This is a genomic window from Streptomyces corallincola (assembly GCF_019104725.1).
Taxonomy (GTDB): Bacteria; Actinomycetota; Actinomycetes; order Streptomycetales; family Streptomycetaceae; genus Streptomyces; species Streptomyces corallincola.
The window spans coordinates 57,023-112,502 of sequence record NZ_JAHRXF010000014.1 but is presented as its reverse complement, the minus strand read 5'-3'; the positions used below and the strand labels follow the sequence as shown (position 1 = coordinate 112,502).

The window sequence follows — 55,480 nt, the reverse complement described above, 5'->3', positions numbered from 1 at the left end:
TTCCACTGGTCGATCACCTACGTGTCGATCCTGTTCGTGGCGGTCGCGGTGGACCCGTTCCTGCGCTGACCGGTTCCTCCGGTCGCCGGTTCTTCAAAGGAGGGGTGCGTGGCACAAGCCACGCACCCCTCCCTTAGCCCTTCGCGCTACTCATCGGTAGCATCCAGGCATGGCAGACACGCAGCAGGTTGACCCCGAGGGCGACGCGACCGCCGGGACCGGCACCAGGGCCGACGCCCGCACCGAGCGCGTGGTGGCGCGCCTGGCCCGGCAGCTCGGCGCCTTCGCCAAGGAACACGGCGGCGCCGAGGCCCAGATCGCCCACATCGGCGAACGCGGCGCCCGCATCGTCCTCGTCGGGGAGGACGGCGGCTGGGGCGACGCGGTGGCCCCCTCCACGGAAACGGCCGCGCGGGCCGTCGAGCGGGCGGGCCTCACCCTCCGCGAGACCTTCGACGGCGAGATGGCCGCCAAGGTCAGGACCGGGCCGTACGAGTGGACCCGGATGGCCGGACTCCAGATCGGGGGGCCGCGCAACCTCTGAGGACGCCCGCGCCGGGCGGCGAGTCGTCCCTCCGCCGCGACGCCCGCGGCGGCCGGTGCGACACCTGACGGCGCTTCACCCGTTAGGCCGGGCAGGCCAGCGTACGCGGGGAGTTGCGGGATGATCGAAGCGCCGTCCCTCGTGGACCAGCACTGCCACGGTGTGCTCCGTACGGAGCTGGGGCTCGGCACGTTCGAGGCGCAGCTCGCCCGGACCGAGGGGCCGCCCGCGCCGGGCACCACCCTCTTCGACACCCAGACCGGGTTCGCGGTACGCCGCTGGTGCCCGCCCCTGCTCGGTCTCGAACCCCACTGCGCGCCCGCCCGCTACCTCGCCCGGCGCCGGGAACTCGGCGCGCTGGAGGCGGGCCGCAGACTGCTGCGGGGCACCGGCATCACCACCTACCTCGTGGACACCGGGCTGCCCGGCGACCTCACCGAGCCCGCCGAACTCGCCCGCGCGGGCGGGGCCGAGGCCCGCGAGATCGTCCGCCTCGAACTCCTCGCGGAGCAGGTCGCGGACACCTCGGGCACCGTCGAGTCCTTCCTCGCCAACCTCGCTGAGTCCGTGCACGGCGCGGCGGCCGAGGCGGTCGCCTTCACCTCGGTCGCGGGCGTACGGCACGGTCTCGCGCTCACCCCCGAACCGCCCGGACCCGGCGAGGTGCGCGGGGCGGCGGGCCGCTGGCTGGCGGGTCGCCCGGTCGGCGGCGCGCTGACCGATCCCGTGCTGCTGCGGCACCTGCTGTGGATCGCGGTGGCCTCCGGGCGTCCGCTGCAACTCCACGCGGGGCTGGGGGAGCCGGGCGCCCGCAACGACCGCGGCGACCCGGTGCTGCTCACCGACTTCGTCCGGGCCACCGCGGGACTCGGCACCGATCTCGTCCTGCTGCACGGCTACCCCTACCACCGGCACGCCGCCCATCTCGCGGCCGCCTTCCCGCACGTCTACGCCGACTCCGGCGCCGCCCTCGTCCGCACCGGCGCCCGCGCGTCCACCGTCCTCGCGGAACTCCTCGAACTCGCCCCCTTCGGCAAGCTCCTCTTCTCCACCGGCGCCCACGGACTCCCCGAACTCCACGTCGTCGGCGCCCGCCTCTTCCGCGACGCCCTCGCCCGCGTCCTCGGCGCCTGGGTCACCGAGGGGGCATGGTCCCTGCCGGACGCGCGGCGGGTCGCGGGGATGCTGGGGGCGGAGAACGCACGGCGGATCTACGGACTGGGGTGAGGCGGGGGGGTGGGTCAGGCCGTCGAGCCGACCGTCACCCCGGCCGCCTGACCCGGCAGTTCCACGGAGGCGTCCGCGCGTTCGCGGAGGGAGAGGAGGACGCGGAGGACGGCGATCCAGACCAGGCAGGAGCCGAGCATGTGGAGGGCCACCAGGGCTTCGGGGAGGTGCGTGAAGTACTGGACGTAGCCGATGACGCCCTGGGCGAGCAGCACGACGAAGAGGTCGCGCGAGCGGGCCAGGGGGCCCCGGGGGGCGTCCACCGCCTTGAGGACGAACCAGAGGGCGAAGGTCAGGGTGACCACGATCCAGGCGAGCACCGCGTGCAGCTTGGCGACCGTCTCCCAGTCGATCGGGATGCGGTAGACCTCCTTGGAGTCGCCCGCGTGCGGCCCCGCGCCGGTGACGATCGTGCCGACGCCGATCAGCAGCACCGAGGCCAGCACCAGGAACCACACGAGCTGCCGTACCGCCGGACCCACCAGCGGACGCGGCTCCGCGTCGCCCTCCCGCGCCCGCTGCCACATCAGCGCGGCGACCGCGATCAGCGCGCTGGAGAGCAGGAAGTGCGCGGCGACCGTGTACGGGTTCAGCCCGACCAGCACCACGACGCCACCGAGCACCGCGTTGCCCATCACCACCCAGAACTGCGCCCAGCCCAGCCGGGTCAGGGACCTGCGCCACGGCTTCGCCGCGCGGGCCGCGACGATCGCCCAGCCGACGGCCGCGCACAGCACGTACGTCAGCATCCGGTTGCCGAACTCGATCGCGCCGTGGACGCCCATCGCCTCGGTCGTGGTGAGCGAGTCCGCCGTACAGGTCGGCCAGGTCGGGCAGCCCAGCCCCGAGCTGGTCAGCCGGACGGCACCGCCGGTGACCACGATGACCACGGACATCACGAGCGCGGCGAGCGTGGCCCGCCGGACGGTGCGCGGGTGCGGGGTCCAGCGGGCGGCGACGAAGGCGAGCGGGTTGCGCAGGGCCGCCACGGCGTCGGCGGGGGTCAGCTTTGGCACGCGCACCATCGTAGGGCGCCGTTTGTGCACGCGTTCACGAGGGTCCCGCGCAACGCGCCGGACGCCCCGCGGCGGCGCCCCTCACTCCCAGCGGAAGAACCTCCCCGCCGCCGCGAGGCCCACGACCGCCCACACCGCGAGAATCCCCAGGTCGCCCCAGGGCATCCCGGCGCCGTGCTGGAGCACGTCCCGCAGGCCGCCGGAGAGCGCGGAGATCGGCAGCAGCTCCAGCACCTGTTGGGCGGCGCCGAACTTCGCCAGGGGCACGATCACCCCGCCCCCGACCAGCAGCAGCAGGAACACCAGGTTGGCCGCCGCCAGCGTCGCCTCGGCCTTCAGCGTGCCCGCCATCAGCAGGCCCAGCCCGGAGAACGCGGCCGTGCCCAGCACCAGCAGGAGCAGGACGGCGGCCGGGTCGCCGTGCGGGGACCAGCCGAGGGCGAACGCGATCACGGTGAGCAGGATCACCTGGAGGATCTCCGTCACCAGCACGGCCGCCGTCTTCGCGGTCATCAGCGCCCAGCGGGGCAGCGGCGAGGACGCCAGCCGCTTCAGCACGCCGTACCTGCGTTCGAACCCGGTGGCGATGGCCTGCCCGGTGAACGCCGTGGACATCACCGCCAGCGCCAGCACGCCCGGCGCGAGGAAGTCCACCGGCTTCCCGGCCCCGGTGTCCACCACGTCCACCGTGCTGAACAGCACCAGCAGCAGCGCCGGGATCACCACGGTCAGCAGCAGCTGCTCACCGTTGCGCAGCAGCATCCGCGTCTCCAGCGCCGCCTGCGCCGCGATCATGCGGGGCAGCGGGGCCGCTCCGGGCCTCGGGGTGTACGTACCTGCGGCGGTCACGAGCGCAGCTCCCTGCCGGTGAGTTCCAGAAACACGTCCTCCAGGGTGTGCCGTTCCACCGAGATCCGGTCCGGCATCACCCCGTGCTGTGCGCACCAGGAGGTCACGGTGGCCAGCAGCTGCGGATCGATCTTGCCGGTGATCCGGTACCCGCCCGGTGTCGGTTCGGCCGCCGTGCAGTCCGCCGGGAGCGCCTTCAGCAGCGCGCCCACGTCCAGCCCCGGACGCCCGCCGAAGCGCAGCGTGTTCTCGGCGCCGCCCCGGCAGAGCGCCTCGGGGGAGCCCTGGGCGATGACCCGGCCGCCGTCGATGATCGCCACGTCGTCGGCGAGCTGCTCGGCCTCGTCCATGTGGTGCGTGGTCAGCACCACGGAGACGCCGTCCGCGCGCAGGTCCCGGATCAGGTCCCAGGTGGCGCGGCGGGCCTGCGGGTCCAGCCCGGCGGTCGGCTCGTCCAGGAACACCAGCTCCGGTCGGCCCACCACGGCCATCGCCAGCGCGAGCCGCTGCTGCTGCCCGCCGGACAGCCGCCGGTACGACGTACGGCCGCAGGAGCCGAGGCCGAGGCGCTCGCTCAGCGCGTCCACGTCCAGCGGGTGCGCGTGCAGCCGGGCCACGTGCCGCAGCATCTCCCCGGCGCGGGCACCGGAGTACACCCCGCCGGACTGGAGCATCACGCCGATGCGCGGGCGCAGTGCCGCCGCCTCGCGGACCGGGTCGAGGCCCAGGACGCGCACCGTGCCGCCGTCCGGCCTCCGGTACCCCTCGCAGGTCTCGACCGTGGTCGTCTTCCCGGCACCGTTCGGGCCGAGCACGGCCGTCACCCCGGCCCCGGCGACCAGATCCAGTCCGTCCACCGCGGTCTTCGTTCCGTACCGCTTCACCAGGCCCCGGACCTGGACCACGGGCTCACTTCGCATGTCACCAGAGTCTAGGGAGCCGCCGGACCGCTCCGGCGCGGGGGTCCGGGCCGCCTCTTCACGGTGATCGCTCCGGGAGCGCTTCCGGAGCCCTTCCGCCCACGGAGGGATCAGTTCCGCCCGTCGTCCGGCCGGACGCGCCGGCCACCGGTGTCTCCTCGCGCGGCCGGTGCAGTGGCAGCCAGTGCTCCGCGTAGGCCACCGCGTCCGCGACCGGGAAGAGCCGGGCCACCGCCGCGCCGACCGGGCCGCGTGCGACCGGGCGGTCCCGCTCGTAGTCGCGGCCGAGTTCGTCGAACCGGTCGGAGTCGATCGACACCTCCGTCACCGTCTCCCAGCCGCCGCCCGGCGCGGGCCGCCCGACCGGGACCCGTGGTGAGGGAACGCGGTACTCGGCCAGGTGGAAGCTGGTGCAGGAGTTCCAGTCGGCGCCCAGCAGCAGCACCTCCGCGCCCAGTTCCTCCAGCCGGGCCAGCGGGCTGCGCTCGCCCAGGCGGCAGTCCGGCGCGTGGCCCGCCGTGACCCGCCCGGCCAGGGGGCCGACGGCCGCGAACGACGTCTGGGGATGGGCGCTGCGCAGGGCGCCGGGCCAGGTGCGCACGGTCTCCGGGACCACGCCGACCCCACGGGTGGGCGTGACGCGCGGGTCGTAGGCGGGCATGGTGGCCCGCACCCGCTCCCACCACGCCTCGGGCACGGCGGGCCGGGACCACAGCGCCGGGTCGGACAGCTGCCCGGACTGGGCCGGGACGACGAGCGTGCCGTCCGGGCCGAGCGCGTCGAGCAGTCCGAGGACGACGGCCACGGCACCCCCGTTCACCCAGCCGAGCGAACGCAGCGAACTGTGCACCAGCAGCGTCCCACCGGGCCGTACGCCCAGCGCGCGCACCTGCGCGGCGAGCGTGTCGCGGGTGACGAGCGGACCGGTCGGAGAGGGTTCTGGCATGGTCCGGAGTCTTGCCCCGGACACCCCCCGCGTGCCACCCGATAAACCGGGGCGGTGATCGTTTCCGCAGGTCAGCTTAGGTTTACCTAAGTGATGCAGGGAACCCCGGATGATCCCGGCGCGGCTTGTCAGTCCCGCCGGAATTACGCAACAATGGCGTTGTGAAAAACGTCGAAGAGGCTCGGGAGACCCCCCAGGGGGCCGACCGGCAGGAGGAACTCGGGACCGGTGAGCGCTCCACGCGCAACCGCGTCGCGCGGTCGATCCTGGACCACGGCCCCTCGACCGTCGCCGAACTCGCCGCCCGCCTGGTGCTCACCCAGGCCGCCGTCCGCCGCCACCTCGACGCCCTCGTCACCGACGACGTCGTGGAGGCCCGCGAACAGCGCGTCTACGGCGCCCGCACCCGTGGCCGCCCGGCCAAGGTGTTCGCGCTGACGGACTGCGGCCGGGACGCGTTCGACCAGTCGTACGACAAGCTGGCCGCCGACGCGCTCCGCTGGATCGCCGACCGCGAGGGCGGGCCCGACGCGGTCGCCGCGTTCGCCCGCGCCCGCCTCGCCGCCCAGGCCGCCGGTTACCGCACGGCCGTCGAGGACGCCGGACCCGGCAAACGCGCCGAGGCGCTGGCCAGGGCCCTGAGTGCGGACGGGTACGCTGCTACGGCGCGCAGCGCACCGGTCGGCGAACAACTGTGCCAGCACCACTGCCCGGTCGCCCACGTGGCGGAGCAGTTCCCGCAGCTCTGCGAGGCGGAGACGGAGATCTTCGCCGAACTGCTCGGGACCCACGTCCAGCGGCTGGCCACCATCGCCCACGGCGACGGGGTGTGCACGACGTTCATCCCCAAGATTTCCCCCGACTCCGCGGACCGAGACCCCGCGGACGAGGACTTCACGAACAGCGACAACGCATCCGCCAGCACGGCCGGGAGGAACCCCGCATGACGCTCCCCACGGAGACCGCCCACCCCGAACTGGAGGGCCTGGGCAAGTACGAGTACGGCTGGGCCGACTCCGACGTCGCCGGCGCCTCCGCACGGCGCGGGCTGAACGAGGACGTCGTCCGCGACATCTCGGGCAAGAAGTCCGAGCCGGAGTGGATGACCAACCTCCGCCTCAAGGGCCTGAAGCTGTTCGAGAAGAAGCCCATGCCCAACTGGGGTTCCGACCTCTCCGGCATCGACTTCGACAACATCAAGTACTTTGTGCGGTCCACGGAGAAGCAGGCGGAGTCCTGGGAGGACCTGCCCGAGGACATCAAGAACACCTACGACAAGCTGGGCATCCCGGAGGCCGAGAAGCAGCGCCTCGTCGCCGGTGTCGCCGCACAGTACGAGTCGGAGGTCGTCTACCACCAGATCCGCGAGGACCTGGAGGAGCAGGGTGTCATCTTCCTCGACACCGACACCGCCCTGAAGGAGCACCCCGAGCTCTTCAAGGAGTACTTCGGCACCGTGATCCCGGCCGGTGACAACAAGTTCGCCGCGCTGAACACGGCCGTCTGGTCCGGCGGTTCCTTCATCTACGTCCCCAAGGGCGTCCACGTCGAGATCCCGCTCCAGGCCTACTTCCGGATCAACACCGAGAACATGGGCCAGTTCGAGCGGACCCTGATCATCGTGGACGAGGGTGCCTACGTGCACTACGTCGAGGGCTGCACCGCGCCGATCTACAAGTCGGACTCGCTGCACAGCGCCGTCGTCGAGATCATCGTCAAGAAGAACGCCCGCTGCCGGTACACGACCATCCAGAACTGGTCGAACAACGTGTACAACCTCGTCACCAAGCGCGCCGTCGCGTACGAGGGCGCCACGATGGAGTGGGTGGACGGCAACATCGGCTCCAAGGTCACCATGAAGTACCCGGCCGTCTACCTGATGGGCGAGCACGCCAAGGGCGAGACCCTGTCCATCGCCTTCGCCGGTGAGGGCCAGCACCAGGACGCCGGGGCCAAGATGGTCCACATGGCGCCCAACACGTCGTCCAACATCGTCTCCAAGTCGGTGGCGCGCGGCGGCGGCCGTACGTCCTACCGCGGTCTCATCGAGATCGGCGAGGGCGCCCCGGGCTCCAAGTCGAACGTCCTGTGCGACGCGCTGCTGGTGGACACCATCTCCCGCTCCGACACCTACCCCTACGTGGACGTCCGCGAGGACGACGTGTCGATGGGCCACGAGGCCACCGTCTCCAAGGTCTCCGAGGACCAGCTGTTCTACCTGATGAGCCGCGGCCTCTCCGAGGACGAGGCGATGGCGATGATCGTGCGCGGCTTCGTCGAGCCCATCGCCAAGGAACTCCCGATGGAGTACGCCCTGGAGCTGAACCGGCTGATCGAGCTGCAGATGGAGGGCGCGGTCGGCTGACCCGCACCCGTCGCCCGCCCCCGCCCCACTCAGAGAAAGAGCACCACGACAGTCATGGCTGAGGCCCAGAATTCCCCCGCGGGTTCCACCACCGCGGGCTCGATCGCGGTCGCCGCGGAATCGACGGTCGTCTCGCGCATGAGCGCGCCCCCGTCCTTCGACGTGGCGGACTTCCCCGTCCCCCACGGCCGCGAGGAGGAGTGGCGGTTCACCCCGCTGGAGCGGCTGCGCGGTCTGCACGACGGCACCGCCACCGCGACCGGCGGTGTGAAGGTGGACGTCCAGGCCCCGGCCGGTGTCACCGTCGAGTCCGTCGGCCGCGACGACGCCCGGCTGCGCCGCGCCGGAAAGCCGGTGGACCGGGTCGCCGCCCAGGCGTTCTCCGCCTTCGAGCGGGCCTCGGTCGTGACCGTCCCCAAGGACACCGTCCTCGCCGAGCCCATCCGGATCGCCGTGCACGGCGAGGGCGGCACCGCCTTCGGCCACCAGGTGATCGAGCTGGGCGCGTTCGCCGAGGCCGTCGTCGTCATCGACCACACCGGCGACGCGGTGCTCGCCGCCAACGTCGATTACCTGCTCGGCGACGGCGCCAAGCTCACCGTCGTCTCCGTGCAGGACTGGGACGACAAGGCCGTCCACGTCGGCCAGCACAACGCGCTGATCGGCCGCGACGCCTCCTTCAAGTCCGTCGTCGTCACCTTCGGCGGCGACGTCGTCCGCCTCCACCCGCGCGTCGCGTACGCCGGCCCCGGCGGCGAGGCCGAGCTGTTCGGCCTGTACTTCACCGACGCCGGCCAGCACCAGGAGCATCGCCTGCTGGTCACCCACAACGCCCCGCACTGCAAGTCGAACGTCGTCTACAAGGGCGCCCTCCAGGGCGACGCGGCGCACGCCGTGTGGATCGGCGACGTCCTCATCGAGGCCGCCGCCGAGGGCACCGACACCTACGAGATGAACCGCAACCTCGTCCTCACCGACGGCGCGCGCGTGGACTCGGTGCCCAACCTGGAGATCGAGACCGGCGAGATCGCCGGGGCCGGACACGCCTCCGCCACCGGCCGCTTCGACGACGAGCAGCTGTTCTACCTGATGGCGCGCGGCATCCGGGAGTCCGACGCCCGCCGTCTGGTGGTCCGCGGCTTCTTCGCCGAACTCGTCCAGCAGATCGGCCTCGCCGACATCCAGGAGCGCCTGCTCTCCCGTATCGAGGAGGAGCTGGAGGCCGCGGTCGCATGACGTCGTTCGTACGCGCCTGCGGGCTGGGTGAGCTGGCGGAGGACACCCCGAAGCGGGTGGAACTCGACGGCACCCCCGTCTCGGTCGTGAAGACCGGTGGGGAGGTGTTCGCCATCAACGACATCTGCTCGCACGCGAACGTCTCGCTCTCCGAGGGCGAGGTGGAGGACTGCCAGATCGAGTGCTGGCTGCACGGCTCCGCCTTCGACCTGCGTACCGGCAAGCCCTCCGGCCTGCCCGCCACGCGCCCCGTACCCGTTTACCCCGTAAAGATCGAAGGGGACGACGTGCTCGTCTCCCTCACCCAGGAGTCCTGAGGCACCTATGGCAACGCTTGAAATCCGAGACCTGCACGTCACCGTCGAGGCCGACAACGCCACGAAGGAGATCCTCAAGGGCGTGGATCTCACCGTGAAGCAGGGCGAGACGCACGCCATCATGGGCCCCAACGGCTCCGGCAAGTCCACCCTCGCCTACTCGCTCGCCGGTCACCCGAAGTACACCATCACCGGCGGCACCGTCACCCTCGACGGCGAGGACGTCCTGGAGATGTCCGTGGACGAGCGGGCCCGCGCCGGGCTGTTCCTCGCCATGCAGTACCCGGTCGAGGTCCCCGGCGTCTCGGTCTCCAACTTCCTGCGCACCTCCGCCACCGCCATCCGCGGCGAGGCCCCCAAGCTGCGCACCTGGGTCAAGGAGGTCAAGGAGGCCATGCAGCGCCTCAACATGGACCCCTCCTTCGCCGAGCGCAACGTCAACGAGGGCTTCTCCGGCGGCGAGAAGAAGCGCCACGAGATCCTCCAGCTCGAACTGCTCCGCCCGAAGATGGCGATCCTCGACGAGACCGACTCCGGCCTCGACGTGGACGCGCTGCGCATCGTCTCCGAGGGCGTCAACCGCGTCCGCGAGACCGGTGAGGTCGGCACCCTGCTGATCACGCACTACACGCGCATCCTGCGGTACATCAAGCCCGACCACGTCCACGTGTTCGCGGCCGGACGCATCGTCGAATCCGGTGGCCCGGAGCTGGCCGACAAGCTGGAGAACGAGGGCTACGAGTCGTACGTGAAGGGTGGCGCATCCGCGTGACACAGTTGCCGGGCCTCCTCGACACCGAGGCGATCCGCAAGGACTTCCCCATCCTGGACCGCCAGGTCCACGACGGGCGGAAGCTCGTGTACCTGGACAACGCGGCGACCTCGCAGAAGCCGCGCCAGGTGCTCGACGCCCTGAGCGAGTACTACGAGCGCCACAACGCCAACGTCCACCGTGGCGTCCACGTCCTCGCCGAGGAGGCCACGGCACTCTACGAGGGCGCGCGCGACAAGGTCGCGGAGTTCATCAACGCGCCCTCCCGCGATGAGGTGATCTTCACCAAGAACGCCTCCGAGTCGCTCAACCTCGTGGCCAACATGCTGGGCTGGGCCGACGAGCCCTACCGGGTGGACCACGAGACCGAGATCGTCATCACCGAGATGGAGCACCACTCCAACATCGTGCCGTGGCAGCTGCTCGCGCAGCGCACCGGCGCCAAGCTGAAGTGGTTCGGTCTCGACGACGACGGCCGTCTCGACCTGTCCACCATCGACGAGGTCATCACCGAGAAGACGAAGATCGTCTCCTTCGTGCTGGTCTCCAACATCCTGGGCACCGTCAACCCGGTCGAGGCGATCGTCCGCCGCGCCCAGGAGGTCGGCGCGCTGGTCTGCATCGACGCCTCCCAGGCCGCACCGCACATGCCGCTGGACGTACAGGCCCTCCAGGCCGACTTCGTGGCCTTCACCGGCCACAAGATGTGCGCCCCGACCGGCATCGGCGTGCTCTGGGGCCGCCAGGAACTCCTGGAGGACCTGCCCCCGTTCCTCGGCGGCGGCGAGATGATCGAGACGGTGTCCATGCACTCCTCGACCTACGCGCCCGCCCCGCACAAGTTCGAGGCGGGCACCCCGCCGATCGCCCAGGCCGTCGGCCTCGGCGCGGCGATCGACTACCTCAACTCGATCGGCATGGACAAGATCCTCGCCCACGAGCACGCGCTCACGGAGTACGCCGTGCGCCGCCTCGGCGAGGTGCCCGACCTGCGGATCATCGGCCCGACCACGGCCGAGGACCGGGGCGCGGCGATCTCCTTCACGCTCGGCGACATCCACCCGCACGACGTGGGCCAGGTGCTGGACGAGCAGGGCATCGCCGTCCGGGTCGGCCACCACTGCGCGCGGCCGGTCTGTCTGCGGTACGGAATTCCGGCGACCACCCGGGCGTCGTTCTATCTGTACTCCACCCCCGGCGAGATCGACGCGCTGGTCGAGGGCCTGGAGCACGTACGGAACTTCTTCGGCTGAGGGGCGTGCTGAGACGGTGAAGCTGGACTCGATGTACCAGGAAGTCATCCTGGACCACTACAAGCACCCGCACGGGCGTGGTCTGCGCGAGGGCGACGCCGAGGTGCACCACACCAACCCGACCTGCGGCGACGAGATCACCCTCCGGGTCAAGTACGACGGCTCGACCGTCGCGGACGTGTCGTACGAGGGCCAGGGCTGCTCCATCAGCCAGGCCAGCGCGTCCGTGCTGAACGAACTCCTGGTCGGCAGGGAGCTGGCCGAGGCGCAGAAGATCCAGGAGACGTTCCTGGAGCTGATGCAGTCCAAGGGCCGGATCGAGCCCGACGAGGCGATGGAGGAGGTGCTGGAGGACGCGGTCGCGTTCGCCGGTGTCTCCAAGTACCCCGCCCGAGTGAAGTGCGCCCTCCTGAGCTGGATGGCGTGGAAGGACGCGACGGCCCAGGTGCTGGGTGGCGCCGACGCCGAAAGGAAGACGGCATGACCGACACCGTGGAGATGAAGCCGGCCTCGGAGGAGGAGCTCCGCGAGGCCCTGATGGACGTCGTGGACCCCGAGCTGGGCATCGACGTGGTCAACCTCGGGCTGATCTACGGCATCCACGTCGATGACGCGAACATCGCCACCATCGACATGACCCTGACCTCGGCGGCCTGCCCGCTGACCGACGTCATCGAGGACCAGGCCAAGTCCGCCACGGACGGCCTGGTCAGCGAACTCCGCATCAACTGGGTCTGGATGCCCCCGTGGGGCCCCGACAAGATCACCGACGACGGCCGCGAGCAGCTGCGCGCGCTGGGCTTCAACGTCTGAGACACGGCGGCCCTCGCACGGCCGCCCCTGAACGGCGGCACCCCCGGGCGGGTGCCGCCGTTCGTCGTTTCTCCTCCTCTTCGCCCGTTCGTGTACGCCCGTACACCTCCCCTGCGTACGCTCGTACACATGGGATACGTCTTTCTCGCCGGTGCCATAGCCGCCGAGGTCGCCGCGACGACGGCGATGAAGTACAGCGACGGGTTCAGCAGGCTGTGGCCCTCGCTGCTGACCGCGCTGGGGTACGCCGTCGCGTTCCTGCTGCTCGCCCGCACGCTCAGGAGCGTGTCGATCGGCTCGGCGTACGCGATCTGGTCCGGGGTGGGCACGGCGGCGATCGCGCTGCTCGGGCTGGCGCTGTTCGGGGAGTCGCTGACCGTCACCAAGGTCGCGGGCATCGTGCTGATCGTCGGGGGAGTGGTGGTGCTCAACCTCGGCGGGGCGGCGCACTGATGGCCCGCCGCCACGATCCCGGCCGACGGCAGCGGATCATCGACGCGGCGATCCGGGTGGTCGGCCGCGCGGGCATCGCCGGGCTCAGCCACCGCACCGCCGCCGCCGAGGCGGACGTCCCCCTCGGCTCCACCACGTACCACTTCGCCACCCTGGACGAGCTGTTGGTGGCGGCGCTGCGGCAGACCAACGAGAACTTCGCGCGCACCCTGGACGCGTGCCTGCTGGAGCGGGCAGCGGGCGCACCGGATGGTGACCTGGCCGCCGATCTCGCCCGGGCCCTCGGGCTGTGGCTCGGTGGTGACCGCACGGGCGTGGAGCTGGAGTACGAGCTGTACCTCGCCGCGCTGCGCCGCCCCGCCCTGCGCCCGGTCGCGGCGGAGTGGACGGAGGAGACGGCCGCCCGCCTCGCCCGCCGCACCGACCCGGCGACGGCACGCGCGCTGCTCGCCCTGATGGACGGCATCTGCCTCCAGGTGCTGCTGACCGGGGGGTCGTACGACGAGGGGGAGGCGCGGGAGGCGCTAGGGCGGGTGATTCCGCGGGTGCCGTGAGGCGGTGGGGGTGAGGGGTGCGGGCGAGAGGTGCCGGGCGAGGGGTGCCGGGCCGCAGGTGGGTGGGGGCGGCGCGGGTTCGCTCCGGGCAGGCCCGCCACGTTAGGTTTTGCCCATGACCGACTCGACTGCTTCCCGCACCACCGGTGCCGTGGCCGCCGGCCTCGCCACCATCGCCTCCGACGGCACCGTCCTCGACACCTGGTTCCCGGCCCCCGAGCTGACCGCCGAGCCCGGCCCGGCCGGTACCGAGCGGCTGACCGCCGAGCAGGCCGCCGGGCTGCTGGGCGCGGGCGCCACGGCAGCCGTCGGCCCGGACGCCCGCCGGGGCGTCGAGGTGGTCGCGGTCCGTACGGTCATCGCCTCCCTGGACGACAAGCCGCTCGACGCGCACGACGTGTACCTCCGTCTCCACCTGCTCTCGCACCGCCTGGTCAAGCCGCACGGCCAGAACCTGGACGGCATCTTCGGCCACCTGGCCAACGTCGCCTGGACCTCGCTCGGTCCCGTCGCCGTGGACGACATCGAGACGGTACGGCTGAACGCCCGCGCGGAGGGCCTGCACCTCCAGGTCACCTCGATCGACAAGTTCCCCCGCCTGACGGACTACGTCGCGCCGAAGGGCGTGCGCATCGCGGACGCCGACCGGGTCCGGCTCGGCGCGCATCTGGCCGAGGGCACCACGGTCATGCACGAGGGCTTCGTCAACTTCAACGCCGGGACGCTCGGCACGTCGATGGTCGAGGGCCGCATCTCCGCCGGTGTCGTCGTCGGCGACGGCTCCGACATCGGCGGCGGCGCCTCCACGATGGGCACCCTCTCCGGTGGCGGCAACGTCGTCATCTCCATCGGCGAGCGCTGCCTGATCGGCGCCGAGGCGGGCGTCGGCATCGCCCTCGGCGACGAGTGCGTCATCGAGGCCGGCCTCTACGTCACCGCCGGTACCCGCGTCACCATGCCCGACGGCCAGGTCGTCAAGGCCCGCGACCTCAACGGCGCCTCCCACATCCTCTTCCGCCGCAACTCCACCACCGGCACAGTCGAGGCCCGACCCAACAACGCGGTCTGGTCGGGCCTGAACGAGATCCTCCACACCCACAACTGACCCGAGGCAGCCTCCCCGTAAGCCGCGCCCCCGGTCGGCACCACGCCACCGGGGGCGCGCCGCTGCCCCGGCCCGTGGCGGGACGGAAGGCGGATCTGCCCGCGCACGCACACGGGCGCTTCGACGGACGGCTGTCCTTCGTCGCGCTCGCGTCACGCGGCGAAGCGGACTGGCACGGCACCGTCATGACGGCGATCCGGGAGCATGCTTGGCCACACGGGCAAGGGACACTTCACCACGGCATCGCATTCGCCTCGTAGTCCCCTCTCGTCCCTGCCCACTCGGTGCCCTGTGTCCCATGCGGCCGATGTGGGTCACTATGGGGGCTCGGACGGTATCCACGTCGTTCATGGGAGGCACCATGAGGCTCGGCAAGGCACTGGCCAGCGGAATCGCCGAAGAGCGGACCCCTGCGGGAGAGCCGGGGGAGGCGGTCCGGCCCGTCGAAGGGGTGACCGAACGGCCCATCGGGCGCGTCGGCGCGGAAGTCGTTCCCGCCGAACCCACCCCCGCCGGACTCCTCCGCGAAGAGGTGCCCACCGCGCGATGAGGCTGCGGCTTCCGGCGGAGCGGCCCGTGGAACCCCCGGCCGGGTACAAGATCGCCCACGCGCTGCTCGCCCGTGACGGCACTCGTGCCGGATTCACCGGTGTGTCCCTCGGCGGAGCGCTGCCGTACGGCGTGCTGGACGAGGCCGCCTGCGTCTACGGGCGAGGGCACCGCGCCCCCGCCCGCCGCTGCGACTGCGGATTCCACTGCCTGCACGACCGCACCGCCGCCGAGGCCCTGCTCTGCACGGCCGAGCACCGCACCGCGCTGCTGCTCGACATCACCGTGCTCGGCGCCTACCTCCGCTTCGAACGCGGCTTCCGCTACGCCCGCCAGCGCGTCCGCACCGCCACCGTCGGACCGTGCGCCTGCGGTGCCGCGGCCGTCGCGCTCGCGGACGCGGGGTGGGGCAGACCCGGCTGGCTGGGGCTCGCCCCGGCCTGCGCGGGGTGCGCGGGCGGCCGTACCGCCGTCCCGCTCGCTGTCTTCGCGCGGCTCGCGGGGGAGGGCCTGAAGGTCGCGGCGGCCACTCCGGCCGTCGTACCGCCCGGCTCTCCGGACACCTTCGGTGTGCCCGAACTCGTCGCGGAGGCAGCCCTGTTGCAGGCCCGCCTCGACTCCTTCCAGACCCGCCTCGCCCGGCTCGGCGACCCCGGCGCCGGAGACACCGGCCGGGGCTAACCACCCCCGCGCGGGGTATCCGGAGTTCCTCAGCACCGTACTGGGAGGAGGCGGACCACCATGATCGGCAGGAGTCGTCGGATCGGGGACCGTTCGGGTGCCAAGGGGCCCGACGAGCTGCGGCGGCAGCTCGGCCGGACCAGGACTCAACTCGGCCGTACCGTGGCCCAGTTGATCGACCGCACCGATGTGCGGGGCCGGACCGCCGCCCGCGCGGCCGACCTCAGGGACAAGGCCGGTGCCATGACCGTCCAGTTGCGCGCGAGCGCCGCCCACGCGGGGCACTCCGTGCAGGACCGGGCCGCGCACACGGGCTACGCGGTCAACCACGCCGCCTCCTCGCCGCGCGGCGGGGCGCTGCGCGACATGGGCGGCCGGTTGCGCCGGCCGGCACCGCTCCTCGCGGCCCTCGGGGCGCTCGGCGCGGCCGTCGTGGCGGCGGGTGTGGCACGGTACCGGCGCCACCGCTGACCGGGGCGGACACCGGAAGAGACATCCGCGGGGCCGGCCGGACGACACGCGTCCGGCCGGCCCCGCTTCCCGTACTACGGGCGTGACCGCCTCCCGTACTACGGGCGGAACCGCAGCACCTGCGGGTCGTGGTCGGAGATCTGGTCGTGGAACTCCGAGTTGATGTGCACGCTGTCGTACTGGAAGTCGCCGTTCCGGCGGATCGACGGGCTGATCAGGATCTGGTCCAGCACCTGCTGGTTGCCCTGGTAGTCGTAGGTGTAACGCTCGTTCTTGGGCAGCGACTTGATCGCCGACCACAGCTCGCCGTTGCCCTCGAGCGTCTTCGCGGTCTCGGAGAACTCGAAGTCGTTCATGTCGCCGAGCGCGATGACCTGCGCGTTCTTCTGCTTGGACAGGATGTCCTTGACGAACGCGTTCACCAGGGTCGCCTGCGCGTGCCGCTGCGTCTCGGAGCTGCGCGCCGGGGGCTGGAACTGCGAGGTCAGGCCCTGGTCGCCGCCCTTGGAGTTCAGGTGGTTGGCGATCACGAACACCGTCTGGCCGCGGAACACGAACTCGCCCGCCAGCGGCTTGCGGCTGTTGGCCCAGGCGGTGTCGGACGGGGCGATCCGGCCCGGCGAGAAGGTCAGTTCGGCCTTGCCGCGCACCTTGTCCACGCCCACGGCGGAGGTGGAGTCGCCGCCCGCGCGGTCGGTGAAGGAGACGCGCTCGGGGTTGAAGAGGAAGACCTGGCGGATGTTGCCGCCGGGCTCGCCGCCGTCCTGGTCGTTGACGGGGTTGATCGAGCGCCAGTCGTACTTCGGGCCGCCCGCCGCCACGATGGCGTCGATCAGCTTGGTGACGGTCTGGCTCGCGTCCACCGTGCCGTCGTCCTTGGCACCGTTGTTGTCCTGGATCTCCTCCAGGGACACGATGTCGGGCGACTGCAGGTTGTGCACGATCGCGTCGGCGTGCTCCGCGAACGTGGCGTCGGTCGGGTCGAGGTTCTCGACGTTGTACGTCGCCACCGCGAGCTGGCCGCCCGCCTGCTTCTTGGTGACCTCGCGCTCCAGACCGCCGCTCTTCAGCGTGCCGAGGGAGCCCGCGACCAGGGTGTAGCCGCCGAACTGGTTGTAGTCCATCGGGCCGGTCGTGGTGCCGGACAGGGTGTCGCCGACGTTCGCCTGCGGGAAGTCCGCGGTGGCGCCCAGCGACTGGATCTGCAGCCGCCCCGTGTTCTGGGACTCGTACGAGCCGTATATCGTGCCGCCGCGCTCGCTGAGGTGCTCGTGCGGCTTGACCGTGACCCACAGCTCCGCGTACGGGTCGGTGCCGGTGACCACACGGGCGTCCGCGACCTGGACGTTCATGCCCTCAAGGGACTCGTAGTAGTCCAGGGCGTACGTCTCGGGCTTCAGCGTCAGGCCGTTGACCGAGCCGTTCGCGGCCGGGTCGCCCGCCGGGGCGTAACGATTCGGCACGGAGCGGGCCTTGATGACGACCGGGGCCGGGACCGCGTTGCCGGTGGAGACGGTGGTGACGACCGGCTTGGTGATCTCCGTGACGGACTGGCCGCCGCCGGAGGCGCCGCCGGGCACGAACTCCGAGACCGTGCCGGAGACGGTGACCGAGTCACCGACCGCCACCTTCGGGGTGGAGCTGGTGTAGACGAAGACGCCCTCGCTGGTGGCCGGGTCGTTGTCCGGGTTCGGGTCCTGGTACCAGAAGCCCTTGGAGGAGCCGTACGTACGGACGGCCGTGACGATGCCCGGGACGTCCGTCACCTGCTTGCCCGCGTAGGGCGACAGGCGGGTGGTGCCCTGGACGTCGTGGATGCGCACGGTGTCGGCGTGCGCGGGAGAGGTGAGGACGACCGTCGAGGCCGCGGAACAGACGGCGGCGACGGTGAGCGCGGCGAGGCGCGCGGAAGACCTGCTCGGCAAGGGATTCCCTCCGGGGACATGCGTGAGCGCCGGGACGAGGGTGGAACGGAAGCCGTGTCGGGCTCGTGGCCCTCAGTGACACGCGCAGAGTCGAGTGAACAGTTGTCCCCCCAACTTCTACGCGCGTCAATCTCCTGCCTGCCGTGGGGAGTTGTCAAGGTTTCGGCCATGTACGAGGACCGGCGGGGAGATGAACCGGGCGGCATGGGTCGATATCCGTCTAGGCTGAGCCGCCGAGTCGTTCCACGGTCCGAGGAGAACCAGCCGATGTCAGACAGCTCCCCCCTGCCGCCCGTACGGCTGCGCCCCGAAGCGGAGCTGGCGCGCGACGCGCTGGCCACGCCGCTGCTCGCGCGCGCCGCCCGGCTGGCACGCTGGGCCGGACCCGGCACCCGGGTGGACGCGGGCGGCGGGCTCGTCGAGGAGCAGGTGCCGGACGCCGCCGCGGCACTGGACCTGACCGGCGACGACGCCGCCGCGCTGGCGAGCGAGGCGTGGCGGGTCGCCGTGGACGCCGGGCTGGTCGAGATCGTGGACGAGGAGGCCGGTACGGTCGCCACCGGCCCGGAACTCGCCCTGCTCACCGGCGGATCGCCGCACGACGTGCTCGCGGTGTGGCTCGCCGCCCTGGAGACGGCCCTCGCGGACGCGAGCGTGCCCGATCTGGAGGGCCTGGTGGACGCCCTGGACGAGGGCGGCGAGGTCGATTTCTCGTCACTCGACTGGGACCCGGAGGCCGAGGCGGAGTTCCTCGACGGCGTCCTCGGCAACCTGTATCTGCTGACCGTCAGTGAGGACGCCCCCGACGACGCGCCCGTCCCGCTGCCCGCGCTCGCCGCCTCGATGATCGTCCCCGACGACACCGGCGAACCCACCGACGACATGCTGGAACAGGTCTCCGACGCCATGATGCGGCTGGACGACCAGTTCCGGGTGCTGGAGCCGGTCGGGCTGGTGGAGTACCAGCCCGTGGACGAGGCGCTGATGGCCGACGCCGACGAGGAACCGGCCGCGCCGGTGGACGACACCGACGTCTCCCGGTACGGCATGGTCCGGCTCACCCCGCTCGGCGCCTACGGGCTGCGGGCGCGGCTGCTGGAGGCCGGGTTCGACGCGCCCGCCGTCGGAGACCTCACGGACAAGGACGCGGACGCGCTGCTGGACGGCACCTCCTCGTTCGGGCCCGGCGCCGCGCTGGCCGAGACCGAGCTGTGGCTTCACCGCCGCGAACCGCTCGGCGCGGCACGGGAGTTGCTCGCCGCCGCACGCGGCGCGGACGAGGGTGCGCCGCTGCGGCGGCTGCGCTGCCAGCAGGCCCTGTCGCTGCTCGGCGCCGAGGCGGAGCCCGCGCTCCGGGAGGTGCTGGACGACCCCGAACTGGGCGGTCTCGCACGGGTCTGGCTCAGCGAGCGCGGCGCCGCCGAGGTGCCGCCGCCCTCCCAGGACCTCGTCTTCTGGCTCACCGTGGACACGCTCGCCGCGCAGCTCGCCGCCGAGGGCAACTCCGAGGAGCTCCAGGCCCTGGTGGAGGGTCTGGCCGACCGGCACAGCGGGTTCTTCGCGGCGGCCTGGCGGGTGGACCACCCCGCGACCGCGGACGTGCTGGAGGCGATGGGGCGGTTGCACCCGGACAAGCGGGTGGCCAAGGAGGCGCGGAAGGCGGCGTTCAAGGCTCGGTCTCAGCACGGGGGTTGAGCGGAGTGGGGGCCTGGGCTGGGCTGAGCGGCGTGGCGGGGCGGAGTGGGGGCGCGGAGTGGGGGCGGGGCGCGTTTCCGGGTGTGGTGTGGCCACATGGCGTGGGGCCACATAGGGGAGCGCACATGGCGTGGGGGCTCGTGGGCGCAGCCCACATGGTGCGGGCCCACATGGTGTGAGGCCACATGGTGCGGACCCAAATGGCGTGAGCCCACATGGTGCGGGCCCACATGGAGCAGTGCGTTCAGCAAGCCGCAGTCGCCCGCGTGGCCCCGTGTTCAACTCCCGTTCAGCGGTGGGCGCGAAGGTGACGGCGGACCGACGACCGCCATCCTCCACGGCACGCCCACCGTCTCAGGAGACACCATGTCGCTCACCCGCAGGGACTTCGCCAGACGCTCCGCGCTCACCGGTGCCGGAGTCGCCCTGGCGGGCAGCGTCGGCGTTCTCGCCTCCGCGCCCCAGGCCCTCGCCGCCACCGACGACGGCACCGCGGACACCGACCGCGACCGGCACGGCCACCACGGCATCGGCTACGGCCCCCTGCTCCCCGACCCGGACGGCATCCTCGCGCTGCCCCGCGGTTTCTCGTACCGGATCATCACGCACAGCGGCCGGACCACCCTGGAGACGGGCGAGCCCACCCCGTCGAACCACGACGGCACCGCCGCGTTCGCCGGGCCGCGCGGTACGACCCTGCTCGTCAACAACCACGAGCTGAAGGGCCCGCGCTCCGGCTGGGAGCACCCGGTACCGCTCACCGAGGGCCTTGTCTACGACCCGGCGGCGGCCGGTGGCTGCACGGTGGTCGAGGTGCGCCGCGACCATGTCGCGGAATGGGTCGGCATCGCGGGCACCTCCACCAACTGCGCGGGCGGCACCACCCCGTGGGGCACCTGGCTGACCTGCGAGGAGACCGAGGACAAGGCCGGTCAGAACGGCATGACCAAGGACCACGGCTACGTCTTCGAGGTGGACCCCGCCGACCGCCGCGCGGGCCGTGACCCGAGGCCCGTCAAGGCGCTGGGACGGTACGCGCACGAGGCCGTCGTCGTGGACCCCGCGCGCGGCCACCTCTTCCTCACCGAGGACGCCTCCGGACCCAACGGCCTCCTCTACCGGTGGACCCCGCCGACCGGCTTCCACCACGGCCGGGGCCGCCTGCGCGCCCTGGCCGACGACGCGGGCGTACTCCAGGCGTTCACGTGCTTCGACTCCGGCGGCCGGTTCGTGGACGACCTCTCCCGCGCCACCCGCGTCGGCACCGTCTACGGCGTGGACTGGACCGACGTGCCCGACCGGGACGCGCGGACCGTGCCGGTGCGTCGGCAGTTCGGGCCCGGCCAGGTCACCCGCGCCCGCAAACTGGAGGGCATGTGGTGGGGTGACGGCGGTGTCTACGTGGTCTCCTCCTACGCCCGCGAGGAGAGCCCCGTCCCGCACGACGGGCAGGTCTGGTTCTACGACCCCCGCCGCCGGACCCTCACCCTGAAGGTCCTGTTCGGCGTCAACCCCGACCCGGCGGCGGACGGCGCCTTCGACGGCCCCGACAACATCACCGTCTCCCCGTACGGCGGCCTGGTCATCGCGGAGGACGGCGAGGGGCTCCAGCACCTCCTCGGCGCCACCGACTCCGGCCGCACCTACCCCATCGCCCGCAACGAACTCAACAACGGCACCGAAGAGGCCCCGGAGTACAGCGAGTTCACCGGTGTCACCTTCTCCCCGGACGGTCACACCCTCTACGCCAACATCCAGGACCCCGGCATCATGTTGGCCGTCACGGGCCCCTGGCGCAGACAGCCGCGGTGACGGTCGCCCCGCGCGCCGAGCGGGCCGGCGTGCCCGGCCAGCCCCGGCGCGCCGTTCTCCCCGTACGCAGGGGCCGCACGCCTGAGCCGCGGCAGCCCCTGCGCGGGGGAGTCCTGCCGGGGATTCACAGGGCTCTGGCGCCGGGCTCCACCATGTTGCGGACCGTGCGGGCCTTCACGAAGTCCCCGAGGGCCGTCATCTCCCACTCACCGGAGTTCATGCGGATCAGCTTGGCCATCAGGACGCCCGTCTGGGGTTCGGCGCCGGTCAGGTCGAAGCGGACCAGCTCCTCGCCGCTGGTGGCGTCCAGCAGGCGGCAGTACGCCTTGGCGACCTCGGTGAACTTCTGGCCGGAGTAGGAGTTGACGGTGAAGACCAGGCCGGTGACGTCCTGGGAGAGCCGCCCGAGGTCCACGGTGATCGATTCGTCGTCGCCGCCGCCCTCGCCCGTGAGGTTGTCGCCGGAGTGCCGGATCGCGCCCTTGAGGATCTCCAGCTTGCCGAAGTAGCAGCTGTCCAGGGCGTCGCGCCGCGGGCCGTAGGCGATGACCGAGGCGTCCAGGTCAATGTCCCGGCCGCGGAAGGCGGGCTCCCAGCCGAGGCCCATCCGCACCTGGGAGAGCAGCGGTCGGCCGCCCTTCATCAGGGAGACCGTCTGGTTCTTGCGCAGGCTCACCCGGCCCTTGTCCAGGTTGATCTTCCCGGCGGTGGCGGCAGCGGGAGCCGCGGCGGGTGCGGGCGGGGTGACCGGGGCCGCCGCCACAGGGGCCGCCGCCACAGGTGCGGGCGCCACGGGGGCCGCCGCCACGGGGGCGGGCGCGGCCGCCGGTGCGGGTTCCTCCACGGTCACGCCGAAGTCCGTGGCGATGCCCGCCAGTCCGTTCGCGTACCCCTGGCCGACCGCGCGGGCCTTCCACTGCCCGTTGCGCCGGTAGACCTCCACGACCACCAGGGCCGTCTCCGAGCCGAGCCGGGGCGGGGTGAAGGTGGCGAGGACCGTGCCGCCGTCCGCGTCCCGGACGGTGGCCGTCGGCTCGATGCCCTGGAAGCTCTGCCCGGCCGCGTCCGGGCTCGCGGTGACCACGATCTTCTCGATCTCCGGCGGCACGGCGGCGAGGTCCACGGAGACCGCGTCGGGCGCCGAGCCGCCGCCGGACACATGGGTCACGCCCGGCCCGGACGGCTGGTTGTAGAAGATGAAGTCGTCGTCGGAGCGCACCTTGCCGTCGGCGGTGAGCAGCAGGCCCGACACGTCGAGTCGCACCGGCGCGGCGACGTCCACCGTCACGCGGGCGACCTGGAGAGGGATGTTCGAGCCAGGGGTCATAGCTGTCATGCCGGGTGAACGAACGACCCCGCTTTACCGTTCCCTTACCCTCCGCCCGGTCCGGCACGACCCCCCGAACGGCCGAGGAACGACACGTTCGAGGGACGTACCGGAGCCGACGGCACCCCGCCGCCGGGGCCCCGCCCGTCGGGCAGGGCCCCGCCCGTTCCGCGCGGGACGGCTCAGGGCACCACCACGATCTTCCGGCCCACCCCCGCCGCGAACTGCTCCAGCGCCTCCGGGTAGCGCTCCAGCGGAATGCGGTCGCTGATGAACACCTCGGGGTCCAGCACCCCGTTGGCGAACAGCTCCGCCGCCCGCTCGTAGCTGTGCAGCACCGCCATCGACCCGGTGATGGTGATCTCCTGGTTGTAGATGCGGTACGGGTCGATCGTCACCCGCGTCGCGTAGTCCGCCACGCCGAACTGGAGGAACGTACCCGCCTTGGCGACCCGCTCCAGGCCGTCCTGGATGGCGCGCGCGTTGCCGGTGGCGTCCACCACCACGTCCCAGCCCTGCGGCCGGTCCAGCTCGTCCGGGGTGGCCGCCGCGCCCGAGACACCGAGTCGGCGGGCGGTCTCCAGGCGGGCCGCGTTCACGTCCACCACGTCCACGCTCGCCGCGCCGGTGCGCTTGGCCAGCTCCAGCATCATCAGGCCCATCGTGCCCGAGCCGTAGATCAGCACATGGGAGCCGAGCCGGGAGTTCAGCACGTCGTAGCCGCGCACCGCGCAGGACAGCGGCTCGATCAGGGCCGCGTCCTCGGTGCGTACGTGCTCGGGCAGCTTCACGCAGTTGGCGACCGGCGCGACCGCGTACTCGGCGGCACCGCCGGAGGTGGTCACGCCGATCGCGGCCCAGCGCTCGCACAGGTTGTTGTGGCCGGTACGGCAGTAGCGGCACTCGTAGCAGTACAGCGAGGGGTCCACCGCGACCCGGTCGCCGACCGCGACCTCGGTGACCTGGGTGCCGACCCCGACCACCTCGCCCGCGAACTCGTGACCGGGGACGATGGGCAGCTTGGGCGCGAACTCGCCCTGGAGGATGTGCAGATCGGTGCCGCACAGGCCGCAGGCCGCGACCTGGACGACGACCTCGCGCGGTCCCGGCGTGGGGTCGGGCACCTCGGTGACGACGGCGCGGCCCACGGACTCGATGACGGCGGCCTTCATTTCACGGCTCCCAACGACAGACCCTGGACCAGCTTGTCCTGGGCGGCGAACCCCGCGGCGAGCACCGGCAGGGAGACGACGAGCGACGCGGCGCACACCTTGGCCAGGAACAGGCCCTGGCTGGTGATGAAACCGGTCAGGAAGACGGGCGCGGTCTCCGCGACCACCCCGGTGAGGACACGGGCGAACAGCAGCTCGTTCCAGCTGAAGATGAAGCAGATCAGCGCGGTCGCCGCGATGCCCGGCAGCGCGATCGGCGCGACCACGCGGGCCAGGATCATCGGCAGCGGCGCCCCGTCCACCCGCGCCGCCTCGATCACCGCGACCGGCACCTCCGCCAGGAAGGACTGCATCATCCACACCGCGATCGGCAGGTTCATCGAGGTGTACAGGATGACGAGCAGCCAGATGTTGTCCAGCATCCCGGCGTTCTTGGCGAACAGGTAGATCGGCAGCAGCCCCGCCACGGCCGGAAGCATCTTGGTGGACAGGAAGAAGAACAGCACGTCCGTCCACTTGCGCACCGGGCGGATCGACAGCGCGTACGCCGCCGGGAGCGCCAGCAGCAGCACCAGCAGCGTCGAGGCAAGCGACGCCACCAGGGAGTTGGCCAGCGCGGGCCAGGGGCTGGCGCCGCCGCCCGCGCCGAAGAACTCGCGGTAGCCGTCCAGGGTGAGCGGTGCCGCGAACGACGGCGGGTTGGTCGCCGCGTCCGCCTCGGAGTGGAAGGAGGTCAGCGCCATCCAGGCGATGGGCAGGAAGAACACGATCCCGGCCAGCCAGGCGACGAGGGCCAGCCCGGCCCCCTTGCGCGCCCGGCGTGGCGGGGCGGCGGCGACCGGGGGAGCGGTGGTGCCCGTGGGGGCGGTGGTGGTGCTCATGCGCGCGACGCCTCCTCGCGGAACAGGGACGACACGACGCGCAGCGCGAACGTGGCGATGACGAGGGAACCGATGACCACCAGCACGCCCGCGGCCGAGGCGAGCCCGTTCTCGTGCGCCTGGTAGAAGGTCTGGTACACGGTGTACGGCAGGTTGGCGGTGCCGAGGCCGCCGGAGGTGATCGTGAACACCGCGTCGAAGTTCTGCACGATGTAGATCGAACCCAGCAGGGCGCCCAGTTCCAGGTAGCGGCGCAGGTGCGGCAGGGTGAGATGGCGGAAGATCTGCCAGTCGCTCGCGCCGTCCACCCGCGCGGCCTCGATCTGCTGCTGGTCCCGGCTCTGCAGTCCGGCCAGCAGGATCAGCATCATGAACGGGGTCCACTGCCACACCAGCGACGCCTCCACCGCGAGCAGCGGGGTGTCGGAGATCCAGTCCGGCTGTGGTCCGCCCACATAGTGCAACAACCCATTGAGCAAGCCGTATTCAGGGTTGTAGAGCACATGTTTCCAGAGCAGCGCGGCGGCGACCGGGACCACCAGGAACGGCGCGATCAGCAGGGTACGCACCACACCCCGGCCGCGGAACCTCCGGTCCAGCAGCAGGGCGAGGACGAGTCCGAGCACCAGGCTGGCCAGCACCACCGCCACGGTGAGCAGCACCGTCGTCCACACCGAGTGGCGCAGATCGGCGTCGGTGAGCACCTCGCGGTAGTTGTCCACGCCGGTGAAGCGCCGGGCCTTGGGATAGAGGGCGTTCCAGTCGAAGAACGAGATCACCACCGTCGCCACGAACGGCAGTTGGGTGACCACGATCATGAAGACCAGGGCCGGGAGCAGGGGGGCACGGGTGGCCCAGGCGCGCAGCCGGTCCGGTGGCCGGTGCGCGGTCCGCGCGGAGGCGGACGCGAGGGGAGGAGCGGTCGTCGTCGCGGTCATCGTCCCTCGTACTCCTTGGAGATCTTCTCGGCGAGCTGCTGGGACTTGCGCAGGGCGGTGTCCACCGACTGGCGCCCGGCGACGGCCGCGCTGATCTCCTGGGAGACCTTGGTGCCCAGGTCCGTGAACTCGGGGATGCCGACGAACTGGATGCCGGGCGCCGGGCGCGGCTGGGTGCCCGGATCGTTCGGGCGGGCGCTCTCGATCGCCTCCTTCGTCATCTCCTGGAAGGACGCCGCCGACTTGCGGTAGTCGGGGTTGTCGTACGTCGAAGCCCGTTTGCCCGCGGGCACGTTGGGCCAGCCGCTGGTCTCCCCGACGAGCTGTTCGTAGTCCTTGCCGGACGCCCAGGAGATGAACTTCCACGCCTTGTCGGCGTTGCGGGACGCCTTCTGGATGCCCCAGGCCCAGGTGTAGAGCCAGCCGGAGGACTTGGTCTTCTCGACGGGCGCGGGGGCGTAGCCGAGCTTGCCCTTGACGGGGGAGTCGTCCGCCTCCAGGAGTCCGGCCGCGGAGGTGGCGTCGTACCACATGGCGACCTTGCTCTGCGTCATGTTGTTCAGGCACTCCGCGAACCCGGCCTGCGCGGCGCCGGACTCGCCGTGCGCGCGGACCAGGTTCACGTAGAACTCGGTGGCCCTCCTGAACTCGGGGGAGTCCAGCCGGGCCTTCCAGTCCTTGTCGAACCAGGTCCCGCCGAAGGTGTTCACCACCGTGGTCAGCGGGGCCATCGACTCGCCCCAGCCGGGCAGGCCGCGCAGGCAGATGCCCTTCATGCCGGGGCGGGCGCCGTCGGTCTTCGCGGCGAGGTCCGCCACCTGCTGCCAGGTGGGGTGCGCGGGCATCTTCAGGCCCTTCGCCGCGAACACGTCCTTGCGGTACATCAGGAACGACGACTCGCCGTAGAACGGCTGCCCGTAGAGCCTGCCGTCGTCGCCGGTCAGGGACTGGCGCATCGGCTTCAGGATGTCCTGCTCGTCGTAGGCGCGGTCCCGCGCCACGTACGAGTCCATGTCGTGCAGCCAGCCGTTGCGGGCGTAGATCGGTATCTCGTAGTTGGAGAGCGTCGCCGCGTCGTACTGACCGGCCTGGTTGGCGAAGTCCTGGCTGATCTTGTCGCGGACGTCGTTCTCGGGCAGCACGGTGAAGTTGACCTTGATGCCCGTCTCCTTGGTGAAGTGGGCGCGGGTCAGCTTCTGCAGTTCCGTCATCTGCGGGTTGTTCACCATCAGGACGTTGATGGCGTCACCGCCGGAACCCGCCCCGCCCGCACCGACCCAGCAGCCGGTGAGCAGCGGGGCGATCAGCGTCCCTGCGGCGGCCAGGGCGAGCGTCGCTCGCGGCCTCCGTCGGCTCGGGGTTCGCATGGATCGCTCCTGGAGATGTGGGGATACGGGGGCGTGCCGGGGCGCGGGGGAACGGCTCCGGACGCGCTGGGCGTCGTACGTCGTACGGGAGGTGCGCGGCGGGCGGTGTGGCGCCCGCCCCTGTGGTGCGGGCCTGTGTGGTGCCGGGCCGTGTGGGGCGGTTCAGACCCGGATGACCTGCGGGCCCAGCAGGGAGTAGCGGTGGGCCTCGGACGCGGGCAGTCCGGAGCTGGTCACGATCGCCTCCAGCGCGCCGATCTCGGCGAAGCGGCAGAAGCTCACCGCGCCGAACTTGGTGTGCGTGCCCGCCAGCACGGTGCGCCGGGCCGCCCGGATCGCCTGCGTCTTCACCTCGCTGACGGCCGGATCCGGCGTGGTCAGACCGTGTTCGCGGGAGATGCCGTTGGCGCCGATGAACGCGAGGTCCACCACGAACCCGGCCAGCATCTTCGTCGTCCAGTGGTCCACCGTCGCCAGCGTGCCGGGACGCACCCGGCCGCCGAGCAGCAGCACGGACATCCGCTCCGACTCCGCGAGCGCCCCCGCGACCGGCAGGGACGCGGTGACCACGGTCAGCGGCCGGTCCCTGGGCAGCGCCTCCGCGATGAGCTGCGGGGTGAAACCCTCGTCCACGAAGACCGTCTCCGCGTCCCCCAGCAACTCGGCCGCCGCTGCGGCGATCCGGCGTTTCTCGGGGACATGGCTGGTGGCACGGAACGCGAGCGTCGTCTCGAAGCCCGCGCTCTCCACCGGGTAGGCGCCGCCGTGGGTACGGCGGACCAGCCCGTGGTCCTCCAGGGCGCGCAGGTCGCGCCGGATGGTCTCCTTGGCCACGCCCAGGTCGGTGGCGAGCTCGGTCACCTCGACCGAACCCGTGGCACGCGCCGTCCGTACGATCTCGCGCTGGCGTTCCTCGGCGGTTCTCGTGCTCACGGCGTCATCCACCTCCCTGTGGAACTGCCCGTTCGGGCCTTGGGGGAAGTTCTACAGCGGTACCGCCGCGCCGACCAGGTCTGTTGCCCGCCCGATACTGCCCGGATAGGCCCGTTTCCCCGCCGGAGCGCCCGCCCCGGACCTGCGCCGCAGCGCCCCGGGAGGTGGGAGCGGGCGCCACGGACGCCCGTATCCGGCTCGCACGGGCCCGTTCGGCGCCCGTCCGCCGTCCGGGACGCGTCATGTCCGGAGCCGTACGGTCCCTCCGGTGCCCGGAACGGTCGTGTCCGGGCGGGGATACGGTCAGTACGGCCAGAGGGGCGGGTCGGTGACGAAGTGTCCGCCGAGCCGGGCCTGTGCCGGATCGGCCGGGTCGAGCTCGCCCTGTTCCGCGATCAGCTTCGCCGCGTACCGCTCGGAGTCGTCGTGCGGTGCGTAGCCGAGCGCCCGCGCGGACGAAAGGTCCCACCACAGACGGGAGTTGGCGGACGAGCCGTACACCACCGTGTGGCCGACGCCCTCGGCGCCCAGCGCCGCGTGGAACAGCCGGGCGCCGTCGGCCGGGCTCAGCCAGATCGACAGCATGCGCACGCTGGTCGGCTCGGGGAAACACGACCCGATGCGCACCGAGACGGTCTCCACACCGTGCTTGTCCCAGTAGAACTGCGCCAGGTCCTCGCCGAACGACTTGGACAGACCGTAGAAGGTGTCCGGGCGGCGCGGAGTGTCCACCGGCACCGGAGCACCGTCGTGCGGGACCGGGGTGTAGCCGACGGCGTGGTTCGAGGACGCGAACACGATCCGGCGCACGCCCTCCTGCCGGGCCGTCTCGTACACGTGGTACGTGCCCTCGATGTTCGACTTCAGGATCTTGTCGAACGACGACTCCACGGAGATCCCCGCGAGATGCAGCACCGCGTCCACGCCCCGCATCGCCCGGCGCAGCGCCTCGGTGTCGGACAGGTCCGCGACGACCGCGTCCGGGGCGCCCTCCACCGGCCGCGCGTCGAACAGGCGGAGCGTGTGCCCGTACTCGGGCAGCAGCGAGCGCATCAGCGTGCCGAGGCCGCCGGCGGCGCCGGTGAGGAGCACGGTACGGGGGGTGGGCATCCTCGGGATCTCCTTGCGCGGCAGGTGTACGCGTCCGGGTGCACGATAGGGCCTGCCCGGCCCTTCCCGCCTGCCCGGCGGGGGTACGGGGTCACGTACGCGGCGCCCCTGACGGCGAGGTCGGCGCGGGCGGGGCACCGTGCGGATCGGACGCGGTACCGATGAGTTCCGCGCTCCCGACGGGTCGTACCCGTGTACGGCCGTCATGGCCCCGTCCGGCGCCGAGGAGTGAGGCAGGCATGACCGACACGATGGTGGACCTCGGGCCGCAGGCCCGGATCGTCGCCCGGCTGGCCGGTGCGGTCACCGGGGAACGGCTGGCGGACCGCACGCCCTGCCCCGAGTACGCGGTACGGCACCTGCTGGGGCATGTGCTCGGGCTGTCCGTGGCGTTCCGGGACGCGGCCCGCAAGGACCTCGGGCCCGGCACCGCCACCCCGCCGGGGGCGACGGTGCCGGACGTCGGCCCGCACTGGCGGGACAAACTGCCGGATGCGCTGGACGAGTTGGCCGAGGCGTGGCGCGACCCGTCCGCGTGGACCGGGGCGACACGTGCGGGCGGGGTGGAGCTGACCGGCGCCGTGGCGGGCGCGGTCGTCGCGGACGAGCTGGTCGTCCACGGCTGGGACCTCGCCCGCGCCCTCGGCGTCCCGTACGAGGCCGACCCCGCCGCCCTCACCGTCGCCCACTCCCTCCTCCGGGCGGCGGCCGAGGAACCCGGCACCGGGCTCTTCGGTCCGCCCGTCCCGGTCCCGGACGGCACCCCGCTGCTGGAGCGGACGGTGGCGCTGAGCGGGCGCGATCCGGGGTGGCGGCCGTAGGCGCGGAAGCGGGCCGTGGGCACGGAGGAAGACCGTAGGCACCAAGACCGTGTGCGCGGCGCCCATGTGGGCGGCATCCATGTGCGCGGAACCCACCCCGCGCCGGGCGCGATGGTGCGGGCACCCATGTGCGCACCCCACATGCCCGTACCTATGTGCGCGCACCCCACATGCCCGCACCGCACCTTTACGCCGTGGCTGATATCAATCGGGCAAAGACCCTCGCGCCGAGACGGGTGACGCGCGTAGAAAACTGTCATGCATAAATCACTGCGGATCGCGGCGCTCGCCGCCGCCTGTGCCGTCGCCGGTGGTGCCCTGTACGGCGCCGGTGCGGCGACCGCCGGACAATCGACGGCGAACTCCACCCACGAGCCGTACAACATCGGCCTGTTGGTGAAGGACATCGACACGTACTACGGCACCACCACCGACGCGAACGGTGTGTACCAGGCGTCCCCGGACAGCCCGTACGCCAAGGACCTCGCGCGGATCGACGCGGACGCCAAGCGCCGGATCGACCGGGCCGCCCAGAAGGCGGACCGGCACCACCACGCCAAGCCGGCCGTGATCTTCGACATCGACGACACGCTGCTGCTCAGCCTGGACTACGAGAAGCGCAACAACTACGGCTTCAACGCCACGACGTGGAACGACTACGTCAACAAGGCGGACCGCCCGGCCGTGTTCGGCAGCCCGGAGCTGGTGCGCTACGCCCAGTCCAAGGGCGTGACCGTGTTCTACAACTCCGGTCTCTCCGACGACCAGCGCGCCGCCGCCGTCGCCAACCTGAAGAAGGTCGGCGCGGACGTCAACCTGGACGCCGACCACATGTTCCTGAAGAACAAGGCCAACCCCCCGGCCTGGCTGAAGGACTGCGCCACGCCCGGCACCTGGAACTGCACCACCGTGCAGTACAAGGCGGGCACCCGCAAGCACATCGAGCAGGACCTCGGGTACGACATCGTCGCCAACTTCGGCGACCAGTTCTCGGACCTGGACGGCGGCTACGCCGACCGCACCTACAAGCTCCCGAACCCGACGTACTTCGTCTCCTGACCTCGGGCAGGCCGCGTCACCGGCCCCCGTTCCCGGCAGCAACCCGCCGGGAACGGGGGCCGGTTCGTGTCCGGCGCATTCCGTAACACGGCGAAAACCTGAAAGCTGTTGAACGCAGGAACAATCAGCCGGCACACGTATGCCCGTACGCCCCCGAGGAGTCACGCGCATGTCCCAGACCCAGCAGGCGGAACCCCGGCCCGGCACCGCCCCGCCCGGCGGCAACGGCCTCGACCGGTTCTTCCGGATCACCGAACGGGGCTCCACCCTCGGCCGTGAGATACGCGGCGGCTTCGCCACGTTCTTCACGATGGCCTACATCCTCGTGCTGAACCCGATCATCCTCGGCAGCGTCAAGGACAAGTTCGGCCACACCCTGGACACCGGGCAGCTCGTCACCGCCACCGCGCTGGTCGCCTGTGTGATGACGGTCATCATGGGCGTCGGCGGCAATCTGCCGCTCGCCATCGCCGCCGGACTCGGGCTGAACGCCGTGGTCGCCTTCCAGCTCGCCCCGCTGATGAGCTGGTCCGACGCGATGGGTCTGGTGGTGATCGAGGGTGTGATCATCTGCGTCCTGGTCCTCACCGGGCTCCGGCAGGCGATCATGAACGCCATCCCGCAGGCGCTCAAGCAGGCCATCGGCGTCGGCATCGGCCTGTTCATCGCGTTCATCGGCTTCGTGGACGCCGGGTTCGTCAGCCGCGTCCCGGACGCCGCGAACACCACCGTGCCCGTGCAGCTCGGCGCGATCGGGCGGCTCACCGGCTGGCCCGTGCTGGTCTTCTGCGTCGGTGTGCTGCTCACCATCGCGCTGCTCGCCCGGCGGGTGAAGGGCGCGATCCTCATCAGCATCGTCACCATGACGGTCGTCGCGGTCGTCATCAACGCCGTGGCCGACGTCAAGAGCTGGGGCCTGACCACGCCGAAGGTCCCGGACCGGATCGTCGCCCCGCCGGACTTCGGGCTGATCGGGCACTTCAGCCTGTTCGGCGGGTTCGCCAAGGCGGGCGTGCTCACCGCCGTCCTGCTGGTCTTCACCCTGGTGCTGTCCGACTTCTTCGACGCGATGGGCACCATCGTCGGCATCAGCGCGGAGGCGGGACTGCTGGACGAGGACGGGCAGGTGCCGGGGATCGGGCGGGTGCTGTTCATCGACGGCGCCGCCGCCGTCGCGGGCGGCCTCGGATCGGCCTCCTCCAACACCGCGTACATCGAATCGGCGGCGGGCGTCGGGGAGGGCGCCCGGACCGGGTTCGCCAACCTGATCACCGGCGGGATGTTCGGGCTCGCGCTGTTCCTCACCCCGCTGCTGACCATCGTCCCGCTCCAGGCGGCGGCGCCCGCGCTGATCGCGGTCGGCTTCCTGATGATGACCCACGTCAAGCACATCGACTGGGACCGCTACGAGATCGCCATCCCCGCGTTCCTGACCATCGCCGCCATGCCGTTCACGTACTCCATCACCGACGGCATCGGGGCCGGGTTCCTGTCCTACGTCCTGATCAAGACCGTCGTCGGCAGGGCCAAGGAGGTCAGCTGGCTGCTCTGGGCGGTGTCGGCGCTGTTCCTGGTGTACTTCGCCATCGACCCGGTGGAGCAGCTGCTCGGGGTGAAGTGAGACGAGGCCGCTAGTGCGACGAGGCCGCTCACCGGCTGCGACCGCTCACCGGTGACGGCCGCTCTCGGGCTACGGCCGCGCCCCGGCGCGGGCCGGGCACCCGCACGGAGGGGGCCCGGCCCGCCGCTGTCCGGTCACGACGCCTTGAGCGCCGCCCGCATCATCGCCTTCGCCACCGGCCCCGCCAGCCCGCCGCCGCTGATCTCGGAGCGGGCCGCGTCGGACTGCTCGACCACCACCGCCACCGCGACCTGCTTGCCGGTGCTGTCGGAGGTGCCGAAGGAAGTGAACCAGGCGTACGGGGACTGGTCGTTGTTCAGTCCGTGCTGGGCGGTGCCGGTCTTGCCGCCGACGGTGACGCCGGGCAGCTGGGCGCTGGTGCCGGTGCCGTTCGTCACCACCGACTGCATCGCCGAGCGGAGCTGGGCGGCCGTACCGGAGCTCATGATCCGCTTGGAGTCCGGGTCGTCGTAGTTCTGCAACACCGTTCCGCCGCTGTCGGTGAGCTGGGACACCATGTGGGGCGAGACCAGCTTGCCGCCGTCGGCGATGGCGGCGGACACCATAGCCATCTGGAGCGGGGTCGCGGTGACGTCGAACTGGCCGATGCCCGACAGCGCGGTCTGGGACGGGTCCATCTTCGTCGGGTAGACGCTCGGGTAGGCGCGCACCGGCACATCGAGCTTCTGGTCGTTGAAGCCGAACTTCTCGGCCATCGCCCGTACCTTGTCCTGGCCGAGGTCCACGGCCATCTTGCCGAAGACGTTGTTGCAGGAGTAGCGCAGCGCGGTGCGGATCGTCGCGTTCTCGCAGGGCGCGGACGCCGACTCGTTGGCCAGCACTCGGGTGGTGCCGGGCAGCGGATACGGGTTCGGGCTGGTGGTCGGCTGGTCCACGTTTTTGTAGAGGCCGTCCTCCAGCGCGGCGGCGGCCACCACCAGCTTGAAGGTGGAGCCCGGCGGCAGCGGCTGCCGCAGCGCCCGGTTGACCAGCGGCTTGTCCGGGTCGGCGTTGAGCCGCCGCCAGGCGGGGCCCGCCGTGTTGGCGTCGGTCAGCTCCGTCGGGTCGTACGACGGTGTCGAGACCACACCGAGGATGCGGCCGGTCTTCGGGTCGATGGCGACGGCCGCGCCCTTCTTGTCGCCGAGCGCGTCGAACCCCGCCTTCTGCACGGCCGGGTCGATCGTGGTGAGCACGTTGCCCGGATCGGCCTGGCGCCCGGTGACCGTGTCCAGCACGGTCTTCAGCCGTGGGTCGGTGCCGTTCAGCACGTCCTGGTAGATGCCCTCCAACTGGGTGGGGGCGTACGCCTGCGAGGCGTACCCCGTGACCGCCGCGTAGAGCGGACCCTGTTTGTACGTGCGTTTGTACGCGAGATCGCCGCCCGTGGTGCGGGCGGAACCGGTGATCGCGTTTCCGGCCACGATGATGTTCCCGAGCGGGTGCGCGTACGTCTGGATCGCGTTCCGCCGGTTGTAGCTGCTGTCCGCGAGGGCCTTCGCTTCGTAGAACTGCACCCAGGTCGCCCTCACCAACAGGGCGAGGACGAGGAGCAGCACGAAGACGGACACCCGCCTGATCGTCCTGTTCATTCCGTCCTTGAGGACGACCGGACCGCCGGGAACGTTCCCGAACGTACGCATTTCTCACCGTCTACTCAGAAACCGCCCGCCGGAGTGACGCGCGTCGCACACCCGCCGTCCCGGTCCGTCCGGCGGTCTGGAGCGCGGACCCCGGCGGCGGCAGAATCGGGGCATGGACATGGACCTCCCCGAACTCCCCTTCCCGCTGCGCACCTACGGCCCGAGGGGCAGCTGGTCCTACGAGGACGGTGTGCTCACCGGGTGGGCCGGACCCCGGCAGGACCGGTTCGTGCCGCCCACCGGGGAGGCGCTCGACCCCGCCGCCGACGCGCCCCGGCTGCTCGGCGCACCCGAGGGTGACTTCCAGCTCCTCGCGCGGGTCACGGTCGGCTTCAACGCCTCCTTCGACGCCGGTGTCCTCTACGCCCACGTCGGCGACCGTGCCTGGGCCAAGCTGTGCCTGGAGTACTCCCCGGACGTGCCGACCGTGTGCACCGTCGTCACCCGTGGTCACTCCGACGACGCCAACTCCTTCACCGTGGAGGGCAGTTCGGTCTGGCTTCGGATCAGCCGCACCGGCCGCGCCCTCGCCTTCCACGCCTCCCGCGACGGCGCCCACTGGACCTTCGTCCGCCTCTTCACCCTGGGCGACGAGAAGGAGACCGGCGCCGCCCTCGTCGGCTTCATGACCCAGTCCCCGATGGGCGGCGGCTGCGTCGTCACCTACGACCACCTGGAGTTCCGCCCGTACTGGCCGGCCGACCTGCGCGACGGAAGCTGAGTATCCGGGCCCGCGCCCGTCGGCACCGGAGGGAACCGCTCCGCTCCGGGGCCGCGTCCCCTCCCTCATGATCGAACGACACATGGACGAACGGCAGGTCTCCGACCCACATGTGCCCGACCCACATGTGCCCGACCCACATGTGCCCGGCCCACATGTGCGCGCCACCCATGTGACCGCACCCCAGGTCCCCGACCGCCTGCTCATCCGCACCGCCCTCCCCGCCGAGGTCGGGGCCATCGCCGGGCTGCATGTGCGGGCGCGGTCCACGTACTACCCGGACGGGCTGCCGCCGGCGGAGTTCGACTGGCGGGAGGCGTGGCGGGAGTCGATCGAGAGGCCGCGGGGGCAGGTGCTGTGTGCCGTGGAGGAGGGGCGGATCGTGGCCGTCGCCTCCTTCCGGGTCCCGGACGGCGGGCGTGCCGACACGGTCAAGCTGTTCCAGTTCCATGTGGACCCCGACCACTGGCGCCGGGGGATCGGCACCGCTCTGCACGCGGCCTGTGTGGAGCAGTGGGTGGCGGACGGGCACCGTGCCGCCGTGCTGGACGTGCACGTGGACAACCGGCGTGCCCAGGACTTCTACGCCCGGCAGGGCTGGTTCCCCGACCCGGAACTCCCGCCCGCCGAAGGCGACCACCACCTCGACCTCCGCTACACCGTCCGCCCCGACACCGCCGGGGAGACCCCCGCCACCCCCTGACCGGGGAATGGCCCGCCCGGTCGGTACGTTCTGGTCCCCGGCGAGGGACTCCCCGCCGGACCCGAGCGGGAGAGAGCCGTCGTCAGCATGCGTGTGGAGATCTGGTCGGACATCGCCTGCCCCTGGTGCTACGTCGGGAAAGCCCGGTTCGAGAAGGCGCTCGCCGCGTTCCCGCACCGGGACGAGGTCGAGGTGGTGCACCGCTCCTTCGAGCTCGACCCCGGCCGCGCCCAGGGCGACACCGAGCAGGTGATCACCATGCTCACCCGCAAGTACGGCATGAGCGAGGAACAGGCGCGGGCGGGTGAGGAGAACCTCGCCGCGCAGGCCGCCGCCGAGGGTCTCGGTTACCGGACCCACGGCCGTGACCACGGCAACACCTTCGACCTGCACCGCCTGCTGCACCTCGCCGCCGAGCGCGGTCGGCAGGACGAACTCCTCGACCGTCTGTACCGGGCGAACTTCGTGGACGAGGAGTCCCTGTTCACCGCCGGTCCCGAGCGCCTGGCCGCACTCGCAGCCGAGGCCGGACTCGACCCCGCCGAGGCCCGCGCCGTCCTCGCGGACCCGGAGGCGTACGCGGCGGAGGTCCGCGCCGACGAGCGCGAGGCCGCCCGGCTCGGCGCGGGCGGCGTGCCGTTCTTCGTCCTCGACCGCGCCTTCGGCGTCTCCGGCGCCCAGCCCGCCGAGCTCTTCACCCAGGCCCTCACCCGCGCCTGGGACGCCCACACCCCGCTCCAGCCGCTCGGCGAGGCCACCGCCGACACCTGCGGTCCCGACGGCTGCGCGGTGCCGGGCCACTGAGAATCCGCGGACCGGGGCGGACAGGTAAGCGTTTCTGAGAGTTACCGCGTACGCATCCGCGATGGACGCCGCCCCGGCCGGGCAGCACAGTGGAGCGCATGGAGACCACGAAGTCCACGGAGTCCGCGGCGACCTTCGACCGACTCGTCCGCGCCGAGTTCACCCCGAGGGGCGGCTACCTCAACACCGCGAGCAACGCCCTGCTGCCCGCCCGCACCGTCACCGCGCTCAACGAAGCCGCGCTGCTGCGCGCCGAGGGCCGCCCGCTGACCCCGCTGTACGAGGACGTCGAGGCGGCCCGTGCCGCGTACGCGCGGCTGGTCGGGGTCTCCGCCGACCGGGTCGCCATCGGGCCCTCGGTCGCCGCGCAGACCGCCGTGATCGCCGCCTCGCTGCCCGCCGGGGCCGAAGTCCTCACTGCCGAGGGCGACTTCGCCTCCGTGCTCAACGCGTTCCACGCACGCGGCGACCTCAAGGTGCGCGCCGTACCGCTGGACCGGATCGCGGAGTCGGTCCGGCCGGACACCGCGCTCGTCGCGGTCAGCGCCGTGCAGTCCGCCGACGGCCGCCTCGCGGATGTGGCCGCGCTCCGTGACGCGGCCCGCGCTCATGGTGCCCGTACCTATGTGGACCTGTCCCAGGCGGCGGGCTGGCTCCCGGTGGACGCGGACGCCTTCGACTACACCGCCTCCGTCACCTTCAAGTGGACGCTCGGCCCGCACGGCGCCGCCTTCTCCACCGTTCCCGAGGACTTCGGCGGCCTCACCCCGCTGCTCGCCGGGTGGGTCGCGGGGGAGCGCCCCTGGGAGAGCTGCTACGGCCCCGTCACCGAACTCGCCCGCTCCGCACGGCGGTTCGACCTCACCCACGCCCTGTTCACCCTCGCCGGGCTGCGCCGCTCGCTGGAACTCCTGGAGGAACTCGGCGCGGCGCGGGTGCACGCCCACGACCTCGCGCTGGCCGACCGCTTCCGCGCCGGACTCGCCCGGCGCGGCCACACCCCGGTGCCCGCGCCGGGCTCCGCCATCGTCTCCGTACCGGGGCTCGGGCGGCGCCAACCGGCCCTGAGCGAGGCCGGGATCGAGGTCTCCGACCGCGCGGGCAACCTGCGCGCGTCCTTCCACGTGTACAACACCCCGGCCGACGTGGACCGGCTACTGGACGCCCTCGACGACTGAACGCCCGTCCCCCGTCAACTCGGCGCATCCTGAAAGCGGTTCGGCCGGTCGTACGCGTCACCGCGTACGACCGGCCGTCATCCACGACCGGACGCGACCGGGCCGGACCTCGCGTCCCACACGCCGAGGTCCGGCCCGGTGTCCGGAGGGCCTGCCCACATGGGCCGGCCTCACATCAGCCGCGCCTCCACATGTGGCGGCCCCACATGTGGCGGGCCCATACAGAGTGACCCCACACGGAGTGGCCCCACACAGAGCGGCGGCACACTCACCGCACCGGCGTGAAGTCCCGTGCCCCGATGTACTCCGGCCGCCGTACCGGAGCCGCGAAGGGCTCCACCGCCGTGTTCTCCACGCTGTTGAACACCAGGAAGACGTTGCTGCGCGGGAACGGCGTGATGTTGTCGCCGGAGCCGTGCATGGCGTTGCAGTCGAACCAGGTGGCCGACCCGGCGCGGCCGGTGAAGAGACGGATGCCGTACTCGCCCGCCATCTTCGTCAGCGCCTCGTCGGACGGTGTGCCCGCGTCCTGCATCTGCAACGACTTCTTGTAGTTGTCCTTCGGCGTCTCACCGGCGCAGCCGAGGAACGTCCGGTGCGACCCCGGCATGATCATCAGACCGCCGTTGGTGTCGTAGTTCTCGGTCAGCGCGATCGAGACGGACACGGTGCGCATGTTCGGCAGCCCGTCCTCGGCGTGCCAGGTCTCGAAGTCCGAGTGCCAGTAGAAGCCGCTCGCGCCGAAGCCCGGCTTGACGTTGATCCGGGACTGGTGGACGTACACGTCCGAGCCGAGGATCTGCCGGGCGCGGCCGACCACCCGCTCGTCACGGGCCAGCGCGGCGAAGACCTCGCTGATCCGGTGCACCTCGAAGACGGTCCGGATCTCCTGCGACGAGGACTCCACGATGGAGCGGTCGTCGGCGCGGACCGCCGGGTCGGAGACCAGCCGGTCCAGCTCGGCGCGGTAGACCGCGACCTCGTCCGGGGTGATCAGCTGGTCGAGGGCGAGGAAGCCGTCGCGCTCGAAGGACTCCAGGTCGGCCGTGCCGACCGGGCCCGGTGTGTCCGGGGTGCCCCAGACGACCGGGTCCTGCCGGGGCACGGCCACCTCGGAGGCGCCTCGGGTGGGGTACAGGTCGGTGATCGTGGTCATCGGGTCCGTCACACCTCCTCGGGCTCGGTGAGCAGCGGGTAGACGCCGTTCTCGTCGTGGTCCTCCCGCCCGGTGACCGGCGGGTTGAACACGCAGATGCAGTGGAAGTCCTCCTTGACCTTGAGCGTGTGCCGCTCGTGGCCGTTCAGGAGGTACATGGTGCCGGGGGTGATCGTGTACGTCTGCCCGGTCTCGCGGTCGGTCAGCTCGGCCTCGCCGCGGGTGCAGACGACGGCCTCGATGTGGTTGGCGTACCACATGTGCGTCTCGGTACCGGCGTAGAGGATCGTCTCGTGCACGGAGAAGCCGACCCGCTCCTTGGCGAGGACGATCCGCTTGCTCTCCCAGGTGCCGGACTTCGACTTGATGTGCCGGTCGGTGCCTTCGATGTCCTTGAACGATCGGACGATCACGGTGCTGTGCTTCCTCCTCGGTCGGGATGTTCGGTCAGGCCGTCTCGCGGACGGCGCGGGCGAGGATGCTGAGCCCCTCGTCCAGTTCCTCCGGTGTGATGGTCAGCGCGGGCAGCAGCTTGACGACCTCGCTCTCCGGTCCGGAGGTCTCGATCAGCAGCCCGAGGTCGAAGGCGCGCCGCGCGATCCGCGTGGCCCGGTCCTTGGCGTGGAACTCCAGGCCCCACACCAGACCCCGGCCGCGCACCTCGCGCACGTCCGCGCGGTTCTCCTCGGTGATGGCGGCGAGCGCCTGCTCGACCTGCTCACCGCGGGCGCGGGTCTGCTTCTCCATCGCGGAGCCGTCGGTCCAGTACGTCTCCAGCGCGGCGGTGGCGGTCACGAACGCGGGGTTGTTACCGCGGAAGGTGCCGTTGTGCTCGCCCGGCTCCCAGACGTCCAGCTCGGGCTTGAACAGGCACAGCGACATCGGCAGGCCGTACCCGGAGATCGACTTGGAGACGGTGACGATGTCCGGCACCACGCCCGCCTCCTCGAAGGAGAAGAAGGCGCCGGTACGTCCGCAGCCCATCTGGATGTCATCGACGATCAGCAGCATGTCCTGCCGCTCGCACAGCTCCTTCAGCGCGCGCAGCCACTCGGGCCGGGCCACGTTGATGCCGCCCTCGCCCTGCACGGTCTCCACGATCACCGCGGCGGGCTTGTTCAGGCCCGAGCCCTGGTCCTCCAGCAGCCGCTCGAACCACAGGAAGTCCTGCACGGTGCCGTCGAAGTAGTTGTCGAACGGCATCGGGGTGCCGTGCACCAGCGGGACGCCCGCACCGGCCCGCTTGAAGGCGTTGCCGGTCACGGCGAGCGAGCCGAGGGACATGCCGTGGAAGGCGTTGGTGAAGGAGACGATCGCCTCCCGGCCCTTCACCTTCCGGGCCAGCTTCAGCGCCGACTCCACCGCGTTGGTGCCCGTCGGGCCCGGGAACATGACCTTGTACGGCAGGTCGCGCGGCCGGAGCACCAGATCCTGGAAGGTCTGGAGAAAGGAACGTTTCGCCACGGTGGACATGTCCAGTCCGTGGGTGACGCCGTCCCGCGACAGGTAGTCGATCAGCGCCCGTTTGAGCACCGGGTTGTTGTGGCCGTAGTTCAGTGATCCGGCACCGGCGAAGAAGTCGAGGTAGGCGTGGCCGTCCTCGTCGTACATGCGGCTGCCGCGGGCCCGGTCGAAAACCGTGGGCCAGCCGCGGCAGTAGCTGCGCACCTCGGACTCCAGGGTCTCGAACACGCTCAGGTCGGGCTGGGTGATGGTCACGGTGATGCTCCTCAGTGCCGGGTCGTGGGGGAGAGGGGGCCGATGAGGTACAGGACTTCGGGGTCGTGCGTGCCGTCCGGGAACAGGCCGGTGTCGAACAGCGTCTCGCGGGTGAGGGCCGCGTCGTGCCGTTCGGCGAAGGACGTGAACAGCCGCTCGGAGGCGGTGTTGCCGGGCGTGATGGTGGTCTCCACGCGGGTCACCCCGCGTTCGGCGGCGAGCCGCGCGGTCAGCGCGTCCAGCAGCCGGGCGGCGATGCCGTGGCCCCGGTAGGCGGAGTCCACCGCGACCTGCCAGACCAGCAGGGTGCCGGGGCGGTCGGGCCGCACGTACCCGGTGACGAAACCGACCGGCCCGCCGTCCGCGTCCCGCGCCACGGCCGAAGTACCGGCGAAGTCCCGGCACCACAGCAGATAGCTGTACGAGGAGTTCAGATCGAGGGTTTTCGAGTCCTTGGCGAGACGCCAGAGAGCGGCACCGTCGGCCACGGTCGGCTGGTCGATGAGGAGGTCTGCTGGTACGGCGGTCATGGGCTCCGAATTTAGCGAGGCAAATTCAATAATGCACGGGGGCGGTCGTGGTTTAGATGATCGGTCGGACAGATTTGACCGTATTGCCCCAGGTGAAATGGGGGCAAAGGGGCCGCCTTGTGGAGTGTGTCACATGGATGAAACCTGCTGGAAAACTGATCCGTTTAGCCCTGCGAAAATCGGGCAGAAGAATCCAGGCGACTCTGACCGGTAAATTCGACTGCATTGTCAAATTGATTTGAATTCTTATTCGGGCGCAATAAGAAGGCCCGCGCACCGTGCGCGGGCCCTATGAGGGGGACGTATTCGCGGAACGTCAGTTCCACGCCTCCCCGGCCGCCCGGCGGGCCCCCTCGGCGTCCACCACGTGCCCCCGCTCCGCCAGCGCCGTCCCGAGGGCGTCGAGAGCGCCCAGGACGACGGCCGGGGTGGCGTCGGGCCCGTAGTGGTTGACCCGGATCATCTCCCGTGCCAGCGCGCCGCCGCCCGCGGCCAGTGGCAGTCCGGGACGCGCAGCCAGCGCGGCGGCCACCAGCTCCGAGGCGTCCGGGCCCGACGTGACGCGCAGCGTGGTGGCGACCGGCGCCGCGTCGGCCGCCGCGTGCACGAACGGCTCCAGACCCCCGCCGAGGGCCAGCACGCCCGCGCGCGTCGCGGCGGCGGCCGAGGCGTGCCGGGCCGTCACCGTGCCGAGGCCCTGCGCCTCGATCCGCTCCAGACACGCCTGAAGTGCCAGCATCTCCAACTGCGCCGGGGCGTGCGGCAGCGCCGTGCGGCCCGCGTCGGTCCAGCGCTCCTTCCAGTCCAGCAGCGACAGGTACGAGCGGCGCGGGGCGTTCGGGTTGGCCGCCATCCGCGCCCAGGCCCGCTCGCTCACCGAGATCGCCGAGACGCCCGCCGGACCGCCCAGCGCCTTCTGCCCGCCGATCACGCACAGGTCCACGCCCCACGCGTCCGGCAGCACCGGCTCCGCGCCGACCGAGGCGACCGCGTCCAGGTAGAACAGCGCGCCCTGCTCGCGCACCGCCTCCCCGATCTCCGCGACCGGGTTGGTGTTGCCGGTCGCCGCCTCGGCGTGCACCAGCGAGACGAAGTCGATCTCCGGGTGCGCGGCGAACGCATCCCGTACCTGCGCGGCGGTGACGGCGCTGTGGAACGGCACGGCCAGGTCGTGCACGGTGGCCCCGCAGTCGCGCAGCCAGTTCCCGAAGGTCTGCCCGTAGGGGCCGGTGATGACGTTCAGGGCCACCGTGCCCGGCCCGGCGGCGGCACGGATCGCGCCCTCCAGCGGCAGCAGCGCCTCGCCCTGGGTGATGAGCACGTCCTGCCGGGTGTCCAGCAGCCGGGCGACCCGGTCCTCGACCGCGGCGAACCGCGCGGCGTCCATCGGGGGCAGGTCGTCGAGGAAGGGGTGGGTCACGTCACTGCTCACTTCGCTCACAGAGGTCCGCACGGCCGGTCGGCGGGCCGCCGGGACGGCCGGAAGGCCGCCGCCCAAGAGCGTAAGCCCGCCGCCACGGGGCCCGGCGGCCGGTGGCCCCGCCTTCCGCGCGGCCCTGGGTGACCGCCGTCGCGGTGCCGGAGTCCGCCGTCGCGGTGCCCGAGTCCGCCGGGGCGTGCGAGGCGTCCGCCCGGCGGAACGGGAGTGCGACGGCGTGCCCTCGGGCATGGGTTTGATTTGAGAGACCCAAACCCATCCTTATAATCGGAACCCCCCATTCCTCTTAGGAGACCCCATGACCACCCTCCTCGGACGCCGGACCCGCGTTCTGGCCGTCGCCGCCACCGTGACGGCCGGTCTGGTCCTGGTGGCCGGCTGCTCGTCGAGCGGCTCCGGCGGCGGCACGGCCAAGGTCAAGGGGGTCCAGCTCGTCCAGGCCGGGCAGCTCACCACCTGCACCCACCTGCCGTACCCGCCGTTCCAGTCCGACATCGACGGCAAGGTCCAGGGCTTCGACGTGTCCCTGATCGACCTCGTCGCCAAGGACCTCGGCGTCAAGCAGCAGATCGTGGACACGCCGTTCGAGAACTTCAAGACCGGCGCGTTCCTCAACTCCGGCCAGTGCGACCTGGCCGCCGCCGGTATCACGATCACCGCCGAGCGCAAGAAGAACGTGGACTTCTCCGAGCCGTACTTCGACGCCACGCAGGCGCTGCTGGTGGCCAGGAACAGCGGGATCACCTCGCTGGAGCAGGCCAAGAGCGAGAACGCGCCGGTCGGCACCCAGGCGCAGACCACCGGCGAGGACTACGCCAAGAGCAAGGGCATCGACCCGGTCTCCTTCAACTCCTCCGACGCCGTCCTCAACGGCCTGCGCACCGGCCAGGTCAAGGCCGTCGTCATCGACTACCCGGTCGTCCAGGGCTGGCTGAAGAACAAGGCCAACGCCGACGCCTTCAAGCTGGTGCAGAACATCAAGACCGGCGAGCAGTACGGCTTCACCGTGAAGAAGGGCAACACCGCCCTGCTGAAGGTGATCAACGCGACGCTGAACAAGGCCAAGGCCGACGGGGAGTACCAGAAGATCTACGAGAAGTGGATCGGCCCGTACCGCCCCGCCGATGCCGCCGCGTCCCCTTCCTCCTCCTCGGCGTCCTGACCCATGACCGACACCGAGACACCCCTCCAGCCCCGGCGCACCGGGCTCTCCGTCCGGCAGCGGCGCCGCCTCTCGCGCGGTGCGCAGTACGTCCTCTTCGTCGCCGTGGTCGGTTTCGTCGCCGCCTCCGCCGACTGGGGGCGGCTGCAGAACCAGTTCGCCCAGCCGGGCATCGCCGGGCAGATGTTCCCGCAGGTCATCACGGTGGCCCTGAAGAACACCGTGCTGTTCACGCTCTCCGGGTTCGTCGTCGGGCTCGGCCTCGGCATGATCGTCGCGCTGATGCGGCTGTCCTCCGTGGGCCCGTACCGCTGGCTCGCCGGGATCTACATCGAGATCTTCCGGGGCCTGCCCGCCCTGCTGATCTTCATCTTCGTCGGCGTCGGCATGCCCCTCGCCTTCCCCGGCATCCAGTACCCCGGCGGGATCTACGGCAAGGTCGCGCTCGCGCTCGGACTGGTCTCCGCCGCCTACATGGCCGAGACGATCCGCGCCGGAATCCAGGCCGTGCCGCACGGGCAGACCGAGGCGGCCCGCTCGCTGGGCTTCTCGCCCGCGCGCGCCATGATCTCCATCGTCGTCCCGCAGGCCTTCCGGATCATCCTGCCGCCGCTCACCAACGAACTCGTCCTGCTGTTCAAGGACTCCTCACTGGTGCTGTTCCTCGGCGTCACCCTCCAGGAACGCGAGCTGTCCAAGTTCGGCAATGACCTGGCCAGCACCACCGCCAACTCCACGCCCATCCTCGTCGCCGGGCTGTTCTACCTGCTGATCACCGTCCCGCTCGGCTTCGTCGTGCGCCGGATGGAGACCACCCCGTCCAAGGAGGCCGTACGGTGACCCGCCCCGAGATCCGTGTCGAGGGCCTGCACAAGTCCTTCGGCGACAACCACGTGCTGCGCGGCATCGACCTGGAGATCGGGCAGGGCGAGGTGGTCTGCGTCATCGGCCCGTCCGGCTCCGGCAAGTCCACCCTGCTGCGCTGCGTGAACCTGCTGGAACAGCCCAGCGGGGGCAAGGTGTTCGTCGGCGGCACCGAGGTCACCGACCCGGACGTGGACATCGACGCCGTACGCCGCCGTATCGGCATGGTGTTCCAGCAGTTCAACCTCTTCCCGCACCTGACCGCCACCGAGAACCTCACACTGCCCCAGCGCCGGGTGCTGCGCCGGGACAAGGGGGCGGCCGCGCGGGTCGCCGCCGAGAACCTCGCCCGGGTCGGCCTCACCGAGAAGGCGGACGCCTACCCGGCCGCCCTCTCCGGCGGCCAGCAGCAGCGGGTGGCCATCGCCCGCTCGCTCGCTATGGGCCCCGAGGTGATGCTGTTCGACGAGCCGACCTCCGCCCTCGACCCCGAACTCGTCGGGGACGTCCTCGCCGTCATGCGCGGGCTCGCCGAGGACGGCATGACGATGATGGTCGTCACCCATGAGATGACCTTCGCCCGCGAGGTCGCGGACCGGGTCGTCTTCATGGACGGCGGCGTCGTCGTCGAGGACGGCACCCCGGACCAGGTCATCGGCAACCCCCGCAACGCCCGCACCCGCCACTTCCTCTCCCGCCTCCTCGACCCGGCGATGGCGGAGGTCGCGGAGGACGGGAAGACCGGGCTGTAGTACGCGCCGCGGTACCCCCTTTCGGCCCTAGGGCCTGTCTTCAAACTCTCCTCGTCGTCCGGAGGACGGCCCCGCGGCGTTCGGTGCGTGCTCTCGGCGTGCCGGCCGTGATCCCTCGTACTGGGCGTACTCGGGATCGCGGCCGGTGCGGCGAGAGGGCGTGCCGGGCGTCGCGGGGCAGAGGAGAGTTTGAAGACAGGCCCTAGGGTTTCGTGCATGAGCGAATGCGCGGTGCTGCACGTGAAGGGGCGGGTCCTCGTGGGGCCCGAGGACGTCCGGGACGAGCTGTGGGTCGTCGGGGGGCGGATCGCCTACGAGCGGCCCGCCGGTGCGCGGGACGTGCGGACCGTCGAGGGGTGGGTGCTGCCCGGCCTGGTGGACGCGCACTGCCATGTCGGGCTCGGCCCGGACGGTCCGGTGGACGCGGCCACCGCCGAGAAGCAGGCGCTCGGTGACCGCGAACTGGGCGCGCTGCTGCTGCGCGACGCGGGTTCGCCCTCGGACACCCGCTGGGTGGACGACCGCGAGGACCTGCCGAGGATCATCCGCGCCGGGCGGCACATCGCCCGCACCCGCCGCTACATCCGCAACTTCGCCCACGAGATCGAACCCGGTGACCTCGTCCCGTACGTCGCCCGCGAGGCCCGGCGCGGCGACGGCTGGGTCAAGCTGGTGGGGGACTGGATCGACCGCGACCTCGGGGACCTCGCCGCCTGCTGGCCGCGCGACGCCGCCGCCGCGGCCATCGCGGAGGCCCACCGCCTCGGCGCCCGTGTCACCGCGCACTGCTTCGCCGAGACCGCGCTGCGCGACCTCGTGGAGGCGGGCATCGACTGCGTCGAGCACGCCACCGGCCTCACCGACGACCTGATCCCACTGTTCGCGGAGCGCAACGTCGCCATCGTGCCGACCCTCGTCAACATCGCCACCTTCCCGCACCTCGCGGACGGCGGCGAGGCCCGCTACCCCCGCTGGTCGGCACATATGCGCCGACTCCATGAACGCCGCTACGACACGGTGCGCAACGCACATGACGCGGGTGTACCGGTCTACGTCGGCACCGACGCGGGCGGCACCCTGCCGCACGGCCTGGTCGCCGCCGAGGTCGCGGAACTCGTCACCGCCGGGCTCACCCCCGTCGCCGCGCTCACCGCGACCGCGTGGGGCGCCCGCGCCTGGCTCGGCCGCCCGGGACTCGACGAGGGCGCGCCCGCCGACCTCGTGGTCTACGAGTCCGACCCGCGCGCCGATGTCCGGGTACTGGCGGCACCGCGCCGGGTGGTGCTGCGGGGGAACGTCGTCCAGTAGCGCGAGGCAGTGGAGCGGGGACGCGGTGGGGGCGGTCGGAAGCCGCCGCGCGGAGTGGGGCCGGGGAGACCGGTGGAGCGGGTGTGCCAGAGGTTCCGAACACGCGCGCCAAAACCCCACGATGGAGTGAAGTGACGTGGGATCGCTGACCGTTCACCCTCCGTGCGCAAAGGTTGACGTGTCCCAAGCAGGTCCCGTCTGGGGGGTTCCACGTCGTGAACAGCACCACCTTCCGCATGCCCGTACGCCGTCTGGCGGCCGTCGTCACCGTGACCGCGCTCGCCGCCGGTCCCGCGGTCCTCGGCGCGAGCGCCGCGCACGCCACCGGCGAGCGCGGTCACGCCTCCGCCGCCGTCCTGCGCACCGGCCTCGACGTGTCCCTGCTCAACAAGGCCGTCGAGGTACCGCTCGCGGTCACCCTCAACGAGGTGGAAGCGCCCCGCAGCAGCGAACAGACCTCCCTCTCCGCCCGGCTCGACGGCGTGAACGGGGGCAGGCCGTTCACCGTCCTCCGCGCGGAGGTCGCCTCCGCCAAGGCCACCGTGGAGGACGGCACGGCGGAGGGCTCCGTCCGGGTCGTCCACGCCAAGCTGCACGTCCCCGGCCTGCCGCTGCTCTCCCTGGTCGAACTGGGCACCGTCACCGCCCGGGCGACCTGTACGGCCGGAAAGACGCCGGTCGCCGACGCCGAGGTCCTCGGTGACGTCACCGTCCTCGGCAAGCGGGTCACCCTCAGCAGCGGCGGCCCGACCGAGGTCAAGGTGCCCGGCGTCGGGGAGGTCACCCTCAACCTCTCGCAGCGCGGCACCACTTCGCGTACGGCCGCCGCGACCGCGCTGGACCTGAAGGTCCGGGTCAACCCCGGCGAGCTGAACGTGGCCGACGTCCAGGGCACCGTCACCCTCGCCAGGGCCACCTGCGAGACGCCGCCCGCCCCGGCCTCGGCGCCCGCCTCCGCGCCGCCGGCCGACATCGAGCCGCAGGGCGCCCCCGGCGACAAGGCCGACCTCGCGGAGACCGGCGGCAGCTCCGCCACCCCCTACATCGCGGGCGGCGCGCTGGCGCTGCTGCTGATCGGCGGGGGAGCGCTGACGGCGACCCGGCGCCGGAAGAACTGAGCCCGCCGATCCGGTGGTGAACTCCCCTGTGCAAAACGGGAGTTCACCCCGGCGCGGTCGGCCGGGTGGTCACCCGCGTGGTCGGCGGTACGGCTGCCGTCGTGGCTTCCAGGGCGGTCGTCAGGGCGGTCAGGAAGCCCTTGGCCGTCCTCCTGTCGCGCACCGCGACGCGCAGCCAGCCGTCGTCCAGACCGGGAAAGGTGTCGCCCCGGCGGACGGCGTGGCCGAGGGCGCGCAGCCGGGCCCGGACCGCCGGGGCTCCGGGGACGCGGATGAGGACGAACGGCGCCTCGGCGGGCTCCACCACCCGGACACCGCGCGCGGCCAGGGCCGTCAGGCCCGCGATCAGCCGGGCACGGTCCGCCGCGACCCGGTGCGCCGCGTGCGCCGCCTCGGCCAGCGCACGCGGCGCCACACACGCCTCGGCCGCCACCAGCGCCGGGGTGGACACCGGCCACAGCGGCTGCGCCCGCTCCAGTACGGCGACCGTCTCCGGCGCGGCAAGGACGTAGCCGACGCGCAGCCCGGCCAGACCCCAGGTCTTGGTCAGGCTGCGCAGCACGACCAGCCCGGGCACATCCGTACGGCCCGCCAGCGCCTCGCGCTCGCCCGGCACCGCGTCCATGAACGCCTCGTCCACCACCAGCACCCGGCCCGGCCGGGCGAGGCGGGTGAGCACACCGGCCGGGTGCAGGACGGAGGTGGGGTTGGTCGGGTTGCCGATCACCACGAGGTCGGCGTCCTCGGGGACCGCGTCCGGGTCCAGCCGGAAACCGTCACCGGCCCGCAGCAGCACCCGGCCCACGGTGTGCCCCGCGTCCCGCAGCGCCGCCTCCGGCTCGGTGAACTGCGGATGCACCACCACCGGCCGCCGCACCTCCAGCGCCCGCGCCAGCAGGACGAACGCCTCCGCCGCGCCCGCCGTCAGCAGCACCCGCTCCACCGGCAGCCCGTGCCGCCGGGCCACCGCCGCCCGCGCGGCCCGCCCGTCGGGGTAGGCCGCGAGCGAGGCCAGCGAACCGGCGATCTCCTCCCGCAGCCACTGCGGGGGCGTGCCCGCACGGACGTTGACGGCGAGATCCACCAACCCGGCACCGGAGTCCCGGACTTCGGCGTCACCGTGATGCCGCAGATCGTGCGCGTCCGCCAACCCCCCCTCTCCTATGGGGGATTCGGGGCCGGATGCGGAGTCCTCAGTGGGCATGGCTGTGCGAGTGGCCGCCGTGCCGGTGATGCCCGTGGCCGTGACCGCCGTCGTGGGTCTCGTCGTCCGGGTGGTGGTGCGGCTGCTGCGGCTGCCCGACCTTCTCCTCGAAGCCCGGCAGCGCGATCCGGTACACACAGGAGTCGCAGTTCATCCGCACGTCCCCGCGCACCGCCTCCTCGTACCGCTCCATCACCAGATCCAGCAACTCCGGCTCGGGGCCGATGACGTCCGCGCAGCGCACCTCCGCCTCCGGGTGGGCCGCCGCCCAGCCCTCGGCCTGCTGCCGGACCCGCTCGGGCAGTATCCCGGTGAACAGGAAGTACGGCAGGACCACGATCCGCCGGGCGCCCAGCCGCACGCACCGGTCGAGCCCGGCCGGTACGTCCGGTGCCGCCAGCGACACGAACGCCGTCTCCACGCCCGCGTAACCGCGCCCCTCCCACAGCAGCCGGGCCGCCCGGTGCACCTCCGCGTTGGCGTCCGGGTCGGTGGAACCCCGGCCGACCAGCAGAACGGTGACCTCCGCCCGGTCCTCGGGCGAGCGGCCCGAGCCGCCCAGCGCCTCGTCGAGCCGCCGCTCCAGCACCTTCATCAGCCCGGGGTGCGCGCCGAGCGGACGCCCGTAGCTGTACGAGATCTCCGGGTGCCGTTCCTTCTCGCGGGCGAGCGCCGCCGGTATGTCACCCTTGGCGTGCCCGGCGGACACCAGCATCAGCGGCACGGCGGCGAACCGGCGGACGCCCCGCTCCACCAGCTCGGTGACGGCCTCGCCCAGGGGTGGCGGGGACAGCTCGATGAACCCTCCCGCCACGGGCAGTTGCGGGTTACGGCGGCCCAACTCCCGTACGAAGTCACGGAACGCCTCGGCTCCGGCCTCGTCCCGAGTGCCGTGTCCGGCGATGAGCAGGGCGGGCGGCGGGGTGGTCACGATGTCTCCTCGGTCGAAAAAGGTTGGTACAGAAGGGCGTTGAGCGCGGCGGCGGCGACCGCCGACCCGCCCTTCTCGGACACGTTGCTCACGGCGGGCAGCCCGCTCGCGCGCAGCGCGGCCTTGGACTCGGCCGCACCGACGAAGCCTACGGGCAGGCCGATCACCAGCGCGGGGGAGGCGTCCAGGGCGAGCAGTTCCTCCAGGGCGGTCGGCGCGCAGCCGATCACCCACAGCGCGCCCGGCCCGACCTGTTCGTACGCGAGCCGCACCGCGTGCGCCGAACGGGTCAGCCCCGGACCGGACACGGCGTCCTTGAGACGGCACACGGTCTCCCGCCGGGTGATCCCGGCGGCGACCATCTCCACGTCCACCACGACCGGCGCCCCCGCGTGCAACGCGGCATGTCCGGCGGCCAGTTGGGTTTCGTCGGTCACCAGATCGGCCGCGTACTCCGGATCGGCGGAGGAGTGGATCACCCGCTCCACCACGGCCCGCGTCAGCGGCGGGAGGCGCGAGGTGTCCAGGCGGGCGCGCAGCCGCCGGAACGACTCCTCCTCGATGGGATGGACCACGCGGTTCACGACGTCTCCTCGGGGGTGCTCTCCTGCCAGCGGTAGCCGCGCGGCGTCACCATCCGCCCGGCCACGGTCCGGGTCGCGGTGTTGCCCACGGTCACCACGGTCATCATGTCGATCGTCGCCGGGTCCAGCGCGGCCAGGGTGCTGATCCGCGCCGACTCGTCCGGCCGGGACGCGTTGCGCACCACCCCGACCGGCGTGCCCGGTTCGCGGTGCCCGGCGAGGATCCCGAGCGCCTTCGGCAGCTGCCAATGACGGCCACGGGAACGGGGGTTGTAGAACGTGACGACGAGATCCGCCTCCGCCGCCGCCCGCACCCGGCGCTCGATCACCTCCCACGGGGTGTGCAGATCGGACAGGCTGATGGAGACGTGGTCGTGGCCGAGCGGCGCCCCCAGCACCGCCCCGGCCGCCAGCGCCGCCGTCACCCCCGGCACCCCGACCACGTCGATGTCGTCGGACGCCTCCGCGAGCGCGGGCGACGCCATCGCGTACACCCCCGCGTCCCCGCTGCCGATCAACGCCACCGCGTGCCCCGCACGCGCCTCGGCTACCGCCGTACGGGCCCGCTCCTCCTCCGCGCCGAGCCCCGACTCCAGCACCCGCGTGCCCGGCCGCAGCAGATCGCGGATCTGGTCCACGTACTGGTCCAGGCCCACCAGCACCGACGCGCGCCGCAGTTCGGCCACCGCGCGCGGGGTCAGCAGATCGCGGGCGCCGGGACCGAGCCCGACCACCGCGAGCCGCCCGCGCGCCGGACGCCGGACCACCGCGCACGTCGCCATCGCGGGGCGCCCGTCCGCGCGCGCCGACTTCCGCTTGGGCACGAGGAGTTCACCCCCGCCGCGCAGTGCTGCCGCCTCCGCGACCGACGGGGTGCCGACCGCCGCGCGGGGCGCCTCGGACGGGTTCGGCACGGGCACCTCCGCCAACTCCCCGGCCGGGTGGGGCACCAGGGGCACACCGAGCCGCGCGGCGGCGGCCACCAGCCCCGGTTCCTCCGACTTGGCGTCCACGGTGGCGAGTTCGGCCACCGAGGCCGCCGAGAGGCCCGCCTCGCGCAGCGCCGCCGCGATCAGGTCCAGCACCTCCTCCTCCGGCACCCCCCGCGAGGCGCCGACCCCGACCACCAGCGACGGCGGGCGCAGCAGCACCTCCCGTTCGCCGGGCGTCACGTCCCGGTCGGTGACCCGCACCGTGCACGCCCCGTGGTCCGCCGTCGGCAGCGGGGGCAGCGGCCAGGCCGACTCGGCGTCCAGACGCACCGGTTCGCCGTCCAGCAGCGCCCGTGACACAGCGGCCACCGCACCCTCGTACGGCAGTCCCAGCGTGTCCAGACCGGCCAGGCCCACCGCGTCCGTCGCGGTCGTCACCACCGGCTCCGCACCCAGCAACCCGGCCACTTCCAGGGCCAGTTCATTGGCTCCGCCGCCGTGTCCGCCGAGCAGCGACACCGCGAACCGGGCGCCCTCGTCCACACACACCACCCCGGGGTCCGCCGCCTTGGACGCCAGCAGCGGCGCGACCAGCCGTACCGTCGCGCCCGTGGCGAGGAAGCACACCAACTGCTCGCACTCCGCGAACGCCGCCCGCACCGCCTCGCCCACCGGTCCGCCGTACACCCGGACGCGGTCCGGCCAGGCGGCGGCCAGCCGGTCGCGCGCCGCCGCCCCCGCCGAGGTGGCGGATATGAGCCCGATCACTGGACAACTCCTTCACTGGACACGGGGGTTCGCAGACCCCACAGCAGGAACACCGGGTTCGTGGCGGCGAGCCGGGTCACCTCGCCGGGCAGCGGCGCCAGCCGCGAGGACTGCAACAGCACCCCGTCGCAGACCAGCCCCGCGTCGGTCAGCGCCGCCCGCGCGGCGGGCACCCGGTCCAGCGCGGCCAGCGCCACCACCACCGCCCGCCGTGCCCGGCGCGCGCACACCGCGACGATCTCCGGCAGCTCCCGGCCGCCGCCCCCGACGAACACCGCGTCCGGATCGTCCGCGAGCCCGGCCAGCGCCCCGGGAGCCGCACCCCGTACGACCCGTACGTCCACGCCGTGCGAGGCCGCGTTGCCCCGGATTCGCTCCGCGCCGTCCAGGTCCTTCTCCACCGCGACCGCCGCCGCGCCGAGCCGCGCGCACTCCACGGCCACCGAACCGGAGCCCGCGCCCACGTCCCACACCAGATCGCCGGGGCCGGGAGCGAGCCGGGCCAGCGCCAGCGCCCGCACCTCGAACTTCGTGATCATCGAGTCCCGGAACGCGAACGCTTCCTCCGGCAGCGCCCACCCGGCGGGCCGCGCCGGAATCCCGGCGACCGTCCGCGCCCCGCCCAGCGCCCGGCGCTCGTCCAGGCACAGCACCAAACTGACCGCCGTGCCCCAGTCACGGGCGGCGGCCTCGGCGGGCGTCACCGGCTCCACCCGCTCCCGCTCCGGATCGCCCAGCGCGCTCGCCACCACCAGTGTCCGGCCGGTGTCCGCGAGCGCCGCGCCCAGCTCCGCCGGACCGGCGCCGGGCCCGGTCAGCACCGCGACCTTGGGGTGCGCGCGGCACAGGTTCACGGCGGTACGCGGATCGCGGCCGTGGGCGCTCACCACCACCGCGTCGTCCCACGGCAGCCCGAGCCGGGAGAACGCGGCGGCCACCGAGGACACCCCCGGCCGCACATCCAGCAGGCCCGGCCCGAAACGGTCCGCCAGCGCCCGCACGATCCCGAAGAACCCCGGGTCCCCGGAGGCCAGCACGGTCACCGGCAGGCCCCGGTCCACGTGGTCCGCGATGGTGTCCAGGGCGGGGGCGAGGGGGCCGAGGACGAGCTCGGTTGTGTCGGTGTCGGTGTGCGTGTCCGGGGCTGCGTTGGCGTTTGCGGGGAGGTGGGGGCGCACGGCGTCGAGGTGGCGTCGGGCGCCCACGAGGAGTGCGGTGCGTTCGGGGAGGGGGGTGGGTGTGTGGGCGGGGGCTGTGTGGGCCGGGCCCATGCCGATGACGGTGATCATGTGGTGGCACCCCGCTCGCGCAGTGCCCGCCGGGCCTCCGGGTCGGCCCGGCGGAAGCCGTGGAAGTGGCCGGGGTGGTAGAGGTGGGAGCGGGTGCCGGTGGCGTCCAGGGCCGGGCCGACGAGGAACAGGGTGTGCTTCCACAGCCGGTGCTCCTTGACCGTCTCCTCCAGCGTGCCGACCGTGCAGCGCACGATCAGCTCCTCCGGCCAGGTCGCCTGGTACGCGACCACGACCGGGGTGTCCGTGGGGTAGCCGCCCTCCAGCAGTTCCCGCACCAGCTGCCCGCTGCGCGCCGCCGACAGGAACAGCGCCATCGTGGTGCCGTGCCGGGCGAACTCCCGTACCTCCTCGCCGGGCGGCATCGGCGTCTTGCCGCCGCCGAGCCGGGTGAGGATCACCGACTGCGCGACTTCCGGGATCGTCAGCTCGCGCTGGACCAGGGCGGCGACCGCCGAGAACGCCGAGACACCGGGGACGACCTCGGTGGCGATGCCGATCTCCGCGCACCGGTCCAGCTGCTCCTGGGTGCCGCCCCACAGCGCCGGGTCGCCCGAGTGGACACGAGCCACCCCGAGGCCCTCGGTGTGGGCCCGCGCATAGACCGCGACCACGTCCTCCAGGGACATCCCGGCCGAGTCCAGGATCTCCGCGTCCGCGCGGGCGTGGTCCAGGACCTCGCGCTGGACCAGGCTCGCCGCCCAGATCACGATGTCGGCGTCCGCGATGGCGCGGGCGGCGCGGAAGGTCAGCAGGTCGGCGGCGCCGGGGCCGGCACCGACGAAGGTCACCTTGCCGGTGGGGGCGTCGGCCATGAGGGGTCCTCTCGTGCGGATCATGCGGATCGTGCGGGTAGGTGCGGAAGCGGTGCTGCCGGGCCGGTCGGGCCGGTCGGGCCGGTCGTGGCGGTCGGACCGGTCGGACTGGTGGGGCCGCAGGTGCTGCGGATCACCTGTGTCGTAAAAGTGCCGTCGAAAATCAGATGAAATGTCATGGTGTGGGCGTTTGCGCGAGCCCTCGGATGTGCGCGAAGGCGCCTCCATCGGATAGCAAGTCCCTATGGCGGTCTTCGTCGCGCTCGGCGCGTTCCTGATGACGCTGGCCGGCGGCTGGACCGCGCAGCGTGTGACCGACCGACGGCATCTCGTCCTGGGACTGGCCGGCGGTCTGATGCTCGGAGTGGTCGGCCTCGATCTGCTGCCCGAGGCCCTGCACGCGGCGGACCACGACATCTTCGGCGTACCCGCCGCGCTGGTGCTGTTCGTGGCCGGATTCCTGCTCGCCCATCTGGTGGAACGGCTCCTCGCGCCCCGGCAGGCCGCACACGGCGGCGGCGACCACAGTCACCGCTCGCCCGAGGTGGGTCTGACGGCCGCCGCCGCGATGGTCGGCCACAGCGTGATGGACGGCGTGGCGATCGGCGCGGCCTTCCAGGTCGGCGGCGGCATGGGCGCCTCCGTGGCGCTCGCCGTGATCGCCCACGACTTCGCGGACGGGTTCAACACCTTCACCATCACCAGCCTCTACGGCAACGCGCGCCGCCGGGCCATAGGCATGCTGGTCGCGGACGCCTGCGCACCCCTGCTGGGCGCCCTGTCCACGGTCTTCTTCCACATCCCCGAGACCCTGCTCGGCGGCTACCTCGGCCTGTTCGGCGGCGTGCTGCTCTATCTCGCCGCCGCGGAGATCCTCCCCGAGGCCCACCACGAGCACCCGTCCCGCTCCACCCTGCTGTGCACCATCGCGGGTGCCGCGTTCATCTGGCTGGTGGTCGGCATCTCCGGCGGCTGAACCGACGGCGACCACATGGGCGTCCCGCACAGGGGTGCCGCCGCACACATGGGTGCAGCGCACATGGGCGCAGCGCACATGTGCCGCGCCCACACAGCGCCCTGCCACATGTACCGCGCCCGCCCGGCGTGGGCCCACCACATGTGCCGCACC

Annotated in this window: 56 protein-coding genes (1 of these 56 only partly in view); 32 read left to right on the top strand and 24 right to left on the bottom strand. The window is 72.1% G+C overall.

Annotation, left to right across the window (positions count from 1 at the left end):
* The 3 genes from KUM39_RS12475 to KUM39_RS12465 form a co-directional block, all read left to right on the top strand.
* On the top strand, positions 1-69 hold the 3' end of the coding sequence (locus tag KUM39_RS12475) for a heme o synthase (protein WP_217785644.1). The gene continues 888 nt to the left of window position 1, outside the view; 69 of the gene's 957 nt are visible here — the last part of the coding sequence; its start codon lies beyond the left edge, outside the window; it ends in the stop codon at positions 67-69.
* Between the two features lie 100 nt (positions 70-169).
* Positions 170-544: a hypothetical protein gene (locus tag KUM39_RS12470; RefSeq protein ID WP_246620006.1), complete on the top strand. Its 375-nt coding sequence runs from the start codon at positions 170-172 to the stop codon at positions 542-544.
* Between the two features lie 120 nt (positions 545-664).
* Positions 665-1,771 (top strand): amidohydrolase family protein, encoded by a 1,107-nt coding sequence (locus KUM39_RS12465; RefSeq protein WP_217785631.1) that lies wholly within the window; start codon positions 665-667, stop codon positions 1,769-1,771.
* Between the two features lie 14 nt (positions 1,772-1,785).
* Here KUM39_RS12465 and KUM39_RS12460 read toward each other — a convergent pair whose 3' ends face one another.
* The 4 genes from KUM39_RS12460 to KUM39_RS12445 form a co-directional block, all read right to left on the bottom strand.
* Positions 1,786-2,796: a COX15/CtaA family protein gene (locus KUM39_RS12460; RefSeq protein WP_217785630.1), complete on the bottom strand. Its 1,011-nt coding sequence runs from the start codon at positions 2,794-2,796 to the stop codon at positions 1,786-1,788.
* A gap of 72 nt (positions 2,797-2,868) precedes the next feature.
* On the bottom strand, positions 2,869-3,582 hold the full coding sequence (locus tag KUM39_RS12455; protein ID WP_246620034.1) for an ABC transporter permease: 714 nt from the start codon (positions 3,580-3,582) through the stop codon (positions 2,869-2,871).
* 50 nt (positions 3,583-3,632) lie between these two features.
* Entirely contained in the window at positions 3,633-4,556 is a 924-nt protein-coding gene (locus tag KUM39_RS12450; RefSeq protein WP_217785628.1) for an ABC transporter ATP-binding protein, read from the bottom strand.
* A 58-nt stretch (positions 4,557-4,614) separates the two neighbouring features.
* Positions 4,615-5,502 (bottom strand): AAC(3) family N-acetyltransferase, encoded by an 888-nt coding sequence (locus KUM39_RS12445; protein ID WP_217785627.1) that lies wholly within the window; start codon positions 5,500-5,502, stop codon positions 4,615-4,617.
* Between the two features lie 161 nt (positions 5,503-5,663).
* Between KUM39_RS12445 and KUM39_RS12440 the strand changes: the two genes are divergently transcribed.
* The 14 genes from KUM39_RS12440 to KUM39_RS12375 all read left to right on the top strand — a co-directional run bounded on the left by KUM39_RS12440 (position 5,664) and on the right by KUM39_RS12375 (position 16,071).
* Entirely contained in the window at positions 5,664-6,449 is a 786-nt protein-coding gene (locus KUM39_RS12440; protein WP_217785626.1) for a helix-turn-helix transcriptional regulator, read from the top strand.
* Positions 6,446-7,867 carry a Fe-S cluster assembly protein SufB gene (sufB, locus tag KUM39_RS12435; protein ID WP_217785625.1) on the top strand — a complete coding sequence of 474 codons (1,422 nt, stop codon included), beginning with the start codon at positions 6,446-6,448 and terminating at the stop codon, positions 7,865-7,867. The genes KUM39_RS12440 and sufB overlap by 4 nt, the downstream gene beginning before the upstream one ends.
* Before the next feature lie 54 nt (positions 7,868-7,921).
* The gene (gene sufD / locus KUM39_RS12430) at positions 7,922-9,103 is read left to right on the top strand and encodes a Fe-S cluster assembly protein SufD (RefSeq protein ID WP_217785624.1); all 1,182 of its coding nucleotides are present in this window, start codon (positions 7,922-7,924) and stop codon (positions 9,101-9,103) included.
* A complete protein-coding gene (locus KUM39_RS12425; RefSeq protein WP_217785623.1) occupies positions 9,100-9,420 on the top strand; it encodes a non-heme iron oxygenase ferredoxin subunit in 321 nt (106 codons plus the stop codon). Before sufD ends, KUM39_RS12425 begins: the two co-directional genes overlap by 4 nt.
* Positions 9,421-9,427: 7 nt before the next feature.
* The gene (gene sufC / locus KUM39_RS12420; protein WP_217785622.1) at positions 9,428-10,192 is read left to right on the top strand and encodes a Fe-S cluster assembly ATPase SufC; all 765 of its coding nucleotides are present in this window, start codon (positions 9,428-9,430) and stop codon (positions 10,190-10,192) included.
* Positions 10,189-11,445 (top strand): cysteine desulfurase, encoded by a 1,257-nt coding sequence (locus tag KUM39_RS12415; protein WP_217785621.1) that lies wholly within the window; start codon positions 10,189-10,191, stop codon positions 11,443-11,445. Before sufC ends, KUM39_RS12415 begins: the two co-directional genes overlap by 4 nt.
* 16 nt (positions 11,446-11,461) lie before the next feature.
* Positions 11,462-11,929, top strand: a complete 468-nt coding sequence (gene sufU, locus KUM39_RS12410; protein ID WP_217785620.1) for a Fe-S cluster assembly sulfur transfer protein SufU — start codon at positions 11,462-11,464, stop codon at positions 11,927-11,929.
* The gene (locus KUM39_RS12405; RefSeq protein ID WP_217785619.1) at positions 11,926-12,258 is read left to right on the top strand and encodes a metal-sulfur cluster assembly factor; all 333 of its coding nucleotides are present in this window, start codon (positions 11,926-11,928) and stop codon (positions 12,256-12,258) included. Before sufU ends, KUM39_RS12405 begins: the two co-directional genes overlap by 4 nt.
* A 129-nt stretch (positions 12,259-12,387) precedes the next feature.
* Positions 12,388-12,711: a DMT family transporter gene (locus tag KUM39_RS12400; protein ID WP_246620003.1), complete on the top strand. Its 324-nt coding sequence runs from the start codon at positions 12,388-12,390 to the stop codon at positions 12,709-12,711.
* Complete coding sequence (locus KUM39_RS12395; protein WP_217785618.1) at positions 12,711-13,265, top strand: TetR/AcrR family transcriptional regulator; 555 nt, start codon at positions 12,711-12,713, stop codon at positions 13,263-13,265. The genes KUM39_RS12400 and KUM39_RS12395 overlap by 1 nt, the downstream gene beginning before the upstream one ends.
* A gap of 115 nt (positions 13,266-13,380) precedes the next feature.
* Positions 13,381-14,370, top strand: coding sequence for a 2,3,4,5-tetrahydropyridine-2,6-dicarboxylate N-succinyltransferase (gene dapD, locus KUM39_RS12390; protein ID WP_217785617.1), 990 nt, complete (start codon positions 13,381-13,383; stop codon positions 14,368-14,370).
* A gap of 349 nt (positions 14,371-14,719) precedes the next feature.
* Positions 14,720-14,920 carry a hypothetical protein gene (locus KUM39_RS12385; protein ID WP_246620002.1) on the top strand — a complete coding sequence of 67 codons (201 nt, stop codon included), beginning with the start codon at positions 14,720-14,722 and terminating at the stop codon, positions 14,918-14,920.
* The gene (locus KUM39_RS12380) at positions 14,917-15,600 is read left to right on the top strand and encodes a hypothetical protein (protein ID WP_217785616.1); all 684 of its coding nucleotides are present in this window, start codon (positions 14,917-14,919) and stop codon (positions 15,598-15,600) included. The genes KUM39_RS12385 and KUM39_RS12380 overlap by 4 nt, the downstream gene beginning before the upstream one ends.
* A gap of 60 nt (positions 15,601-15,660) precedes the next feature.
* Positions 15,661-16,071, top strand: a complete 411-nt coding sequence (locus tag KUM39_RS12375) for a DUF3618 domain-containing protein (protein WP_217785615.1) — start codon at positions 15,661-15,663, stop codon at positions 16,069-16,071.
* A 98-nt stretch (positions 16,072-16,169) separates the two neighbouring features.
* On the opposite strand, the gene KUM39_RS12370 is transcribed toward KUM39_RS12375, so the two are convergent.
* Positions 16,170-17,996 (bottom strand): DUF8508 domain-containing protein, encoded by a 1,827-nt coding sequence (locus KUM39_RS12370; RefSeq protein ID WP_217785614.1) that lies wholly within the window; start codon positions 17,994-17,996, stop codon positions 16,170-16,172.
* 267 nt (positions 17,997-18,263) lie between these two features.
* Between KUM39_RS12370 and KUM39_RS12365 the strand changes: the two genes are divergently transcribed.
* Both KUM39_RS12365 and KUM39_RS12360 read left to right on the top strand, forming a co-directional pair.
* Entirely contained in the window at positions 18,264-19,691 is a 1,428-nt protein-coding gene (locus KUM39_RS12365) for a hypothetical protein (RefSeq protein WP_217785613.1), read from the top strand.
* Between the two features lie 366 nt (positions 19,692-20,057).
* The gene (locus KUM39_RS12360) at positions 20,058-21,503 is read left to right on the top strand and encodes an alkaline phosphatase PhoX (protein WP_217785612.1); all 1,446 of its coding nucleotides are present in this window, start codon (positions 20,058-20,060) and stop codon (positions 21,501-21,503) included.
* 124 nt (positions 21,504-21,627) lie between these two features.
* Here KUM39_RS12360 and KUM39_RS12355 read toward each other — a convergent pair whose 3' ends face one another.
* From KUM39_RS12355 to KUM39_RS12325, 7 genes are all read right to left on the bottom strand, one after another.
* Positions 21,628-22,830: a TerD family protein gene (locus KUM39_RS12355; RefSeq protein WP_217785611.1), complete on the bottom strand. Its 1,203-nt coding sequence runs from the start codon at positions 22,828-22,830 to the stop codon at positions 21,628-21,630.
* 182 nt (positions 22,831-23,012) lie between these two features.
* Entirely contained in the window at positions 23,013-24,002 is a 990-nt protein-coding gene (locus KUM39_RS12350) for a zinc-dependent alcohol dehydrogenase family protein (protein WP_217785610.1), read from the bottom strand.
* Positions 23,999-24,883 carry a carbohydrate ABC transporter permease gene (locus tag KUM39_RS12345; protein WP_246620001.1) on the bottom strand — a complete coding sequence of 295 codons (885 nt, stop codon included), beginning with the start codon at positions 24,881-24,883 and terminating at the stop codon, positions 23,999-24,001. The genes KUM39_RS12350 and KUM39_RS12345 overlap by 4 nt, the downstream gene beginning before the upstream one ends.
* On the bottom strand, positions 24,880-25,821 hold the full coding sequence (locus KUM39_RS12340) for a carbohydrate ABC transporter permease (RefSeq protein WP_217785609.1): 942 nt from the start codon (positions 25,819-25,821) through the stop codon (positions 24,880-24,882). The genes KUM39_RS12345 and KUM39_RS12340 overlap by 4 nt, the downstream gene beginning before the upstream one ends.
* On the bottom strand, positions 25,818-27,188 hold the full coding sequence (locus KUM39_RS12335; RefSeq protein WP_217785608.1) for an ABC transporter substrate-binding protein: 1,371 nt from the start codon (positions 27,186-27,188) through the stop codon (positions 25,818-25,820). Before KUM39_RS12335 ends, KUM39_RS12340 begins: the two co-directional genes overlap by 4 nt.
* 162 nt (positions 27,189-27,350) lie before the next feature.
* Positions 27,351-28,121 (bottom strand): DeoR/GlpR family DNA-binding transcription regulator, encoded by a 771-nt coding sequence (locus KUM39_RS12330; RefSeq protein ID WP_217785607.1) that lies wholly within the window; start codon positions 28,119-28,121, stop codon positions 27,351-27,353.
* A 303-nt stretch (positions 28,122-28,424) separates the two neighbouring features.
* A complete protein-coding gene (locus KUM39_RS12325) occupies positions 28,425-29,231 on the bottom strand; it encodes an NAD-dependent epimerase/dehydratase family protein (RefSeq protein WP_217785606.1) in 807 nt (268 codons plus the stop codon).
* Positions 29,232-29,470: 239 nt separating this feature from the next.
* Here KUM39_RS12325 and KUM39_RS12320 point away from each other — a divergent pair, with 239 nt between their 5' ends.
* The 3 genes from KUM39_RS12320 (at position 29,471) to KUM39_RS12310 (ending at position 32,732) form a co-directional block, all read left to right on the top strand.
* Positions 29,471-30,052, top strand: a complete 582-nt coding sequence (locus KUM39_RS12320; RefSeq protein WP_217785605.1) for a TIGR03086 family metal-binding protein — start codon at positions 29,471-29,473, stop codon at positions 30,050-30,052.
* Between the two features lie 258 nt (positions 30,053-30,310).
* Entirely contained in the window at positions 30,311-31,111 is an 801-nt protein-coding gene (locus KUM39_RS12315; RefSeq protein ID WP_217785604.1) for an HAD family acid phosphatase, read from the top strand.
* Between the two features lie 169 nt (positions 31,112-31,280).
* Positions 31,281-32,732, top strand: coding sequence for an NCS2 family permease (locus tag KUM39_RS12310; RefSeq protein ID WP_217785603.1), 1,452 nt, complete (start codon positions 31,281-31,283; stop codon positions 32,730-32,732).
* A 134-nt stretch (positions 32,733-32,866) separates the two neighbouring features.
* Here KUM39_RS12310 and KUM39_RS12305 read toward each other — a convergent pair whose 3' ends face one another.
* Positions 32,867-34,324: a penicillin-binding transpeptidase domain-containing protein gene (locus tag KUM39_RS12305; protein ID WP_217785602.1), complete on the bottom strand. Its 1,458-nt coding sequence runs from the start codon at positions 34,322-34,324 to the stop codon at positions 32,867-32,869.
* Positions 34,325-34,487: 163 nt separating this feature from the next.
* Here KUM39_RS12305 and KUM39_RS12300 point away from each other — a divergent pair, with 163 nt between their 5' ends.
* From KUM39_RS12300 to KUM39_RS12285, 4 genes are all read left to right on the top strand, one after another.
* Entirely contained in the window at positions 34,488-35,096 is a 609-nt protein-coding gene (locus tag KUM39_RS12300) for a DUF1349 domain-containing protein (RefSeq protein WP_217785601.1), read from the top strand.
* A 172-nt stretch (positions 35,097-35,268) separates the two neighbouring features.
* Positions 35,269-35,799 carry a GNAT family N-acetyltransferase gene (locus KUM39_RS12295; protein WP_308288109.1) on the top strand — a complete coding sequence of 177 codons (531 nt, stop codon included), beginning with the start codon at positions 35,269-35,271 and terminating at the stop codon, positions 35,797-35,799.
* 87 nt (positions 35,800-35,886) lie between these two features.
* Positions 35,887-36,603, top strand: a complete 717-nt coding sequence (locus KUM39_RS12290; RefSeq protein ID WP_217785599.1) for a DsbA family oxidoreductase — start codon at positions 35,887-35,889, stop codon at positions 36,601-36,603.
* 98 nt (positions 36,604-36,701) lie between these two features.
* On the top strand, positions 36,702-37,781 hold the full coding sequence (locus KUM39_RS12285) for an aminotransferase class V-fold PLP-dependent enzyme (protein WP_217785598.1): 1,080 nt from the start codon (positions 36,702-36,704) through the stop codon (positions 37,779-37,781).
* Between the two features lie 268 nt (positions 37,782-38,049).
* On the opposite strand, the gene thpD is transcribed toward KUM39_RS12285, so the two are convergent.
* The 5 genes from thpD to KUM39_RS12260 all read right to left on the bottom strand — a co-directional run bounded on the left by thpD (position 38,050) and on the right by KUM39_RS12260 (position 42,606).
* Positions 38,050-38,937 carry an ectoine hydroxylase gene (gene thpD, locus KUM39_RS12280; RefSeq protein WP_246620000.1) on the bottom strand — a complete coding sequence of 296 codons (888 nt, stop codon included), beginning with the start codon at positions 38,935-38,937 and terminating at the stop codon, positions 38,050-38,052.
* A gap of 8 nt (positions 38,938-38,945) precedes the next feature.
* A complete protein-coding gene (locus KUM39_RS12275) occupies positions 38,946-39,350 on the bottom strand; it encodes an ectoine synthase (RefSeq protein ID WP_217785596.1) in 405 nt (134 codons plus the stop codon).
* Positions 39,351-39,384: 34 nt separating this feature from the next.
* Entirely contained in the window at positions 39,385-40,656 is a 1,272-nt protein-coding gene (gene ectB / locus KUM39_RS12270; RefSeq protein WP_217785595.1) for a diaminobutyrate--2-oxoglutarate transaminase, read from the bottom strand.
* 11 nt (positions 40,657-40,667) lie between these two features.
* Positions 40,668-41,186 carry a diaminobutyrate acetyltransferase gene (ectA, locus tag KUM39_RS12265; protein WP_217785594.1) on the bottom strand — a complete coding sequence of 173 codons (519 nt, stop codon included), beginning with the start codon at positions 41,184-41,186 and terminating at the stop codon, positions 40,668-40,670.
* A gap of 316 nt (positions 41,187-41,502) precedes the next feature.
* Positions 41,503-42,606 carry a pyridoxal-phosphate-dependent aminotransferase family protein gene (locus KUM39_RS12260; RefSeq protein WP_217785639.1) on the bottom strand — a complete coding sequence of 368 codons (1,104 nt, stop codon included), beginning with the start codon at positions 42,604-42,606 and terminating at the stop codon, positions 41,503-41,505.
* A 316-nt stretch (positions 42,607-42,922) separates the two neighbouring features.
* Here KUM39_RS12260 and KUM39_RS12255 point away from each other — a divergent pair, with 316 nt between their 5' ends.
* From KUM39_RS12255 to KUM39_RS12235, 5 genes are all read left to right on the top strand, one after another.
* Positions 42,923-43,786 (top strand): transporter substrate-binding domain-containing protein, encoded by an 864-nt coding sequence (locus KUM39_RS12255; RefSeq protein WP_217785593.1) that lies wholly within the window; start codon positions 42,923-42,925, stop codon positions 43,784-43,786.
* A 3-nt stretch (positions 43,787-43,789) separates the two neighbouring features.
* Positions 43,790-44,626, top strand: a complete 837-nt coding sequence (locus tag KUM39_RS12250; RefSeq protein WP_217785592.1) for an amino acid ABC transporter permease — start codon at positions 43,790-43,792, stop codon at positions 44,624-44,626.
* Positions 44,623-45,402: an amino acid ABC transporter ATP-binding protein gene (locus tag KUM39_RS12245; protein WP_217785591.1), complete on the top strand. Its 780-nt coding sequence runs from the start codon at positions 44,623-44,625 to the stop codon at positions 45,400-45,402. The genes KUM39_RS12250 and KUM39_RS12245 overlap by 4 nt, the downstream gene beginning before the upstream one ends.
* Positions 45,403-45,618: 216 nt before the next feature.
* Positions 45,619-46,710, top strand: a complete 1,092-nt coding sequence (locus KUM39_RS12240; RefSeq protein ID WP_217785590.1) for an amidohydrolase family protein — start codon at positions 45,619-45,621, stop codon at positions 46,708-46,710.
* 215 nt (positions 46,711-46,925) lie between these two features.
* Positions 46,926-47,828, top strand: coding sequence for an SCO1860 family LAETG-anchored protein (locus KUM39_RS12235; RefSeq protein ID WP_217785589.1), 903 nt, complete (start codon positions 46,926-46,928; stop codon positions 47,826-47,828).
* A 43-nt stretch (positions 47,829-47,871) separates the two neighbouring features.
* On the opposite strand, the gene cobC is transcribed toward KUM39_RS12235, so the two are convergent.
* Genes cobC through cobM form a run of 6 tightly spaced genes read right to left on the bottom strand, consistent with a single transcriptional unit; the run spans position 47,872 to position 54,351 of the window.
* A complete protein-coding gene (gene cobC / locus KUM39_RS12230) occupies positions 47,872-49,032 on the bottom strand; it encodes an Rv2231c family histidinol phosphate aminotransferase CobC (RefSeq protein ID WP_217785588.1) in 1,161 nt (386 codons plus the stop codon).
* Positions 49,022-49,963 (bottom strand): sirohydrochlorin chelatase, encoded by a 942-nt coding sequence (locus KUM39_RS12225; protein ID WP_217785587.1) that lies wholly within the window; start codon positions 49,961-49,963, stop codon positions 49,022-49,024. Before KUM39_RS12225 ends, cobC begins: the two co-directional genes overlap by 11 nt.
* The gene (locus KUM39_RS12220) at positions 49,960-50,547 is read right to left on the bottom strand and encodes a precorrin-8X methylmutase (protein WP_217785586.1); all 588 of its coding nucleotides are present in this window, start codon (positions 50,545-50,547) and stop codon (positions 49,960-49,962) included. The genes KUM39_RS12225 and KUM39_RS12220 overlap by 4 nt, the downstream gene beginning before the upstream one ends.
* Complete coding sequence (gene cobJ, locus KUM39_RS12215) at positions 50,544-52,247, bottom strand: precorrin-3B C(17)-methyltransferase (RefSeq protein ID WP_217785585.1); 1,704 nt, start codon at positions 52,245-52,247, stop codon at positions 50,544-50,546. Before cobJ ends, KUM39_RS12220 begins: the two co-directional genes overlap by 4 nt.
* Positions 52,244-53,536: a precorrin-6y C5,15-methyltransferase (decarboxylating) subunit CbiE gene (gene cbiE, locus KUM39_RS12210; protein WP_217785584.1), complete on the bottom strand. Its 1,293-nt coding sequence runs from the start codon at positions 53,534-53,536 to the stop codon at positions 52,244-52,246. The genes cobJ and cbiE overlap by 4 nt, the downstream gene beginning before the upstream one ends.
* A complete protein-coding gene (gene cobM, locus KUM39_RS12205; RefSeq protein WP_217785583.1) occupies positions 53,533-54,351 on the bottom strand; it encodes a precorrin-4 C(11)-methyltransferase in 819 nt (272 codons plus the stop codon). Before cobM ends, cbiE begins: the two co-directional genes overlap by 4 nt.
* 244 nt (positions 54,352-54,595) lie before the next feature.
* On the opposite strand from cobM, the gene KUM39_RS12200 reads away from it, so the two are divergent.
* Positions 54,596-55,327, top strand: coding sequence for a ZIP family metal transporter (locus tag KUM39_RS12200; RefSeq protein WP_217785582.1), 732 nt, complete (start codon positions 54,596-54,598; stop codon positions 55,325-55,327).
* Positions 55,328-55,480 lie beyond the last annotated feature (153 nt).

Excerpts from the sequence above, each read along its gene's own strand:
- KUM39_RS12425 (WP_217785623.1), top strand. The coding sequence starts at position 9,100 with ATGACGTCGTTCGTACGCGCCTGCGGGCTGGGTGAGCTGGCGGAGGAC.
- KUM39_RS12345 (WP_246620001.1), bottom strand. The coding sequence starts at position 24,883 with ATGAGCACCACCACCGCCCCCACGGGCACCACCGCTCCCCCGGTCGCC.
- KUM39_RS12460 (WP_217785630.1), bottom strand. The coding sequence starts at position 2,796 with ATGGTGCGCGTGCCAAAGCTGACCCCCGCCGACGCCGTGGCGGCCCTG.
- sufD (WP_217785624.1), top strand. The coding sequence starts at position 7,922 with ATGGCTGAGGCCCAGAATTCCCCCGCGGGTTCCACCACCGCGGGCTCG.
- KUM39_RS12375 (WP_217785615.1), top strand. The coding sequence starts at position 15,661 with ATGATCGGCAGGAGTCGTCGGATCGGGGACCGTTCGGGTGCCAAGGGG.
- KUM39_RS12285 (WP_217785598.1), top strand. The coding sequence starts at position 36,702 with ATGGAGACCACGAAGTCCACGGAGTCCGCGGCGACCTTCGACCGACTC.
- thpD (WP_246620000.1), bottom strand. The coding sequence starts at position 38,937 with ATGACCACGATCACCGACCTGTACCCCACCCGAGGCGCCTCCGAGGTG.
- KUM39_RS12450 (WP_217785628.1), bottom strand. The coding sequence starts at position 4,556 with ATGCGAAGTGAGCCCGTGGTCCAGGTCCGGGGCCTGGTGAAGCGGTAC.
- KUM39_RS12470 (WP_246620006.1), top strand. The coding sequence starts at position 170 with ATGGCAGACACGCAGCAGGTTGACCCCGAGGGCGACGCGACCGCCGGG.
- KUM39_RS12380 (WP_217785616.1), top strand. The coding sequence starts at position 14,917 with ATGAGGCTGCGGCTTCCGGCGGAGCGGCCCGTGGAACCCCCGGCCGGG.
- KUM39_RS12405 (WP_217785619.1), top strand. The coding sequence starts at position 11,926 with ATGACCGACACCGTGGAGATGAAGCCGGCCTCGGAGGAGGAGCTCCGC.
- KUM39_RS12200 (WP_217785582.1), top strand. The coding sequence starts at position 54,596 with ATGGCGGTCTTCGTCGCGCTCGGCGCGTTCCTGATGACGCTGGCCGGC.
- KUM39_RS12350 (WP_217785610.1), bottom strand. The coding sequence starts at position 24,002 with ATGAAGGCCGCCGTCATCGAGTCCGTGGGCCGCGCCGTCGTCACCGAG.
- cobM (WP_217785583.1), bottom strand. The coding sequence starts at position 54,351 with ATGGCCGACGCCCCCACCGGCAAGGTGACCTTCGTCGGTGCCGGCCCC.
- KUM39_RS12385 (WP_246620002.1), top strand. The coding sequence starts at position 14,720 with ATGGGAGGCACCATGAGGCTCGGCAAGGCACTGGCCAGCGGAATCGCC.
- KUM39_RS12355 (WP_217785611.1), bottom strand. The coding sequence starts at position 22,830 with ATGACCCCTGGCTCGAACATCCCTCTCCAGGTCGCCCGCGTGACGGTG.
- KUM39_RS12365 (WP_217785613.1), top strand. The coding sequence starts at position 18,264 with ATGTCAGACAGCTCCCCCCTGCCGCCCGTACGGCTGCGCCCCGAAGCG.
- sufC (WP_217785622.1), top strand. The coding sequence starts at position 9,428 with ATGGCAACGCTTGAAATCCGAGACCTGCACGTCACCGTCGAGGCCGAC.
- sufB (WP_217785625.1), top strand. The coding sequence starts at position 6,446 with ATGACGCTCCCCACGGAGACCGCCCACCCCGAACTGGAGGGCCTGGGC.
- cobC (WP_217785588.1), bottom strand. The coding sequence starts at position 49,032 with ATGCCCACTGAGGACTCCGCATCCGGCCCCGAATCCCCCATAGGAGAG.
- ectA (WP_217785594.1), bottom strand. The coding sequence starts at position 41,186 with ATGACCGCCGTACCAGCAGACCTCCTCATCGACCAGCCGACCGTGGCC.
- KUM39_RS12300 (WP_217785601.1), top strand. The coding sequence starts at position 34,488 with ATGGACATGGACCTCCCCGAACTCCCCTTCCCGCTGCGCACCTACGGC.
- KUM39_RS12305 (WP_217785602.1), bottom strand. The coding sequence starts at position 34,324 with ATGAACAGGACGATCAGGCGGGTGTCCGTCTTCGTGCTGCTCCTCGTC.
- KUM39_RS12325 (WP_217785606.1), bottom strand. The coding sequence starts at position 29,231 with ATGCCCACCCCCCGTACCGTGCTCCTCACCGGCGCCGCCGGCGGCCTC.
- KUM39_RS12465 (WP_217785631.1), top strand. The coding sequence starts at position 665 with ATGATCGAAGCGCCGTCCCTCGTGGACCAGCACTGCCACGGTGTGCTC.
- KUM39_RS12445 (WP_217785627.1), bottom strand. The coding sequence starts at position 5,502 with ATGCCAGAACCCTCTCCGACCGGTCCGCTCGTCACCCGCGACACGCTC.
- KUM39_RS12290 (WP_217785599.1), top strand. The coding sequence starts at position 35,887 with ATGCGTGTGGAGATCTGGTCGGACATCGCCTGCCCCTGGTGCTACGTC.
- KUM39_RS12250 (WP_217785592.1), top strand. The coding sequence starts at position 43,790 with ATGACCGACACCGAGACACCCCTCCAGCCCCGGCGCACCGGGCTCTCC.
- KUM39_RS12310 (WP_217785603.1), top strand. The coding sequence starts at position 31,281 with ATGTCCCAGACCCAGCAGGCGGAACCCCGGCCCGGCACCGCCCCGCCC.
- KUM39_RS12320 (WP_217785605.1), top strand. The coding sequence starts at position 29,471 with ATGACCGACACGATGGTGGACCTCGGGCCGCAGGCCCGGATCGTCGCC.
- KUM39_RS12335 (WP_217785608.1), bottom strand. The coding sequence starts at position 27,188 with ATGCGAACCCCGAGCCGACGGAGGCCGCGAGCGACGCTCGCCCTGGCC.
- KUM39_RS12395 (WP_217785618.1), top strand. The coding sequence starts at position 12,711 with ATGGCCCGCCGCCACGATCCCGGCCGACGGCAGCGGATCATCGACGCG.
- KUM39_RS12240 (WP_217785590.1), top strand. The coding sequence starts at position 45,619 with ATGAGCGAATGCGCGGTGCTGCACGTGAAGGGGCGGGTCCTCGTGGGG.
- cbiE (WP_217785584.1), bottom strand. The coding sequence starts at position 53,536 with ATGATCACCGTCATCGGCATGGGCCCGGCCCACACAGCCCCCGCCCAC.
- KUM39_RS12455 (WP_246620034.1), bottom strand. The coding sequence starts at position 3,582 with ATGATCGCGGCGCAGGCGGCGCTGGAGACGCGGATGCTGCTGCGCAAC.
- dapD (WP_217785617.1), top strand. The coding sequence starts at position 13,381 with ATGACCGACTCGACTGCTTCCCGCACCACCGGTGCCGTGGCCGCCGGC.
- KUM39_RS12360 (WP_217785612.1), top strand. The coding sequence starts at position 20,058 with ATGTCGCTCACCCGCAGGGACTTCGCCAGACGCTCCGCGCTCACCGGT.
- KUM39_RS12400 (WP_246620003.1), top strand. The coding sequence starts at position 12,388 with ATGGGATACGTCTTTCTCGCCGGTGCCATAGCCGCCGAGGTCGCCGCG.
- KUM39_RS12340 (WP_217785609.1), bottom strand. The coding sequence starts at position 25,821 with ATGACCGCGACGACGACCGCTCCTCCCCTCGCGTCCGCCTCCGCGCGG.
- KUM39_RS12315 (WP_217785604.1), top strand. The coding sequence starts at position 30,311 with ATGCATAAATCACTGCGGATCGCGGCGCTCGCCGCCGCCTGTGCCGTC.
- KUM39_RS12255 (WP_217785593.1), top strand. The coding sequence starts at position 42,923 with ATGACCACCCTCCTCGGACGCCGGACCCGCGTTCTGGCCGTCGCCGCC.